The organism is Streptomyces sp. NPDC107654 (genome assembly GCF_055639035.1).
In genome coordinates, this window is the sequence record NZ_JBVKBI010000005.1 from 339,759 (window position 1) to 394,976 (window position 55,218).

The 55,218-nt window shown below is 72.9% G+C and carries 51 protein-coding genes (1 of these 51 cut by a window edge); 20 read left to right on the forward strand and 31 right to left on the reverse strand.

What is annotated here, in order from left to right; all coding sequences use genetic code 11:
- Positions 1–379 carry the 5' portion of a DoxX family membrane protein gene (locus tag ACZ7N4_RS12165; protein WP_471356879.1) on the reverse strand. It extends 71 nt beyond the left edge of the window, so only the first 379 of its 450 coding nucleotides appear in the window; the start codon lies at positions 377–379; the stop codon falls past the left edge of the window.
- Between the two features lie 212 nt (positions 380–591).
- Between ACZ7N4_RS12165 and ACZ7N4_RS12170 the strand changes: the two genes are divergently transcribed.
- The 7 genes from ACZ7N4_RS12170 to ACZ7N4_RS12200 all read left to right on the forward strand — a co-directional run bounded on the left by ACZ7N4_RS12170 (position 592) and on the right by ACZ7N4_RS12200 (position 8,461).
- Positions 592–1,770, forward strand: coding sequence for a flavin-containing monooxygenase (locus ACZ7N4_RS12170; protein ID WP_471356882.1), 1,179 nt, complete (start codon positions 592–594; stop codon positions 1,768–1,770).
- Positions 1,771–1,877: 107 nt separating this feature from the next.
- A complete protein-coding gene (locus ACZ7N4_RS12175; protein ID WP_471356885.1) occupies positions 1,878–4,097 on the forward strand; it encodes an acetate--CoA ligase family protein in 2,220 nt (739 codons plus the stop codon).
- Positions 4,088–4,879 carry an enoyl-CoA hydratase/isomerase family protein gene (locus ACZ7N4_RS12180; protein ID WP_471356888.1) on the forward strand — a complete coding sequence of 264 codons (792 nt, stop codon included), beginning with the start codon at positions 4,088–4,090 and terminating at the stop codon, positions 4,877–4,879. The genes ACZ7N4_RS12175 and ACZ7N4_RS12180 overlap by 10 nt, the downstream gene beginning before the upstream one ends.
- An 84-nt stretch (positions 4,880–4,963) precedes the next feature.
- The gene (locus tag ACZ7N4_RS12185) at positions 4,964–5,440 is read left to right on the forward strand and encodes an amino acid ABC transporter permease (protein ID WP_471356891.1); all 477 of its coding nucleotides are present in this window, start codon (positions 4,964–4,966) and stop codon (positions 5,438–5,440) included.
- A 2-nt stretch (positions 5,441–5,442) separates the two neighbouring features.
- Positions 5,443–7,233 carry an alpha/beta hydrolase gene (locus ACZ7N4_RS12190; protein ID WP_471356893.1) on the forward strand — a complete coding sequence of 597 codons (1,791 nt, stop codon included), beginning with the start codon at positions 5,443–5,445 and terminating at the stop codon, positions 7,231–7,233.
- Positions 7,230–7,823, forward strand: a complete 594-nt coding sequence (locus ACZ7N4_RS12195) for a hypothetical protein (RefSeq protein ID WP_471356896.1) — start codon at positions 7,230–7,232, stop codon at positions 7,821–7,823. Before ACZ7N4_RS12190 ends, ACZ7N4_RS12195 begins: the two co-directional genes overlap by 4 nt.
- Before the next feature lie 38 nt (positions 7,824–7,861).
- The gene (locus ACZ7N4_RS12200; RefSeq protein ID WP_471356899.1) at positions 7,862–8,461 is read left to right on the forward strand and encodes a flavin reductase family protein; all 600 of its coding nucleotides are present in this window, start codon (positions 7,862–7,864) and stop codon (positions 8,459–8,461) included.
- Positions 8,462–8,482: 21 nt separating this feature from the next.
- On the opposite strand, the gene ACZ7N4_RS12205 is transcribed toward ACZ7N4_RS12200, so the two are convergent.
- Entirely contained in the window at positions 8,483–9,793 is a 1,311-nt protein-coding gene (locus tag ACZ7N4_RS12205; protein ID WP_471356901.1) for an MFS transporter, read from the reverse strand.
- Positions 9,794–9,864: 71 nt separating this feature from the next.
- Between ACZ7N4_RS12205 and ACZ7N4_RS12210 the strand changes: the two genes are divergently transcribed.
- Positions 9,865–10,890: a GlxA family transcriptional regulator gene (locus ACZ7N4_RS12210; protein WP_471356904.1), complete on the forward strand. Its 1,026-nt coding sequence runs from the start codon at positions 9,865–9,867 to the stop codon at positions 10,888–10,890.
- Here ACZ7N4_RS12210 and ACZ7N4_RS12215 read toward each other — a convergent pair.
- The 4 genes from ACZ7N4_RS12215 to ACZ7N4_RS12230 all read right to left on the reverse strand — a co-directional run bounded on the left by ACZ7N4_RS12215 (position 10,792) and on the right by ACZ7N4_RS12230 (position 15,378).
- Positions 10,792–12,066, reverse strand: coding sequence for an MFS transporter (locus ACZ7N4_RS12215; protein ID WP_471356907.1), 1,275 nt, complete (start codon positions 12,064–12,066; stop codon positions 10,792–10,794). The two genes, ACZ7N4_RS12210 and ACZ7N4_RS12215, sit on opposite strands and share 99 nt — an antisense overlap.
- A gap of 100 nt (positions 12,067–12,166) precedes the next feature.
- A complete protein-coding gene (locus tag ACZ7N4_RS12220) occupies positions 12,167–13,222 on the reverse strand; it encodes an alcohol dehydrogenase catalytic domain-containing protein (protein ID WP_471356910.1) in 1,056 nt (351 codons plus the stop codon).
- Positions 13,222–14,379: an acyl-CoA dehydrogenase family protein gene (locus ACZ7N4_RS12225; protein WP_471356913.1), complete on the reverse strand. Its 1,158-nt coding sequence runs from the start codon at positions 14,377–14,379 to the stop codon at positions 13,222–13,224. Before ACZ7N4_RS12225 ends, ACZ7N4_RS12220 begins: the two co-directional genes overlap by 1 nt.
- Positions 14,380–14,466: 87 nt before the next feature.
- A complete protein-coding gene (locus ACZ7N4_RS12230) occupies positions 14,467–15,378 on the reverse strand; it encodes an SDR family NAD(P)-dependent oxidoreductase (protein ID WP_471356916.1) in 912 nt (303 codons plus the stop codon).
- 99 nt (positions 15,379–15,477) lie between these two features.
- Between ACZ7N4_RS12230 and ACZ7N4_RS12235 the strand changes: the two genes are divergently transcribed.
- On the forward strand, positions 15,478–16,404 hold the full coding sequence (locus ACZ7N4_RS12235) for a cyclase family protein (protein ID WP_471356917.1): 927 nt from the start codon (positions 15,478–15,480) through the stop codon (positions 16,402–16,404).
- Between the two features lie 354 nt (positions 16,405–16,758).
- Here the strand turns inward: ACZ7N4_RS12235 and ACZ7N4_RS12240 are convergent, their stop codons facing one another.
- The 5 genes from ACZ7N4_RS12240 to ACZ7N4_RS12260 form a co-directional block, all read right to left on the reverse strand.
- Positions 16,759–17,232, reverse strand: coding sequence for an ATP-binding protein (locus ACZ7N4_RS12240; protein WP_471357154.1), 474 nt, complete (start codon positions 17,230–17,232; stop codon positions 16,759–16,761).
- 18 nt (positions 17,233–17,250) lie between these two features.
- Positions 17,251–17,388: a hypothetical protein gene (locus ACZ7N4_RS12245; RefSeq protein ID WP_189294915.1), complete on the reverse strand. Its 138-nt coding sequence runs from the start codon at positions 17,386–17,388 to the stop codon at positions 17,251–17,253.
- A gap of 397 nt (positions 17,389–17,785) precedes the next feature.
- Positions 17,786–18,796: an acyl-CoA dehydrogenase family protein gene (locus tag ACZ7N4_RS12250; RefSeq protein ID WP_471356920.1), complete on the reverse strand. Its 1,011-nt coding sequence runs from the start codon at positions 18,794–18,796 to the stop codon at positions 17,786–17,788.
- Between the two features lie 2 nt (positions 18,797–18,798).
- The gene (locus ACZ7N4_RS12255) at positions 18,799–19,932 is read right to left on the reverse strand and encodes an acyl-CoA dehydrogenase family protein (RefSeq protein ID WP_471356922.1); all 1,134 of its coding nucleotides are present in this window, start codon (positions 19,930–19,932) and stop codon (positions 18,799–18,801) included.
- A complete protein-coding gene (locus tag ACZ7N4_RS12260; protein WP_471356925.1) occupies positions 19,932–21,128 on the reverse strand; it encodes an amidohydrolase family protein in 1,197 nt (398 codons plus the stop codon). Before ACZ7N4_RS12260 ends, ACZ7N4_RS12255 begins: the two co-directional genes overlap by 1 nt.
- A gap of 78 nt (positions 21,129–21,206) precedes the next feature.
- Here ACZ7N4_RS12260 and ACZ7N4_RS12265 point away from each other — a divergent pair, with 78 nt between their 5' ends.
- Positions 21,207–22,754, forward strand: coding sequence for a class I adenylate-forming enzyme family protein (locus tag ACZ7N4_RS12265; RefSeq protein ID WP_471356928.1), 1,548 nt, complete (start codon positions 21,207–21,209; stop codon positions 22,752–22,754).
- A gap of 89 nt (positions 22,755–22,843) precedes the next feature.
- On the opposite strand, the gene ACZ7N4_RS12270 is transcribed toward ACZ7N4_RS12265, so the two are convergent.
- Positions 22,844–23,497 carry a TetR/AcrR family transcriptional regulator gene (locus tag ACZ7N4_RS12270; protein WP_471356931.1) on the reverse strand — a complete coding sequence of 218 codons (654 nt, stop codon included), beginning with the start codon at positions 23,495–23,497 and terminating at the stop codon, positions 22,844–22,846.
- A gap of 152 nt (positions 23,498–23,649) precedes the next feature.
- Here ACZ7N4_RS12270 and ACZ7N4_RS12275 point away from each other — a divergent pair, with 152 nt between their 5' ends.
- The 4 genes from ACZ7N4_RS12275 to ACZ7N4_RS12290 all read left to right on the forward strand — a co-directional run bounded on the left by ACZ7N4_RS12275 (position 23,650) and on the right by ACZ7N4_RS12290 (position 25,849).
- Positions 23,650–24,042: a VOC family protein gene (locus tag ACZ7N4_RS12275; protein ID WP_471356934.1), complete on the forward strand. Its 393-nt coding sequence runs from the start codon at positions 23,650–23,652 to the stop codon at positions 24,040–24,042.
- A 71-nt stretch (positions 24,043–24,113) separates the two neighbouring features.
- On the forward strand, positions 24,114–24,770 hold the full coding sequence (locus ACZ7N4_RS12280) for a CatB-related O-acetyltransferase (protein WP_471356937.1): 657 nt from the start codon (positions 24,114–24,116) through the stop codon (positions 24,768–24,770).
- 142 nt (positions 24,771–24,912) lie between these two features.
- Entirely contained in the window at positions 24,913–25,260 is a 348-nt protein-coding gene (locus ACZ7N4_RS12285; protein WP_471356939.1) for a YciI family protein, read from the forward strand.
- A gap of 121 nt (positions 25,261–25,381) precedes the next feature.
- Positions 25,382–25,849, forward strand: coding sequence for a nuclear transport factor 2 family protein (locus tag ACZ7N4_RS12290; protein WP_471356940.1), 468 nt, complete (start codon positions 25,382–25,384; stop codon positions 25,847–25,849).
- Between the two features lie 17 nt (positions 25,850–25,866).
- Here the strand turns inward: ACZ7N4_RS12290 and ACZ7N4_RS12295 are convergent, their stop codons facing one another.
- Together ACZ7N4_RS12295 and ACZ7N4_RS12300 are read right to left on the reverse strand one after the other, a co-directional pair.
- Positions 25,867–27,225, reverse strand: a complete 1,359-nt coding sequence (locus tag ACZ7N4_RS12295) for a zf-HC2 domain-containing protein (RefSeq protein ID WP_471356943.1) — start codon at positions 27,223–27,225, stop codon at positions 25,867–25,869.
- A 143-nt stretch (positions 27,226–27,368) separates the two neighbouring features.
- Positions 27,369–27,926 carry a sigma-70 family RNA polymerase sigma factor gene (locus ACZ7N4_RS12300; protein WP_471356946.1) on the reverse strand — a complete coding sequence of 186 codons (558 nt, stop codon included), beginning with the start codon at positions 27,924–27,926 and terminating at the stop codon, positions 27,369–27,371.
- A gap of 335 nt (positions 27,927–28,261) precedes the next feature.
- On the opposite strand from ACZ7N4_RS12300, the gene ACZ7N4_RS12305 reads away from it, so the two are divergent.
- Positions 28,262–28,642 carry an STAS domain-containing protein gene (locus tag ACZ7N4_RS12305; RefSeq protein ID WP_471356948.1) on the forward strand — a complete coding sequence of 127 codons (381 nt, stop codon included), beginning with the start codon at positions 28,262–28,264 and terminating at the stop codon, positions 28,640–28,642.
- 149 nt (positions 28,643–28,791) lie between these two features.
- On the forward strand, positions 28,792–29,304 hold the full coding sequence (locus ACZ7N4_RS12310) for an EF-hand domain-containing protein (RefSeq protein ID WP_471356950.1): 513 nt from the start codon (positions 28,792–28,794) through the stop codon (positions 29,302–29,304).
- A gap of 13 nt (positions 29,305–29,317) precedes the next feature.
- On the opposite strand, the gene purU is transcribed toward ACZ7N4_RS12310, so the two are convergent.
- Positions 29,318–30,205, reverse strand: a complete 888-nt coding sequence (purU, locus tag ACZ7N4_RS12315; protein WP_471356952.1) for a formyltetrahydrofolate deformylase — start codon at positions 30,203–30,205, stop codon at positions 29,318–29,320.
- Between the two features lie 131 nt (positions 30,206–30,336).
- Positions 30,337–30,834 (reverse strand): SCO4402 family protein, encoded by a 498-nt coding sequence (locus ACZ7N4_RS12320; RefSeq protein WP_471356954.1) that lies wholly within the window; start codon positions 30,832–30,834, stop codon positions 30,337–30,339.
- 117 nt (positions 30,835–30,951) lie between these two features.
- On the opposite strand from ACZ7N4_RS12320, the gene ACZ7N4_RS12325 reads away from it, so the two are divergent.
- Entirely contained in the window at positions 30,952–32,277 is a 1,326-nt protein-coding gene (locus ACZ7N4_RS12325) for an ABC transporter substrate-binding protein (RefSeq protein ID WP_471356957.1), read from the forward strand.
- A 73-nt stretch (positions 32,278–32,350) separates the two neighbouring features.
- Here the strand turns inward: ACZ7N4_RS12325 and ACZ7N4_RS12330 are convergent, their stop codons facing one another.
- Together ACZ7N4_RS12330 and ACZ7N4_RS12335 are read right to left on the reverse strand one after the other, a co-directional pair.
- Positions 32,351–34,060 carry a hypothetical protein gene (locus tag ACZ7N4_RS12330; RefSeq protein WP_471356959.1) on the reverse strand — a complete coding sequence of 570 codons (1,710 nt, stop codon included), beginning with the start codon at positions 34,058–34,060 and terminating at the stop codon, positions 32,351–32,353.
- 200 nt (positions 34,061–34,260) lie between these two features.
- Positions 34,261–35,646: a transcriptional regulator gene (locus tag ACZ7N4_RS12335; protein ID WP_471356961.1), complete on the reverse strand. Its 1,386-nt coding sequence runs from the start codon at positions 35,644–35,646 to the stop codon at positions 34,261–34,263.
- A 286-nt stretch (positions 35,647–35,932) separates the two neighbouring features.
- On the opposite strand from ACZ7N4_RS12335, the gene ACZ7N4_RS12340 reads away from it, so the two are divergent.
- A complete protein-coding gene (locus tag ACZ7N4_RS12340; RefSeq protein ID WP_471356964.1) occupies positions 35,933–36,598 on the forward strand; it encodes a bifunctional DNA primase/polymerase in 666 nt (221 codons plus the stop codon).
- Positions 36,599–36,696: 98 nt separating this feature from the next.
- Here the strand turns inward: ACZ7N4_RS12340 and ACZ7N4_RS12345 are convergent, their stop codons facing one another.
- Positions 36,697–37,581, reverse strand: a complete 885-nt coding sequence (locus tag ACZ7N4_RS12345) for an alpha/beta fold hydrolase (RefSeq protein WP_471356967.1) — start codon at positions 37,579–37,581, stop codon at positions 36,697–36,699.
- 290 nt (positions 37,582–37,871) lie between these two features.
- Positions 37,872–38,564: a metal-dependent transcriptional regulator gene (locus ACZ7N4_RS12350; RefSeq protein ID WP_059250541.1), complete on the reverse strand. Its 693-nt coding sequence runs from the start codon at positions 38,562–38,564 to the stop codon at positions 37,872–37,874.
- Between the two features lie 216 nt (positions 38,565–38,780).
- Between ACZ7N4_RS12350 and ACZ7N4_RS12355 the strand changes: the two genes are divergently transcribed.
- Positions 38,781–39,536: an SIS domain-containing protein gene (locus ACZ7N4_RS12355; protein WP_471356971.1), complete on the forward strand. Its 756-nt coding sequence runs from the start codon at positions 38,781–38,783 to the stop codon at positions 39,534–39,536.
- Positions 39,537–39,591: 55 nt separating this feature from the next.
- Here ACZ7N4_RS12355 and ACZ7N4_RS12360 read toward each other — a convergent pair whose 3' ends face one another.
- Both ACZ7N4_RS12360 and pdxH read right to left on the reverse strand, forming a co-directional pair.
- Entirely contained in the window at positions 39,592–41,010 is a 1,419-nt protein-coding gene (locus tag ACZ7N4_RS12360; protein ID WP_471356974.1) for a PAS domain S-box protein, read from the reverse strand.
- A 677-nt stretch (positions 41,011–41,687) separates the two neighbouring features.
- On the reverse strand, positions 41,688–42,374 hold the full coding sequence (pdxH, locus tag ACZ7N4_RS12365) for a pyridoxamine 5'-phosphate oxidase (protein WP_471356977.1): 687 nt from the start codon (positions 42,372–42,374) through the stop codon (positions 41,688–41,690).
- Positions 42,375–42,550: 176 nt separating this feature from the next.
- Here pdxH and ACZ7N4_RS12370 point away from each other — a divergent pair, with 176 nt between their 5' ends.
- Positions 42,551–43,651: a citrate synthase 2 gene (locus ACZ7N4_RS12370; RefSeq protein WP_471356980.1), complete on the forward strand. Its 1,101-nt coding sequence runs from the start codon at positions 42,551–42,553 to the stop codon at positions 43,649–43,651.
- A 38-nt stretch (positions 43,652–43,689) separates the two neighbouring features.
- Here the strand turns inward: ACZ7N4_RS12370 and ACZ7N4_RS12375 are convergent, their stop codons facing one another.
- The 9 genes from ACZ7N4_RS12375 to ACZ7N4_RS12415 all read right to left on the reverse strand — a co-directional run bounded on the left by ACZ7N4_RS12375 (position 43,690) and on the right by ACZ7N4_RS12415 (position 54,995).
- Entirely contained in the window at positions 43,690–44,724 is a 1,035-nt protein-coding gene (locus ACZ7N4_RS12375; RefSeq protein ID WP_471356982.1) for an isopenicillin N synthase family dioxygenase, read from the reverse strand.
- Between the two features lie 235 nt (positions 44,725–44,959).
- Positions 44,960–45,565, reverse strand: a complete 606-nt coding sequence (locus tag ACZ7N4_RS12380) for a TetR/AcrR family transcriptional regulator (RefSeq protein ID WP_471356985.1) — start codon at positions 45,563–45,565, stop codon at positions 44,960–44,962.
- Positions 45,553–46,308, reverse strand: a complete 756-nt coding sequence (locus ACZ7N4_RS12385; protein WP_471356988.1) for an enoyl-CoA hydratase family protein — start codon at positions 46,306–46,308, stop codon at positions 45,553–45,555. The genes ACZ7N4_RS12380 and ACZ7N4_RS12385 overlap by 13 nt, the downstream gene beginning before the upstream one ends.
- Positions 46,305–47,873, reverse strand: a complete 1,569-nt coding sequence (locus tag ACZ7N4_RS12390; protein WP_471356991.1) for a 4-coumarate--CoA ligase family protein — start codon at positions 47,871–47,873, stop codon at positions 46,305–46,307. Before ACZ7N4_RS12390 ends, ACZ7N4_RS12385 begins: the two co-directional genes overlap by 4 nt.
- Before the next feature lie 23 nt (positions 47,874–47,896).
- Positions 47,897–49,057 carry an acyl-CoA dehydrogenase family protein gene (locus ACZ7N4_RS12395; protein WP_471356993.1) on the reverse strand — a complete coding sequence of 387 codons (1,161 nt, stop codon included), beginning with the start codon at positions 49,055–49,057 and terminating at the stop codon, positions 47,897–47,899.
- 7 nt (positions 49,058–49,064) lie between these two features.
- Entirely contained in the window at positions 49,065–50,912 is a 1,848-nt protein-coding gene (locus ACZ7N4_RS12400) for an acetyl/propionyl/methylcrotonyl-CoA carboxylase subunit alpha (RefSeq protein WP_471356996.1), read from the reverse strand.
- Positions 50,913–50,920: 8 nt separating this feature from the next.
- Complete coding sequence (locus ACZ7N4_RS12405; protein ID WP_471356998.1) at positions 50,921–52,519, reverse strand: acyl-CoA carboxylase subunit beta; 1,599 nt, start codon at positions 52,517–52,519, stop codon at positions 50,921–50,923.
- A complete protein-coding gene (locus ACZ7N4_RS12410; RefSeq protein ID WP_471357000.1) occupies positions 52,516–54,192 on the reverse strand; it encodes an acyclic terpene utilization AtuA family protein in 1,677 nt (558 codons plus the stop codon). The genes ACZ7N4_RS12405 and ACZ7N4_RS12410 overlap by 4 nt, the downstream gene beginning before the upstream one ends.
- Positions 54,189–54,995 carry a TIGR03084 family metal-binding protein gene (locus ACZ7N4_RS12415; RefSeq protein WP_471357003.1) on the reverse strand — a complete coding sequence of 269 codons (807 nt, stop codon included), beginning with the start codon at positions 54,993–54,995 and terminating at the stop codon, positions 54,189–54,191. Before ACZ7N4_RS12415 ends, ACZ7N4_RS12410 begins: the two co-directional genes overlap by 4 nt.
- Positions 54,996–55,218: the final 223 nt, after the last annotated feature.

Consider the following 55,218-nt stretch of genomic DNA (forward strand, 5'->3'; position numbering starts at 1 on the left):
TCAGGGCCATCATCGAGTTCTGGCCCTGTTCCGCCCAGTCGTGGATCACGAGGACGAAGTAGAGCGCGTTGAGGAGCAGCCCGCCGATCAGGGCGACCGGGGTCAGGAAGCCGGCGATCAGGCCGAGGCCCAGGGAGAGTTCGGCGTAGGCGACCACGTACGCCATCAGCTTCGGGTGGGGTTTCACCACCGTGTCGAAGCCCGCCCGGACCGGGGTCCACCGGTGTTCCGCCGCGACGTCCGCCGCCCAGGCGATCCCGCTGCCCCGCTCGAACCACGCCTTCTTGTCCTTGTGCCGCCAGCTCTCCAGCCACCACAGGCCGAGCCCGATCCGCAGCACCGCCAGCCATTCCGCGCCGTCGAGCCCTATCGCATCCATGGATCTGACGGTACGTCAGACACGGCGGGAAGCCCACCCCGCGGGTCCGCCGAAGCCCACCCCGCGGGTCCGCCGAAGCCCACCCCGTGAGTCCTCCCCGGACATCCGCCGGCGCCCCGCCAGGTACAGGAATCGGCAGGCGTGATCAATCCGCAACCAATTCCGGTCTTGACCGAGACCCATCAACCGGGTGTGTGATTACGCTCCCGCTCATGGCCGTCTCCCGTCCCTCGCCCGCCCGCCCCGCACCGACCCCCGCCGACCGCCCGGTCTACGTGATAGGCGGCGGCCCGGGCGGTCTCGCCGCCGCGTACGCGCTGCGGGCGCGGGGCGTACGGGCCGTGGTCCTGGAGAAGTCCGACCGGGTCGGCGCCTCCTGGCGGCGGCACTACGACCGGCTGCACCTGCACACCACACGGCGGCTGTCCGCGCTGCCGGGACTGGCCATACCCCGCAGGTTCGGCCGCTGGGTGTCCCGGGACGACGTGGTGCGCTACCTGGAGAAGTACGCCGAGCACCACGAGCTGGAGATCGTCACCGGGGTGGAGGTGCACCGCGTCGAGCGGAGCGCGGACGGCACCGGGTGGCTGCTGCACGCCTCCGGCGGCCGGGAGCTGACCGGCAGCGCGGTCGTCGTCGCCACCGGTTTCAACCACACCCCCCGGCTGCCCGACTGGCCGGGCCGGGAGGGGTACGGCGGTGAGCTGCTGCACGCCGGCGACTACCGCAACGCCGAGCCGTACCGGGGCCGGGACGTGCTCGTCGTCGGGATCGGCAACACGGGCGCGGAGATCGCCGTGGACCTGGTGGAGGGCGGGGCCGCGCGGGTCCGGCTGGCGGTGCGCACACCGCCGCACATCCTGCGCCGCTCCACCCTCGGCTGGGCCGCCCAGTACACGGGCGTGCTGGTCCGGCGGCTGCCGGTGCGGCTCGTGGACCGGCTCGCCGGGCCGGTGGGGCGACTGAGCACCCCGGACCTGTCCGCGTACGGGCTGCGGCGTCCGGAGACCGGCCTGTACAGCAGGGTGCGGCAGGGCGCGATCCCGGTGCAGGACGTCGGGCTGATCGACGCCGTGCGCAGGGGCGCGGTGGAGGTCGTGGCCGCCGTGGAGGCGTTCGAGGAGGGCAAGGTGGTCCTCGTCGACGGCAGCCGGATCTCGGCCGACGCGGTGATCGCGGCGACGGGGTACGAGCGCGCGCTGGAGGGGCTCGTCGGGCACCTCGGGGTGCTGGACGAGCGCGGCCGGCCGGTGGCACACGGCGGCCGTACCCCCGCCCAGGCGTCCGGCCTGTACTTCACCGGGTTCACCAACCCGATCAGCGGGATGCTCCGGGAGCTGGCGATCGACGCGGGCAGGATCGCCAGGGCGGTCGCGCGCCGGCTGACGTAGACGCCCGGTAACTTTGCCGTTCCGACCCATTCCTGACAGACCGTCAACTCAGTAACCTGACGGAGCGTCAGTTGCTGGTGGCTGTCTCACAGGAGGCGGGCGGAACGATGCTCGGATCGACCCACGGCACCCTCACCACCGACTCCCGCCGGGCCCGGGTCATCGCCTGCGGCGAGGACCGGCCCGGCCCCGCCGTCCACGACCGGGTGGCGGACCTCGATGTCAGCGGGCGCCCGCTGTACGCGGACGTACCGGACCTGACCCGGTTCTTCCGGCCGGAGTCGGTCGCCGTGATCGGCGCCTCGGACACCGAGGGACGGCCGAACACCGGGATCACCCGGCAGCTGCTGGACTGGGCCGGACGCGTGGGCGCCCGGGTGCATCCCGTGCACCCGTCCCGGTCCTCCGTCTTCGGCCTGCCCTGCGCGGCCTCCGTCGCCGAGCTGCCCGGACCGGTCGACCTGGCCGTTCTGCTGGTCGCCGACCCGCTCCCGCTGATCGCCGAACTCGCCGACGCCAAGGTCAAGTTCGCGGTGGCGTTCGCCTCCGGGTTCGCGGAGACCGGTGCGGCGGGCGCGCGGGCGCAGGAGCGGCTGGCCGAGGCCGTACGGCGCACCGGGCTCAGGCTGCTCGGCCCGAACACCAACCTCAACGCCTTCGAGCGGTTCCGGGAGGACCTCACCGGGCCGGCCATCGCGCTGATCACCCAGTCCGGGCACCAGGGCCGGCCGGTCTTCGCCCTCCAGGAACTCGGGATCCGGCTCTCGCACTGGGCGCCCACCGGCAACGAGGCCGACCTGGAGACCGCCGACTTCCTGTCCTGGTTCGCCGAGCAGCCCGAGGTCGGCGCGATCGCCGCCTACGTCGAGGGGCTCAAGGAAGGCCGTGCCTTCCTGCTGGCCGCCGACCGCGCCGCCCGCCGCGGGGTGCCGGTGGTCGCCGTGAAGGTGGGCCGGACCGAGGCCGGCGCGAGGACGGCCGCCTCGCACACCGGCAAGCTCACCGGCGCCGACGACGTGGTGGACGCGGCCATGCGGCAGTACGGCGTGATCCGCGTCGACGCCCTGGACCAGCTCCAGGACACGGCGGCGCTGCTGGCGCGCGCGAAGCCGCCGCGGGCCGAGGGGGTGGTCGTCTACTCCATCTCGGGCGGAACGGGCGCGCACGTAGCCGACCTGGCCGCCGGGGCGGGGCTGCGGCTGCCGGGGCTGTCGCCGGAGAAGCAGGCCGAGCTGCACCAGTGGATCCCGCGGTACCTGAGCGTGGCCAACCCGGTGGACAACGGCGGCCACCCGGTCGGCGACGAACGCGGCCGGAAGATCATCGACGCGTTGCTCGCCGACCCCGCGGTCGGGGTGCTGGTCTGCCCGGTGACCGGCCCCTTCCCGCCGCTCAGCGACAGGCTCGTCCGCGATCTGGTGGCCGCCGCCGAGGAGACGGACAAGCTGGTGTGCGTGGTGTGGGGCTCGCCGGCCGGCACCGAGCCGGCGTACCGGGAGGTGCTGCTCGGGTCCTCACGGGTGGCCACCTTCCGGACCGTCGGCAACTGCCTGGGCGCCGTCCGCGCCTGGCTGGACCACCACCGCTTCGTGGCCGACTACCGCTCCCCCTTCGACGCGGCCCCGCGCACCCCCTCCCCGTCCTTCCGCAAGGCGGAGGCGCTGGTGCAGCCGGGCCGGCAGCTCAGCGAGTACGCGGCCAAGCAGCTGCTGCGGGCGTACGGCGTCCGGGTGCCGCGCGAGCAGCTGGTGACCAGCGCGGCCGCGGCCGTACGGGCGGCCGGGCAGGTGGGCTATCCGGTGGTGATGAAGGCGTCCGGCGCGCAGATCGCCCACAAGACGGAACTGGGGCTGGTGAAGATCGGTCTGACCTCGGCGAGCCAGGTCCGCGACGCCTACCGGGAGCTGAACGACATCGCCCGCTACGAGGGGGTCGGGCTGGACGGCGTCCTGGTGTGCCAGATGGTGGAGCAGGGCGTGGAGATGATGGTCGGCGTCACCCACGACGAGCTGTTCGGTCCGACGGTGACGGTCGGGCTCGGCGGGATCCTGGTGGAGGTGCTGCACGACGCGGCGGTCCGCGTCCCGCCCTTCGGGGAGGAGCAGGCACGCGCCATGCTCGGCGAACTCCGCGGCCGGGCCCTGCTGTCCGGCGTCCGGGGCCGCCCGCCGGCCGACGTGGACGCGCTGGTGGAGGTCGTCCTGCGGGTCCAGCGGATGGCCCTGGAACTGGGGGACCGGATCGCCGAGCTGGACGTCAACCCGTTGATGGTGCTGCCCCGGGGACAGGGCGCGGTGGCGCTGGACGCGTTGGTGGTGTGCCGGTGAGGGAGGTCCGGCACGACATCCGCGACCGGGTCCTCCACGTGACCCTGAACCGCCCGGAGTCCTTGAACGCGCTGACCCCGGCCATGCGCGACCGCCTCGTCGACCTGCTGGCACAGGCTTCCGCCGACCCGGACGTCCGGGCGGTGCTCCTCACGGGCACCGGCCGGGGCTTCTGCGCGGGAGCGGACCTGCGGGGCGGGACCGGCACCGGCCACCGCGCCCCGGGTGACGTGGCCCGCCTGCTCCGCGTGGGCGCACAACGCCTGATGGCAGCCGTACTGGACTGCGAGAAACCGGTCCTGGCCGCCGTGAACGGCACGGCGGCCGGTCTCGGCGCCCACCTGGCGCTCGCCTGCGACCTGGTCCTGGCCGCCGAATCGGCCCGCTTCATCGAGGTGTTCGTCCGCCGGGGCCTGGTCCCGGACGCCGCCGGCACCTACCTCCTCCCCCGCCTGACCGGCCTCCAGCGCGTGAAGGAACTCCTGTTCTTCGGCGACCCGCTCCCGGCACCGGAGGCGGAACGCCTGGGCCTGGTCAACCGGGTCGTCCCCGACGCCGACCTCGACAGGACGGCCCGCGCCTGGACCCTCCGCCTGGCCTCCGCCCCGACCAGGGCCCTCGCCCTGACCAAGCACCTGCTGAACACCTCCCTCGACACCGACCGCACCACCGCCTTCGCCGCGGAGGCCTGGGCCCAGGAGATCAACATGACGACCGAGGACGCCCGAGAGGGCCTACGGGCGTTCACCGAACACCGGGAGCCGGGGTTCCGGGGCCGGTGAACTTCTGAGTACGGGTACTCAGACGGGTGAGCTCTTCCGCGCATGAGCCGGGCCCGACGCGAGCCATATCCTCAGCCAGGGCGTATGGCCGACAACGGGGAGAGTGACCGCGTGGCCTGGGATGAGTGGGAGCAACTCAAGACGGCTGCCGCTGAACGGCATGGAACACGCATGCAGCTCAACCGTGTTCCCGCCGACCCTGGCGACTCGACCAGCGCGTCGTGTGGGGGACGCGGCACCGGCAGACTGCGGCACACGAACGGTCCCTGGACGCGAGCCGCCGACACAGCCGACGATCTGCACACCAGTACCGTCAAGTCCAAGGCCGACCTGAGCATCGCCCACGAGGAAGTGACAGGTGCCCTTGAGGGGTTGACCACTTTGGCGGCGCTGAAGTCCGTCCTCGCCTCGTGGGAGAAGCGACTGGGGACGGTACGGAACGAGTGCAACACCCTGGGACCCAAACTCCGCGAAGTGGCGCAGGACATGGGTGAGACAGACGAGGCGGTGCGCTCCAAGACCGATGCCGTGAAGGTGCCCGGTGCAGGAAAGGACGTCTGACCGTGGACTCCGCGCTGACCTGGCAGCAACTGCGAGACCTGAAGCTGGAAAAGCTCACCCACGCAGCCGACGGATGGGGTACGGCATCCCGGCATGCGGACTCCGCACGCGAGCAGATCGACGGCCGCATGAGCGGTCCTCTGAGCAAGACTCAGGAGAGTGAATCCGCGCAGGCTGCTGTCAAACGCCTGAAACGATTGGCTGACAACTACCACTACGTGCATGCCGAGTGCGGACTCATCAGAGGAGTCCTCGACGGTCTGGCGGCAGAGTTGACCACGCAACGCAAGGCTCTTGTCGAAGCTCTCGACGACGCCGCAGCGCTCGGTTACACGGTCGACGACAAGGGTGGTGTCACCTACCCGGCCGACGGTGCGAACGAGGAGACGGGTGAAAAGTTCCCGGGTGGCACCGTCTACGGTGAGGACGGCCGCTTCACTCCAGGCAACGCGGTTCCGTCGTCCGGGAAGCACCGGCTGTACCGGCCCGGCCTCGGTGACATCGACGGCAAAGTCAAGGTTCCCAACCCAAATTACGCGAAAGCCCAGGAGATAGCCAACCGTATCTCGTTCGCCGTGCTTCGGGCTCAGGGCACCGACGTTACGTACTGCGGGGCACTGGAAAAGCTGAAAGCTGCTCCAGGTCTGACCGTGGATACCAGTACATGGGCGGATGTCGCGTCCGACGTTGACGCGGTCGGCGCATCCGCGTTCTCCTACCTTCGGGGCAAGATTCCGCTGGAAAAGTCTCCTTCCGAGCGGAAGGAGTGGTGGGACCACCTGTCGGCGGACGAGCGCGACGAGTACCTCACGGCGTTCCCCGGGCTCATCGGAAGTCTGGACGGCATCCCGGCGACGGTCCGCGACGACGCCAACCGAGAGAACCTCACGTTCCTCATAGCGAAGCTCGAAGAACACGACGACGACCTGTCCAAGGACCAGCTAGAAGGCATGAAGGGAATCCAGGCCAAGCTCGACGCAGGCAGCAATCCGCCCATGTTCCTTCTCGGCATCGGGGACGAGGGAAACGGACGTGCGATCGTGAGCTACGGGAACCCAGATACTGCGAAGAACGTCGCCGCATACGTTCCGGGCCTCGGCACGGCGCTTGACGGTGATTTCGCGGACGACACGGTCCGCAGGGCGTTCCAAACGGCAAAGGGAGCACGCAAGTATGACCATTCGACGGCCTCCATCGTGTGGCTGGGTTACGACGCACCCGGGCTCACCGAGGTAGCCTCGACCGAAAATGCAGTGAAAGGCGCGCCAGAGTACCGGAGCTTCATGGACGGGATACAAGCGACCAATTCACACAAGAACCCCCACATCACTGCAATTGGACACTCTTACGGCTCCCTGCTGGTCGGTACGGCAGCGCGAGAAAGCGGCGGCATACCAGGGGCCGACGACATCGTCCTGTTGGGCAGCCCGGGCACTGGAGCGCAGAGGGCCGAAGAATTGAATGTCAACAAAGGCCATGTTTTTGCCGCTTCTGCTGGAAACGACCCTGTTTCCTGGCTTCCCGGTAAGCGAGGCCTTCTGGGCCCGGTCCAGGCGGTGGACAGTTACATGGACGACCAACGCTGGTTCGGCAGGGATCCGGTCAGTGAGGAGTTCGGCGCGGTCCGTATAGAATCTGGGGACGGTCCACTGCCGCTCTACCTTTCAGGCGACGGACCGACGCCGGCCCACTCCGGCTACTTTGACCCCGAGAGGAACCCCTCCGCGGCGAACAACATTGCCAAGATCGTCGCCGGCCGGTCGGACATAGTCACGACGGAAGATCCCCGATGAACAGACTCACCATTCGGATGACCGGCATTGCCCTGAGCGTCCTGGTCGTGGCCGGTTGCGGTGCGACGGGTGGAGGCGGCGCGAGTGTGAAGGGGAACTCGAAAGTGGATATGCAGGAGGCGGCGGAGAAGGCCGACGCTCTGATTCACGGGACCTTCTCCGCGGTCAGGCCCCCGGTGGACTGGACGCACGACACCTCGGACCACGGCAGTTGCGAGGGATCGGACGAGTTCGGGGATGTCACCCGGCGTGCGGTCGTCATGACGAGGGTGTCCGCGGAGAGGCGCGGGGCCCTGCTCGGCGTCATCGAGCGGTACTGGAAGAAGGCGGGGCTGAGGATCACGGAGGTCAACTCCGACAAGGAGTTCCCCGAGATGTACGCCGAAACCAGCGACGGCCTGCTGCGGACCAGTCTCGTCGTCGGCGGGGAGGGGCAATTCTTCCTCGATGTCCAGACCGCATGCGTCAAGACGTCCGACGTGAGCGGGCCAACGACACGCGGACGCGGACCCAGCTACTACGGGAAGGAAGTTCCGCGCCCCCGCGTGAACGACCCCTTCTGGTCTTCCCCCGAACCGGTCAGCCGCTGAACCTTGTTACCTGACGGCCTGTCAGTTTTAATGGAAACATGATGGGACACGCAGGAGCGGCCGCCGTCGCTGTGCGGTATCTCGGCCCCGGGGCCGTGGGGCCGTTGCCCCGGGCGGAGTTGCGGTGTGTGCGGGAGGGGGAGCGGGCGCCGGTCGGGGTGGGGGAGTTCCGGCGGGTGCTCGGGAGTTTCGCGAGTGGTGTCACGGTGATCACCGCGCCGGCCGCCGCGGGGGAGCCCGGGCCCGCCGGGTTCGCCTGTCAGTCGTTCTCCTCGCTCTCCCTCGAACCGCCGCTGGTGTGCTTCATGGTGGGCCGTACGTCCACGACGTGGCCGCGTATCGCCCGGGCCGGTGTCTTCTGCGTCAACGTGCTCGGTGCCGGCCAGGAGGAGTTGTGCCGGGGCTTCGCGGTGAGCGGCGGGGACAAGTTCGCGGGGGTGGCGTACGACCCCGCGCCCGTGTCCGGGGCGCCGCGGCTCGCCGGTGCCGCCGCCTGGATCGACTGCACCGTCCACGCCGTGCACACCGGGGGTGACCACCTCATCGTCGTGGGACGGGTGGACGCCCTCGGTGCGGACGGCCCGGACGAGCCGCTGCTCTTCCACCGGGGGCGGTTCGCGCGGCTCGGCGGCGGGTGAGCCGGCGGGTCGGCGCGGCGGTCAGCCGCCTGCGGCGGGCGCGAGGGCGGCCGGTCCGGTGCGCCGGATGACCAGGGACATCAGGGCCGCCGCCGCGCACAGCGTGCCGGCGGCGTACCAGACGACGTCGTAGGAGCCGAAGACGTCCCGGGCGGCTCCGCCGAGGTAGGCGACGAGGGCCGCGCCGACCTGGTGGGAGGCGAGCACCCAGCCGAAGACGATGGCGCTGTCCTCGCCGAACTGCTCGCGGCACAGGGCCAGCGTGGGCGGGACGGTGGCCACCCAGTCGAGGCCGTAGAAGACGATGAAGAAGAGCATCGGCGGGTGCACGGCGGGGCCCAGCAGCATCGGCAGGAAGAGCAGGGACAGGCCGCGCAGGGCGTAGTAGACGGCGAGCAGGCGGCGCGGTTCGAAGCGGTCGGTGAACCAGCCGGAGGCGATCGTGCCGACGACGTCGAACACGCCGATCACCGCGAGCAGCGAGGCCGCCGTCGTCACGGGCATGCCGTGGTCGTGCTCGGCCGGCACGAAGTGGGTCTGGACCAGGCCGTTGGTGGAGGCACCGCAGATCGCGAAGGTGCCGGCGAGCAGCCAGAAGGTGCCGGTGCGCACGGAGGTGGACAGCACGGAGAGCGTGCGGCGGGCGGCGCCGGTGAGCGGGGGCGGCTTGGGCACGAACTCCGTCGCCCCGTACGGAGCGACGCCCGCGTCGGCCGGGTGGTCGCGCAGCAGCAGCCAGACGAAGGGGACCACGGCGAACGCGGACAGGGCGACCGTGACCGCGGCGGGCCGCCAGTGGTGGTGCTCGACGATCCACGACAGCAGCGGCAGGAAGACCAGCTGGCCGGAGGCGGAGGCCGCGGTGAGGATGCCGCTGACCAGCCCGCGCCGCTCGGTGAACCAGCGGTTGGTGACCGTCGCGGCGAAGGCCAGCGCCATCGAACCGGTGCCGAGTCCCACCAGCAGGCCCCAGCACAGCAGCAGTTGCCAGGCCGCCGTCATCCACACGGTCAGGCCCGAGCCGAGCGCGATCACGGTGAGGGCGGCGGCGACCACACGGCGGATGCCGAAGCGGTCCATCAGCGCGGCGGCGAACGGCGCGGTGAGGCCGTACAGCGCGAGGTTGACGGAGACGGCCGCGCCGATCGTGCCGCGCGACCAGCCGAACTCCTGGGTCAGCGGGTCGATGAGCAGGCCGGGCAGGGAGCGGAACGCCGCCGCGCCCGTGATCGTGACGAAGGTGACGGCGGCGACGAACCAGGAGCGGTGTACGCGGTGGGGCCGGGCGGGCGGGGCCTGGACGGGGGCGGCTGCTGGGCTTGTCTGAGTCACGTCACCCAGCCTCCGGTGCGCATGACCACGCATCGAGTGGCCCGGCGGACAGCCTTCGCTACGATCGGGCCATGACGACCACCGGGGAATTCCGGCCGCACCGGGTCGCCGTCCTCGCCCTGGACGGCCTGCTGCCCTTCGAACTGGGCATACCGCACCGGATCTTCGGCCGCCCGCGGGACGCGCGGGGCCGGCACCTCTACGAGGTCCTGACCTGCTCGGTTCGGCCGCCCGGGCTGGTCGAGACGGACGCCGACTTCGTTGTGCGCGTCCCCCACGGACCCGAGCTGCTGGCCACGGCCGACACGGTGATCGTCCCGGCGTCGTACGAGCGCGGCCCGCTCTACGACGAGGGACGGCTCACCGACGAGCTGGCCGACGCCCTGGCCCGGATCCGTCCCGGCACCCGGCTCGCCTCCATCTGCACCGGCGTCTACGTCCTCGCCGCCGCCGGCTACCTCGACGGCCGCCCCGCGACCACGCACTGGGCCGACGCCGAACACTTCCAGCGGCTGTTCCCGACCGTCAGGGTGGACCCGGACGTGCTGTTCATCGACGACGGGGACGTGCTGACCTCGGCCGGGGTGGCCGCCGGGATCGACCTGTGCCTGCACATGGTCCGCCGCGACTTCGGCACGGCCGTCGCCAACGACGTGGCCCGCCGCACGGTCGTACCGCCCCACCGCGATGGCGGCCAGGCCCAGTACATCCACCGGCCGGTCCCCGACCCTCAGCTGGCCACGACGACCGCGGCCCGCGCCTGGGCGCTGGGCCGGCTGCACGAGCCGATCCAGCTGCGGGACCTGGCCGAGCAGGAGGCGATGTCGGTACGGACCTTCACCCGCCGCTTCCGTGAGGAGGTCGGCGTCAGCCCCGGCCAGTGGCTCACCCAGCAGCGCGTGGAGCGCGCCCGGCACCTGCTGGAGTCCACCGACCTGTCGATGGACCAGGTGGCCCGGGAGTCCGGCTTCGGCACGGCCCAGTCGATGCGCCAGCACCTACAGGCGGCGCTCGGCGTCACCCCCACCGCCTACCGGCGCACCTTCCGCACCGGCGGCGCCGCCGAGCGCAACGGCGGGGTCGGCAGCCTGCGCTGACCGGCCGGCGCGTATCTCCCCCCACCAGCCGACCGACGTCAGCAGCAGGGTCAGGGCCACTCCGGCGAGGATCGCCGTCGAGGGCGCGGCGAGCGGCAGCAGGGCGCCGGCGAGGGAGCCGGTGGCCGCGTAACCGGCGCCGACCGCGGCGTACATCACCGAGTAGCCGGCGGCCAGCGCGGCCGGCGGGAGCACCTCGCGCAGGGACAGGTTGCGAGTGAGCATCGCGCCGGACTGGAGCAGCCCCGCGAGGGCCAGCGCCACCGCGATGCCCGGCGCGCCGGGTATCAGGGCGACCGCGGCCACCGCGGCCGACATCCCCGCCATCAGGACCACGCTGCGGGTCCTGAGCCGCCCCGGCCAGGACCGCAGGCCGTACAGGAAGGCGCCGGCGGCGGAGGACACCGACATCACGGTGAGCAGCGGGCCCGCCCAGCCCACGCCGATACCGCGCTGTTCGAGCAGGGCGGGCAGGACGAGTTCGGCGAGGGCCAGCAGGGACAGGCTCGCCGCGCCCGTGACGTACACCGGCCAGGCACGGGCCAGCACCCGCAGCCGGGAGACGCCCTTGCCGTCCCGCCCGCCGCGTTCGTCCTGCTCGTCCGCGGCCCAGCCGGCCGGCAGGGCCCACAGGCCCCCGACGGACGCCGCCATCAGGGCGGCTTCGAGCAGCAGCGGGAAGCGGGGGCCCGCGCCGAGGGCCAGACCGGTGACGGTGGCCGGGGAGACGGCCCAGACACCGAAGGTCAGCATCGACTCCGCGGACAGCGCCTGGGCCGCCGCGTGTCCCGGGACCAGGGAGGTGAGCAGCGCGCGCAGACCGCCGGGCGCCGCGGCGGGACCGGCGCCGGCGAGGAAGGCGAAGACCGCGAGGATCGCGGCGGGCGTGTCCGGGAACACGCCCAGGCCCGCGAAACCGGCCGCGCCCGCCACGAGACCGGCGGCCAGGTGCGGCCGGGCTCTGCGCGGGTTCAGCCGCATGCCGAGCACGGGAGCGCCGAGGATCTCGCCGATCACGTAGGCGGCGGCCAGGGCCGCGCCCAGGGAGTAGCCGCCGGGGCGCTCGCGGACCAGGAAGACGAGGGCCAGCGGGGCCATGGCCACCGGCATACGGGCGCCGACGGCCACCAGGGCCCAGGTCAGGACCGGCCGGGAAGCGACATCGCGGTAACTCATGCCTCGACGGTAGGGGCCGGCACCGACAACCGGCTCCCCGGTGTCCCGAGCCTGTGGACAACCTCACGTCCGCCCGCGCCTGACGGTTCCTCACGCACGTTCAGAAGGTGAGCACCGCCCGCGCCACCCGCCCCGCCTCCGCCTCGGCCCGGGCCTTGTCGAAGTCCTCCACCGGGAACACCGCGGTCACCAATTCGTCCAGCATCAGGCGTCCTCGGCGGTACAGCTCGGCGTACAGGGCGATGTCCCGCTGGGGGCGCGAGGAGCCGTAGCGGCAGCCGAGGATCGACTTGTCCAGGTACAGGGAGGAGACCAGGAAGGAGGCCTCGGCCGTGGCCGGGGGCACGCCCAGCAGGACCGCCTGGCCGCGCCGGCCGAGCAGGTCGACGGCCTGGCGGATCAACTCCACCCGGCCCACGCACTCGAAGACGTGGTCCGCGCCCGTCGGCAGCAGCTCCCGCACCCCTTCCGCCGACGTCAGGAAGTCGGTCGCGCCGAACCGCCGGGCCACCGCCTCCTTGGCCGGGTTGGCGTCCACGGCCACGACGGTGAGGGCGCCCGCGAGCCGCGCGCCCTGCAGGACGTTCAGCCCGATCCCGCCCGTGCCGATCACGACCACACTGTCCCCGCGGTCCACCCGCGCCCGGTTCAGCACCGCGCCGACGCCGGTGAGGACCCCGCACCCGATCAGCGCGGCCGAGGTCGGCGGGATGTCCCGCGGAATCCGCACCGCCTGCACGGCCTTGACGACCGTACGTTCCGCGAACGCCGAGCTGGCGGCGAACTGGTACACGGGGTCCGCGTCCGCGCCCCGCGTGAACGGCTTCCCCGGGCGCCCGATCGCCTGCCGGCACATCGTCGGCCGCCCCCGGTCGCACTCCGCGCAGGTACCGCAGTGGGCGAGCGTCGACAGGGCCACGTGGTCACCGGGCGCGACATGGGTGACGCCCACACCCACGGCCTCCACGACCCCGGCGCCCTCATGGCCGAGCACCACCGGTGCCGGGAACGGGATGGTGCCGTCCACCACCGACAGATCGCTGTGGCACAGCCCGGCCGCCGTGATGGCGACCAGCACCTCGCCCGGCCCCGGCTCCCGGACCGCCAGGTCGTCCACGACCCGGACCCGCCTGCCGTCGAACACCACACCGCGCATCACCCGGCCTCCTTCGGCTCGCCCGGCAGACCGAGCACGCGCTCGGCGATGATCGTGCGCTGGATCTGGTCCGAGCCGCCGTAGACGGTGTCGGCCCGGGAGAACAGGAACAGGTGCTGAGCGGCGTCGAGGGGGTACGGCGACGCGGGCGTCCAGTCCTCGGGACCGGCGGCCGCAGCGGCGCCACGGACCTCGACGGCCAGCTCGCCCAGCCGCTGGTGCCAGTTCGCCCACAGCAGCTTGGCCACGCTGGGCGCGCCCGGGACGGCGGGGCCGGTGGCACGGCCGAGGGTGCGCAGCGCGTTCCAGCGCATGACGCGCAGTTCGGCCCACTGCCTGACGAGCCGGGCCCGCAGCACCGGGTCGTGTACGGCCCCGGTCTCCACGGCGGCCCGGACGACCTCCGCCAGTTCCCGGGCGAAGCCGATCTGCTGGGCCAGGGTGGAGACCCCCCGCTCGAACCCGAGCAGGCTCATCGCCACCCGCCAGCCCTGCCCCTCTCCTCCGACGACGTGTTCGACGCGCGCGCGTGCCCCGTCGAAGAAGACCTCGTTGAAGTCGCTCGTGCCGGTCAGCTGCCGGATGGGCCGGACCTCGATCCGGCCGGGCTGGTCCATCGGCACCAGCAGGAAGCTCAGCCCGTGGTGCCGGCGCGCGTCCGGGTCGGTCCGGGCCAGGACGAAGCACCAGTCGGCCTCGTGGGCGAGCGAGGTCCAGATCTTCTGCCCGGTGATCCGGTGGTACGCCCCCTCGCGCACCGCCGTGGTCCGCACCCCGGCGAGGTCGGAGCCGGCACCGGGTTCGCTGTACCCCTGGCACCACAGCTCCTCCCCGGCCGCGACGGGCGGCAGGAACCGCCGCTTCTGCACGTCGTCGCCGTGCGCGAGGAGGGTCGGGGCCAACAGGTTCTCCCCGATGTGCCCCGAGCGGGGCGGCGCCCCCGACCGGGCGTACTCCTCGGCCCAGACGACCTGCCGGGTGAGCCCCACGGTGCGGTTCCCGTACCCGGACTCCGACCAGCCGAGCCCGATCCAGCCGGCGGCGCCGAGGGTGCGTTCCCAGGTCCGGCGGCCCGTGGCGGAGCCGGCGTGCTCACCCAGCCAGTGCCGGACCTCGGCCCGGAACGCGTCGTCCTCTTCGCTGAACCCGAACTCCATGTCAACCACCTTGGATGAAGGGGCCCGTGTCGATGCCGGGCGGGAAAGGGGGTGCGCTCGTCCGCGCCGGCGGGGTCTCCCGGGCTGTCAGGCGTTGGGCCGGGAAGCAGCCCGCGCCGCCTCCTCCATCGCCGCCACCTCGGAGAGCATCGGCATCGGATCCACACCCACCGACCCCGGCAGGAGCTCGGCGAGGGTCTGCGGGGTCCACCCGCCGGTGGCGTACGCGGCCCGCAGTTCCCTCGGCTGCGCCCAGACCGCGATCTTCGGTCCGGCGACCGTGTACACCTGCCCGGTGACGCCCTGCGCGGCGGCGTGGTCGGAGAGCAGGTACACCACGAGTGCGGCCACGTCCTCCGGCTCGCCGATCTCCGCCAGCCGGACGGGCACGTTGGCCGACATCCGGGTACGGGCCACGGGCGCCACGGCGTTCGCGGTCACCCCGTACTTGTGCAGGCCCAGCGCGGCGCTGCGGACGAGGGAGATGATCCCGCCCTTGGCGGCGCTGTAGTTGGCCTGGGAGACGGAGCCCTGATGGTTGCCGCTGGTGAAGCCGATCAGTGTGCCCGAGCGCTGTCTGCGCATCACCGCGGAGGCGGCCCGGAACACGGTGAACGTGCCCTTGAGGTGGGTGGCGATGACCGGGTCCCACTCCTCCTCGGTCATGTTGAACAGCATCCGCTCGCGCAGGATGCCCGCCACGCACACGGCCCCGTCGATCCGGCCGTAGGTCTCCACCGCCGTGTCCACGACCCGCTGTCCGCCCGCCATGGTGGAGATGTCGTCGGCGACCGCGACGGCCTCGCCGCCCGCCGCCTGGATCTCCTTGACGACGGACTCGGCGACCTCGCCGGCGGGTGAGGCGCCGTCCACGGCCACGCCGTAGTCGTTGACGACCACCTTCGCGCCGTCGGCCGCCGCCGCGAGGGCCACCGCGCGGCCGATGCCGCGCCCGGCACCCGTCACGGCGACGACCCTGCCCGCCAAGAAGTTCCCCATCCCCGGCCCCTTCCCGCAGTTTCTGACGGCCCGTTAGATTTGTGGCAACGCCAGACTGGCCCGCCGAAGGCGCGGACACAAGCCCCGGGGAGGCACCGGATGGCACTGCCGCAGGAGTTCCACGACATCGCCGAGCGGGTGAACAACTGGGGCCGCTGGGGCGCCGGCGACGAGATCGGCACCCTGAACCTGATCACGGACGAGGTCGTCCGGGCGGCCGCCCGCGAGGTGCGCACCGGGCGCCGTGTGCCGCTCGCCCTCCCGCTCCGGCAGGACGGCGTGCAGACGGGGATGATCCCGGGCCGGATCGACCCGTTGCACGCGATGGTGCAGATCAACCAGGAACTGTTCGGGCCGGGCACGGTCGCGTGCAGCGACGACGCGGTGACCATGGGCCTGCAGGCCGGCACCCACTGGGACGCGCTGACCCATGTCTCGCACTCGGGGAAGCTCTACAACGGCCGTCCCGCGCACACCGTCACCGCGCACGGCGGCGCCGAGTTCGGCGGCATCGACAAGGTCCGGCACCTCGTCTCGCGCGGGGTGCTGCTGGACGTGGCCCGCGCGCGGGACGTGGAGCGGCTGGCGGGCGGGCACGCCGTGACGCCGGAGGACCTGGAGGCCGCCGAGGAGTTCGCGGGTACGCGCGTGCGTGCCGGTGACATCGTGCTCGTACGCACCGGTCAGGTGCGGGTCCTCCTGACCGGGGACCGGCACGGGTACGGCCATCCGTCGCCGGGGCTCTCGGTGCGCTGCCCGGAGTGGTTCCACACGCGCGGTGTGGCGGCGGTCGCGAACGACACGCTCACTTTCGAGATCTTCCCGCCCGAGATCGAGGATCTGTGGCTGCCGGTCCACGCGCTGCACCTGGTGGAGATGGGCATGCTGCAGGGCCAGAACTGGAATCTCGAAGAGTTGTCCACAGCCTGTGGAGAAAGCGGGCGGTACGCGTTCCTGCTGTCGGCGGTGCCCGAGCCGTTCGTGGGCGGGACGGGGGCACCGGTGGCACCGGTGGCGATCCTCTGAAGTAGACGGGGGGCGGTCCTCCGGGAGACGGGGGTGATCCTCCGGGAGACGGGGGGTGTACCTCCGGGACACCGGTGGCGACCCTCCGGGACACCGGTGGCGACCCTCCGGGACACCGGTGGGCGGCGCGCCTCCCCCCACCGTCACACGCACGCGCCGCCACCCCGGGGCGACCCGCCTTCGACGAGGACGGCCGGGGACCCCGGGCCCTCGCCGTCCCCTCGCGGCGAATCGTCGCCCCCAGCCTGATCAGCCGTTCAGGAGACGTCAACGCCGGTGCGCGCCCGTGTTGCGGCACCTCGATCACGGCACCCGCGCACGGTCGCACGCCCGGCGCATCACCGCTCCGGACGGCTACACCGCTTCAAAGGCGAGATCCTCGTACGCGGACAGTCCGCCCCCGTACGCCGTCGCCGCGCTCTCCCGGCGCTGTGAACAGCGGTCCAGCTCGCACCAGATGCTCTTGCCGGCACCCTCCGGGCTCCAGCCCCAGCGGTCGGCGAGGCAGTCCACGAGGGCGAGGCCCCGGCCACCGGTGGCGTCACTGCCGGCGCAGCGGGGGACGGGGGCGCGGGAGCTGCCGTCCTCCACCTCCACCCGCACCGTCGCCGACGCGCGGTCCTCGGCGGCCGGCGCCGGCAGACACAGCCGCAGCACGGCCGGCCGCCCGGTGTGCACCACGGCGTTGGTCACCAGCTCGGAGACCAGCAGGATCAGCGTCTCGGCCAGCGGCTCGTCGGCCGTTATCCCCGATCCGGCGAGCCGCGAGCGGGCCCACCGCCTGGCCCGGCCCACCTCTGCGGGGTCGGGCCGGATCTCCAGCTGCACTTGAAGCACCTGCACCGCTCACACCATCCGAACCGGCGGACACATGACCCCGTACCGGCCGCGCGCCACGGTGTCAGCCGCGGCGGCGATCACGGCGAGGGCCACGATCGTAGCCATTTTCTGCATGGCCAGGACAACGGCCAGAGCAAGGGTCACGGACTGTGACTCCCTTGCGAGACAGCATGGTTGACGTACAGTCACCCCGACAAGCGCTTCGGGCATATTCCCGCGCGAAGGAGTACGCGTACGGCATACTGTGCGACGCGCGTGCCAGGGAGTCGAACAGGCGGGCCTGACCACCCGGTCCGCCCAGCGAGCGGCGGTGCGCACCGCGCGGCCCGGCACCACTCCAGGGGCACCGCCGGCACGGCTCGTACGCGCAGCCACTCGCATCCCACACAAGGTACCCGAGCACCCACCCGACTCCGGGCCGTGACGAGTCCCGGGCAGGACACAACCCGGTATCAACGCTCCGTGATTCCGGTTCGCCACGATCCGCGACATCGTGGGCCAAAGCTTTCCGGGTACGGCGGTCCGGGACGCCCCCGCCGGCTCAGCCCGCGAGCGCGGCGGCGAGCAGTTCCGCACCCTGGGTGCTCCCTCCGGCACGCCGGGCCCGCACCCAGGCCCGTTTCAGGTGTAGATGCACGTCCGCCTCCCAGGTGAACCCCATCCCGCCGTGCACCTGGAGGCAGTCGCGGGCCCCCTGCACGGCGGCCTCGTCGGCGAGCAGCCGGGCGGCGGCGATGTCGGCGGGGTCGGCCGTGACGGCGGCGGCGTAGACGGCGGCGCGCGCGGTCTCGGCCCGCACCAGCAGGTCGGCGCAGAGGTGCTGGACGGCCTGGAACGCCCCGATCGGCCGCCCGAACTGCAGTCGCGCCCGGGCGTGTTCCACGGTCAGCTCGCACACCCGTCCAGCCGTGCCCAGCTGTTCGGCGGCGGTGAGCAGCACGGCTACGGGATCCGGGGGCGGGGGGACGGGACCGGGGGGCACGGAGCCGGGATACGAGGGCGCGAGCCCGCGACCGGGAGACACCGCGACGGGAACCGGGGGCGGCGCGTCGGGGCCCGGGGGCACGGAGCCGGGAGCGGGGGGCGCCGGAACGGTTTCCGCGGGCCCGGCGGTCAGCCGGTGCAGCGGCGTCAGCGGGTCCACCGACCGCAGCGCCACCGCGCCGGACACGTCCCCGCGGACGGCGTCCGCCGCGTCAAGCCACTCCACCAGCCCCCCGTCGGCTGCCGCCACGACCGTCTCCCCGCTCGCCGCGCCGGGCACGGTGCCGGCCGCGAGGTGGGTGGCGAGCAGCGGGCCGGGCAGCAGGGCCCGCCCCGCCTCCTCGAAGGCCAGCACCGCCTCGGGCAGCCCCAGCCCGGCCCCGCCGTCCGCCTCGGGCAGCCGCAGGGCGAAGAACCCCGCCTCCCCGAGGGTCCGCCACAGCGCCCGGTCGAGCCGGCCCGGTGCGTCGACGGCCGCGCGCAGCGCCTCCCGCCCGAAGCACCGCTCCAGCAGTTCCCGCACCCCGGCCCGCAAGGCGGCCTGGTCGTCGGTGAGTCGGAAGCGCACGGTCACCTCCCCCTGGGCAGGCCGAGGATCCGCTCGGCCACGATGGTCCGCTGGATCTGCGAGGTCCCGGCCGCGATCGTGTACGACAGCGAGGACAGCCGGTCCAGCACCCAGGGCCGGTCCAGGTCGAGGCAGTCCGGCCCGAGCACCTCGGCGGCGGCGTCGTACAGCTCCTGCCGGGCGTGCGAGTAGCGGAGCTTGAACACCGAACCGCCGACGCCCGGCACCCCGCCGTTCGCCTCCGCCTCGCTCACGTTCCACTGGGTCAGCCGCCACAGCGCCCGGAACTCCGCGTCGAGCCGGCCCAGCCGCCGGCGCAGCTCCGGCTCGCCCCAGCGTCCGTTCGCCCGGGCCGTACGGGCCAGTTCACACAGCAGCCGGCGGCAGGCGACGACCTCGCCGACGAAGGCGGTGCCGCGCTCGAAGGCGAGGGTGACCAGGGTGACGCGCCAGCCGTCGTTCTCCTCCCCCACCCGGTTGGCGACCGGCACCCGTACCTCGTCCAGGAACACCTCGGCGAACTCCGCCGACCCCGCGAGGGTGCGCAGCGGCCGTACGGTGACGCCCTCGGCGTCCATGGGCATCGCCAGCCAGGTGATGCCCCGGTGCCGGGGCGCCGCGGGGTCCGTGCGGACCAGCAGCTCGCACCAGTCGGCTACTTCGGCGTGCGAGGTCCAGATCTTGGACCCGGTCACCACGTAGTGGTCGCCGTCCCTCCGCGCGCGCGTGCGCAGCGACGCGAGGTCGGACCCGGCGTCCGGTTCGCTGAACCCCTGGCACCACACGTGTTCGCCGCGCAGGATCGGCGGCAGCCAGCGCGCCCGCTGCCCGGGGGTCCCCTCGGCGGCGATGGTCGGTCCTGCGTGCAGCAGTCCGACGAAGTTCGCGCCCACGTAGGGCGCGCAGGCCTTCTCGGTCTCCTCCAGGAAGATCAGCCGGGTGGTCGGGGAGGCGTCCCAGTGCACGTCGGCGTACCCGGCGTCGTACAGCATCCGCTGCCAGCCGAGGTCGTAGGCACGGCGGCCGGGCCAGTCGTCCGGGGACGGCTTGCCCGGCAGGGTGGGCAGCACCTTGGCGAGCCACTCCCGCAGCCGCCCCCGGAACTCCTCCTCCTCCGGCGAGTACGACAGGTCCACTACCGGTCCAGGTCCAGGCCGAGCATGCGGATGGCGTTGCCCCGCATCAGCTTGTACACGGTCTCGTCGTCGAGCCCCTTCACATGGTCGAGGGCGACCTCCTTGGTGTGCGGGAAGGTCGAGTCGACGTGCGGGTAGTCGGTCTCGAAGGTGGCGTTGTCCCGTCCGACCACGTCCAGCGAGGCGACGCCGTGCTTGTCACGGAAGAAGCAGCAGTAGATCTGCCGGTAGTAGTACGTCGACGGGGGCTCGGGGACCAGGTCCCGCACCCCGCCCCAGGCGCGGTGCTCCTCCCACACGTCGTCGGCGCGTTCCAGGGCGTACGGGATCCAGCCCATCTGCCCCTCGGAGTAGGCGAGTGTGAGCCGGGGGAACTTCACCAGGACGCCGCTGAAGAGGTAGTCCATCATCGAGGCCATCGCGTTGTTGAAGCTCAGCGAGGCCTGTACGGCGGGCGGTGCGTCCGGGGAGGCGGCGGGCATCTGGGAGCTGCTGCCGATGTGCATGTTGACGACCGTGCCGGTCTCCTGGCAGACGGCGAAGAACGGGTCCCAGTAGCCGGAGTGGATGGAGGGCAGCCCCAGGTGGGTGGGGATCTCCGAGAAGGTGACGGCCCGCACCCCGCGCTCCGCGTTCCGCCGGATCTCCGCGACGGCCGGTTCCACGTCCCACAGCGGGATCAGGCACAGCGGGATCAGCCGGCCGCCGCTGTCCCCGCACCACTCCTCCACCATCCAGTCGTTGTAGGCGCGCACGCAGGCGAGGGCGACCTCCTTGTCGTGGGCCTCGGCGAAGGTCTGCCCGCAGAAGCGGGGGAAGGTCGGGAAGCAGAGGGAGCCCTCCACGTGGTTGAGGTCCATGTCGGCCAGGCGCGCCTTCGGGTCCCAGCACCCGCGCCGCATCTGCTCCCGGGTGATTCCCTCCAAAGTCATCTCGTCCCGGTCGAAGCCGACGGCGGCGATGTTCCGCTTGTACGGGAACTTCAGGTCCTCGTAGATCCACCAGTCCGTGGGCGGCCCCTGCGGATCCATGGTGATCTGGTACTTCCCGCCGACGTAGGCCAGCTCCCCGATCCCGGCGGTCAGCGGCTGGGGCCCGCGCTCCCGGTACCTGGCCGGGAGCCAGGTCTCGAAGAGGTGGGCGGGCTCGATCACGTGGTCGTCGACGCTGATGATGCGGGGCAGTTCGGTCGCCATGGGTCCCTCCGCCGTACGGTGCGTCGCCTGTTCGGCTGCTCGACTGGACTCTGCTGATCTGATGGTCCGTCAGATAGCATGGCAGCTGACGAGTCGTCAGCCAAGCAGGGGGCAGCCGTGAACGAGACCCCGCACACCCTGAGTTCCGCCCGCACACTGTGGGAGCTGGTCACCCGCCGGGCCGCCCTCACCCCCGACCGCCCGGTCCTGCTCCAGGGGGACCGCGTCCTCACCTTCGACGCCCTGCGCACCCGCTCCGAACGCGTCGCGGCCGGTCTGTACGCCATGGGCGTGCGCCCCGGCACGGTGGTCGCCTGGCAGTTGCCCACCCGCATCGAGACCGCCCTGCTGTCCTTCGCCCTGGCCCGCCTGGGCGCCGTGCAGTCCCCGCTGATCCCGTTCCACCGGGACCGCGAGGTCGGCTTCGCGCTGCGCGAGTCGAAGGCGGAGTTCTTCGCCGTACCGGGCGTCTGGCGCGGCCACGACCACACGGAGATGGCGCGGCGGCTCGGCGCGAGGGGCGTCTTCGAGGCGTACGACACCCTCCCCGACGGCGACCCGGCCACGCTTCCCCCTCCTCCCGCCGAGGGCACCTCGGTCCGCTGGATCTACTGGACCTCCGGGACGACCTCCGACCCCAAGGGCGTCCTGCACACCGACCGTTCCCTCGTCGCGGGCGGCTCCTGCCTGGCGCACGCCCTGCGGTTGTCGTCGGACGACGTCGGCTCGATGGCCTTCCCCTACGCCCACATAGCGGGCCCCGACTACACGGTGATGCTCCTGCTGTACGGCTTCCCGGCGGTGATGTGCGAGCACTTCGCGCTGCCGGAGGCGCTGGCGGAGTACCGGCGGCACGGGGTGACGGTGGCCGGCGGCTCCACGGCCTTCTACTCGATGTTCCTCGCCGAGCAGCGCCGGCGGCCGGGGGTGAAGGTGATCCCCACCCTGCGTCTCCTCGCGGGCGGCGGTGCCCCCAAGCCGCCCGAGCTGTACCACTGCGTGGTCCGCGAGATGGGCGTCCAGCTCACCCACGGCTACGGCATGACCGAGGCACCGATGATCACCATGGGCGACCCGGAGGACACCCCGGAGAACCTGGCGACGACCGAGGGCCGCCCCTCGGCCGCCATGGAGATCCGCATCGTGGACGGCGAGGTACGCCTGCGCGGCGAGGCCGTCTGCCGTGGCTACCTGGACCCCGCCCAGACGGCGGCGGCCTTCGACGAGGACGGCTTCCTGCGCACCGGGGACCTGGGCCGGCTGACCGACTCCGGCCACCTGGTCCTCACCGGCCGTCTCAAGGACGTGATCATCCGCAAGGGCGAGAACATCTCCGCCAAGGAGATCGAGGACCTCCTCACCGCGCATCCGGCGGTGGCCGACGCGGCCGTGATCGGACTTCCGGACCGTGACCGCGGGGAGGTGGTCTGCGCGGTGCTCGAACAGCCGCCGGACGCGGGTCCGTTGACCTTGCCGGAGGTCGTCTCCTTCCTCCGCGCGAAGGGGCTGTCCGTGCACAAACTGCCGGAGCGGCTGGAGGTGGTGGAGGCGTTGCCGCGGAACGACACGCTGCGGAAGGTGTTGAAGTACGAGCTGCGGGAGCGGTTCTCAGGACCGTTGCCCTAGCGGCGCCGCCACGGTGCCGCGCTCGCAGCGCTCGCGGCCGGGCCCGGCGGCCCGTCCGCCTCGGCAGGCTCGTGCTCCGGGACGGCGGGTCAGGCGACGGCGTAGCCGGCGAGGGACGGTTCGAGCAGGCCGAAGGCGTCGGCGGCTTCCGCGGTGACGGTTTCGGCGATGTCGTCATCGGCATGGCCGGCCAGGGTGAGCTCCTGGATGCGCTGGAACAGGATGCGGTGGACGGCGCCGAGCAGCCCGGCGGCCGTCTGGACGGTGATGTCGTCCCGTGGTGCGCCGACGGCCGCGGCGAGGGCGTCGGCGAGGGCGCGTTCACGCTGGTCGTGCAGGCCGCGCAGGCAGGCCGTGAGGGTGGGGCTGTCGGTGATCATGCGGGCGAAGGCCGGCCCGGAGAACCCGGAGACCGGATCCCTGGTCGCGACGGAGTCGGCGAAGGCGCGCCGCAACGCCGCCAGTGCGGACTCGCCCGGGTGCCGGCCGACCACCGTGTCCGCCAGGGACGCGATGAACACGTCCTGGTGGTCGAGGGCCAGGTCCTCCTTGCGCGCGAAGTAGTTGGTCACCGTCTTCTTGGCCACGCGTGCGGCGGCGGCGATCTCGGCGATCGTGGTCCGCTCGAAGCCCTGGTCGATGAAGAGGCGGGTGGCGTGGTCGGAGATGAGTCGCCGGGTCTCCTGCTTCTTCGTTTCGCGGAGGCCGGCCGGCTGCGCGGGCGAGGGGGCGTCAGTAGGCATGGGGCAATCTTACCCTCGTAGCATTTTTATGTTGACACCCCTGCGGCAACTGGGCTAACTTTACGCCGGTCGTAAGTTTGCGTCGGGGGTGAGTCGGTTCGGCTCGCCTGACCCACCGGGGCAGACCGTTCCCGTCTCCGAGGAGAACCGCCTTGCAGATCACCGCGTCCACCGTCAGCTTCACCGTCGACGACGTCGCCGCGTCCCAGCGGTTCTTCACCCGCCACCTCGGCTACACCGAACAGGCCGCCGCCGAGGGCTTCGCCTCCCTGACGCGCGGCGACGCCGCGGCGGACGTCGTTCTGCTCGCGCGCGGCATCGACGTGCTGCCGGCGGAGCAGCGCGACCAGCACGCCTCCGGAGTGATCCTCGCCTTCACCGGCACCGGCATCGCCGACGAGGAGAGGCGGCTGCGCGCCGAGGGGGTCGACATCACCATGCCGTTGCGTGAAGAGCCGTGGGGCGAGCGGCTGTTCCAGATCCAGGACCCGAACGGAGTGGTCATCCAGTTCGTCGAGTGGGTCACCCCTTCCGACCCTTCCTGACCTGTCGCCCTGGCGGGCCGCGAGCCACCACTTCCCGAAGGCCACGGGCCGAACGACCCAAGGAAGATCCCTTGTCACCTGACCCCACCACCGTCCACCCGCTCCCCGCGCACGACCGGGTGGTGTTCCTCAAGCCCCTGGTCACCTCGCCGAACGTCGTCGTGGGCGAGTACACGTACTACGACGACCCGGACGGCGCCACCGAGTTCGAGCACCGCAACGTTCTGTACGCGTACGGCCCCGAGCGACTGGTCATCGGCAAGTACTGCGCGATCGCCATGGGAACCAGGTTCCTGATGGCGGGCGCGGAGCATCCGACGATGGGCGTGTCCACGTTCCCGTTCACCATGTTCGGCGGCCGCTGGGCCGAGGAGACCCTGGACATCGTCACCTCCATGCCCAGCCGCGGGGACACGGTGATCGGCAACGACGTCTGGCTGGGTCACGGGGTGACCGTCATGCCCGGCGTCCGCATCGGTGACGGTGCCGTCATCGCGGCGGGCGCCGTGGTCACCGCCGATGTCCCGCCCTACACGATCGTCGGCGGCAACCCGGCCCGACCGATCCGGCAGCGGTTCGACGACGCGGACATCGAGCGACTGCGGCGCGCCGCGTGGTGGGACTGGCCCGTCGCCCTCGTCACCGAACACGCCCGGACCATCATGGCCGGCACCCCCGACGACATCGCCCGCATCGCCGCCGAGCACGGTGTGGGAAAGCCCCTTTGACACCCCCGACGGCTTCCTGGCAGCGCACGGCAGATCGCCGCGCCCGCCCGCATCGCCTGCGCGGGACTGCGGCACCCGAGCGGCCGTCCCCACCCGCCCGTTCACCGGTGGCCGCCCGTGGGGCGGTCCGAGAGGAGCCTGCATGAAGTTCGCACTCGTGATCTTCGAGACGGACGCGTCACGCCGTCGGATCCGGACCGACCGGGCCGCCTACCGCGAGGAGTACGAAGCCTGGATCGGCGGCCTTGCCGCGGCCGGGAAGCTGGTCGGCGGCGAGGCCCTGGAGACCGAGCACATCGCCCCCGTGACGGTGCGCGCGGGGGCCGACGGCGCACCGGCGGTGACCGACGGGCCCGCACAGCCGGGTGAGGAGACCCTCGGAGGCTGGTTCGTCATCGACGTCGCCGACCGCGACGAGGCCGTCGAACTCGCCAAGAGCCTCCCCACCCCGGAGACCGTCGAGATCCGCCCGATCCTCGAATCCGCCTGAGCCGGGCGGGTCAGGGGCCCGCCGACGCCGACCCGACCGTCGTCCGCCGCGGGACGGCCGCCCGGCGGACGACGTCCGAATGCCGCCAGCAAGGGTTCACCGCGGTGCTCATGCTGGCGGCATGACGATGACATCCCCCACCGAGTCGACGGACGTTCTCGCCGGCATGTACACGGCCGAGGCGCGGTACCTGGCGGCAGGAGGGCCCGGCGAAGCCTCGTTCGACCTGCTCGCCCCCTTCTTCGCGCCGGATGTCCAGCTGCACCAGGCAGAGGCTCTGCCCTATGGCGGCACGTGGCGCGGGCACGACGGCATGGCCCGATTCTTCCGCAGGATGGGAGAGGTCTGGGAGTCCTTCGACATGGTGGAGCAGGAGTTCCTCGCCACCGGTGAAACCGCCGTCGTGCTCACCCGCGTTCGTGCTCGCGCTCGCGCCACGGGCCGGGAACTGGACTTCCCGATCCTGCAGACGATCACGGTCAAGGGCGGGCGGATCACCGAGGTCCGTCCGTTCTACTGGGACACGCGCGCCGTCGCCGACGCCTGCGCCGAGCCGGACCCGCCGTGCGATGAAACCGGGTCGAGGTGAGACAGGCCCCGCGCCCCTCACATCCGGCTCAGCGAGGCCACCGCGAACAGGACGTCCCTGATCGCCTGGCGGTCGCCGTTCTGGCCCACCGCCGCGTCCTCCGGTGACACATGGCCCGCGGCCAGGTGGCAGAACTCCACGCCGTCCAGGGCCACATGGGCCACCTCGAACTCCGCGGAACCCACCGCGGCCGGTGAGTCGAGCGGGATCAGCCACTCACCGCCGGCCGCGCCCTCGATCTCCAGGCGCAGGCTGCGGCCGGGCGCTCCGGCCGGGACCAGGTGCGGGGTCCGGTGCCCCGGCGCGGACAGGCCCGCGCGGCGGCGCTCGGCGAGTACCGTCGGCAGCAGGCGGGCGGCGAGGGTGATCATCCGGTGGAGGTGGCGCGGCGCCGGCGGTGTGTACGGGTAGTCAACCGCCTCCGCGATGTCCGCCGCGTGCACCCAGCACTCGAAGGCGCGGTCCAGCATCGCGTCGTGCAGCGGCAGCGCGAAGTCGCCGTACGACACCTCCAGACCGCCCGTGTGACCGCCGGTGAAGGACACCGTCCGCACCAGGCTGTGGCTCTGCTCCCGCCACGGCCCCCGCACCGACCGCGTCGGCGGGAAGTGCGAGGCCCCCCAGAACGCCTCCGTACGGCCGGCCGGGCCCGTGGCACCCGGCTGCGCCGCCCCGGCGACCCCGGCCAGCGGGTCCTCCAGGCCGAGCGCGGCGGCGATCAGCCCGTCCACCGACAGCAGGTGCGCGATCACCCCGGCGACGGTCGTACGACGGCTCGTCTGCGTGTCCCGCTCGAACCAGCGCAGCCGCACCGGCGCGTGCCACTCCGCGTCGCCGAAGTCCTGGAGCAGCGCGTCCAGCCGCGCGGTCTCGGCGTCGTACGGCGCCGCCCAGTCGGGCACCGGGATGCGCGGCGGCCGGCGGTTCAGGCAGCTCTCCAGGACGCGGGTGCGCAGCCCGGGGTCCAGGTCCAGGCTCTCGGGCTGGTGCAGCAGGCCGACCGCCTCGCGCAGCCGGCGGGCCTCGTCTGCGCACGCGCCGCAGTCGCCCAGGTGCTCCTCCACGGCCGCGGTCTCCGCCGCCGAGCAGGCGGCCAGCGCCCAGGCGCCGAGCAGCGACTTCAGGACGTCGTGCGACAGGTCGAGCGGCACGGGTGCGAGGTCCCCCAGGTCGGCGAGGTCGGGCAGCGGAACCCCGCCGTCCTCCACGGAGGCGCGGGGCGTGGGTATACGCGGGGCGGGCGCGGGCCCGTTCCCGCCGGCTCCGCCGTGCCCCGCGTCACCGGGACCACCGGGACGGCCGGCACCGTCGCGTCCGGCACCGCCGTCGTCGGCTTCGTCGTGACGACCGTCCCGACCGCGCCCCCCGTCTGCCACCCCCGGCCCGCTCAAGTCGGCTTCACCGTGCGGCCGTTCGCCGAAGGACCGCTCATCGCGCGCGTCATCCCCGCGGCCCCCTTCCCCTCCCCGGCCGTCGTGCTCGTCGTACCCGTCCCGCGCCTCGAACCCACCCGCGCCCGTCACACCGCACCCCGGTACCCCGGCGGTGTGCCGGTGTCGTGGGCGGTGGAGAGGAGTTGGAGGCCGAGGCGGAGCCGGCGGCGGGCCTCCTCCTCGGTGACGCCGAGGTCGGCCGCGGTCTGGCGGTAGTCGAGGCGCCGGACGTAGGCCCGGTCCAGGGCGGCGCGCAGCGGGGCCGGCATGGAGTGGACGATGTAGTCGGCGCGGGCGGCGACGGAGGCGCGGCGGACGGTGCTCTCCAGTTCCTCGCGCCGCGGCTGCTCCCGTTCCTCCCGGTCCCGCAGCCGCTGCACGGCGACCCGGTGGGTGACGGCGGCGACCCAGGAGCGCAGCGGGCCCTGCCGGGGGTCGTAGGTCTCGGGGTGCTCCCAGACGTGGGCGAAGACCTCGCGGGTGACGGCGTCGGCGGCCCGTTCGTCGGCGAGGACGCGGTGGGCGAGGCTGTGCACGAGGGAGGCGAAACGGTCGTACAGCTCACCGAGGGCGGCCGCCTCTCCGCGCGCGAGCCGCTGCTGCATCTTGCGGTCCCAGCGGGGCGGTACGTCCTTCCTGGCCATGCGATCCCCTCCCCTCACCCTGTCCGGCCCGTCCAGCCTGTCGGTCCTGTCGTCTCGAATGTAGTCGGCACGTCTGACAACGCACGCCCCTTTGGGGCAATGTGCGCCCCCGGCGTCGCCGCAGGTGATAGTGCCCTCTTCACACAACCTTCACACAGGCCGCGTACACCCCTGATCGAACAGGATCGATAGTGACCGAAACAAGCCCCTTGCCGATCGCCTGCCGTTTGCCGGGTCACGTTTCAGGGAACGGCCGCTGGGCAGCCGCGCGGAAAGAAACGTAGGAACTGCTTCCGTTTCCGGGCGGTTCCGCGGGATCCGGCGAGCGGAGGGGCATGGCCGTGACATTCAAGGTGACCGGCGTCCAACGGCACGAGTGGGCCGTGCTCCAGGTCTCCGGGGAACTGGACCTGATGACCTCGCCGGTACTGCGCCAGCGGGTGCACGACATCGTCGCCGAGGGGCACCACGACCTCGTCGTGGACCTCTCCGACGTGTTCTTCTGCGACTCCAGCGGGGTCGGCGTCCTCATCGCCGCCCGCCGGCTGATCCGCTCCTGCCAGGGACGGCTGCGGCTGATCCTGCCGGACCGGGGCGCCGAGGACGGCTCGCACGTCAACCGGGTCCTCGGCGCGCTCGGTGTCCGCCGGCTCTTCGACGTCCGCCCCGACGTCGAGTCCGCCACCACCGACGACGCGGACCCCCTCTCGGCCTGAGCACGATTCCCGTCCCGACGCCATGGAGTTGTCGCGGAATTCCCCCGGTCTTGGCACAACCGCCGCTTTGCCGCCGCCTTCCCGCCCCCCGCGACGTACGCTCCCACCCGGACCAACCCCCACGTCAACGGAAGGCGGCCCGAACAGCCATGGCCAGCACCGAGTACGAGCGCAGGATCGCCGCCCGGTTCGCCACCTTCGACCAGGACGGCAACGGCTCCATCGACCGTGAGGACTTCAACGCGGCGGCCAAGGCGCTGCTCGCCGAGTTCGGTGTGCCCGCGCGCTCCGACAGGGGCCAGGCGCTGTACGCCGGAGCGGAGGCGTTCTGGCAGGGCATGGCCGGCATCGCGGACCGGGACGGCGACCAGCGCATCACCCGCGAGGAGTTCGTCGACGGCGCGGTCAAGCGGCTGCGCGACAACCCCGACCGCTTCGCCGAGATCGCCCGCCCCTTCCTGCACGCGGCCCTCGCGGTGGCGGGCGGCGGCGGAGACGGCAGGGCCGGTGTCGCCGACGCGGCGCGGGTGCTCCGCGTCCTGCACGTTCCGGCGGACCAGGCCGAGGCAATCGCCGCCGCCCTCGACACCGACGGCGACGGGACGATCGGCGAGCCGGACATCGTCCCCGCGTTCGCCCGCTACTTCACGGTGCCCGAGTAGGCGCACCGCCTCCTCAGGCGAACACCACCGTCCGCCGCCCATTGAGCAGAATGCGTCGTTCCGCGTGCCACTTCACGGCCCGCGCCAGCGCCTGGCACTCCACGTCGCGTCCGATGGCCACCAGCTGGTCCGGCGTCACGCCGTGGCCGACGCGCTCGACCTCCTGCTCGATGATCGGTCCCTCGTCGAGGTCCGCGGTGACGTAGTGCGCCGTCGCGCCGATCAGCTTCACGCCCCGGGCGTGCGCCTGGTGGTACGGCTTGGCGCCCTTGAAGCTCGGCAGGAAGGAGTGGTGGATGTTGATGATCCGGCCGCTGAGCTGCTTGCACAGGTCGTCCGAGAGCACCTGCATGTAGCGGGCGAGGACGACCAGCTCGACCTTCTCCTCGCGCACCAGCTCCAGCAGCTTCGCCTCGGCCTCCGGCTTGTTCTCCTTCGTCACCGGGATGTGGTGGAAGGGGATGTTGTAGGAGCCCACCAGCTCCTCGAAGTCGGTGTGATTGGAGACCACAGCCACGATCTCCACCGGCAGCGCACCGATCCGCGCCCGGAACAGCAGGTCGTTCAGGCAGTGCCCGAACTTGCTGACCATCAGCACGATGCGCATCTTCTGGTCGGCCCGGTGGATCTGCCAGTCCATGTGGAAGGTGTCACCGATCGCCGCGAAGCTGGCCCGCAGCTTGTCCACCGTCACCGGCGCCTCGGCCGAGAAGTGGACACGCATGAAGAACAGTCCCGTGTCGTGGTCGCCGAACTGCTGGCTGTCCTCGATGTTGCAGCCGGTCATGAACAGGTAGCTGGACACGGCGTGCACGATGCCCTGTTTGTCCGGGCAGGAGAGCGTGAGGACGTACTGGTCGGCCGGTGCGGCGGCGACGGAGGGGGCGGACTGATCGGTCATGCACTACAGGGTCCCATACCGGCCACCCCGCAGGGATCGCCGTCCGCCACGCGGACCCCGCCAGACCGCGCCAGGACCCCGCCAGGCCGCGTCAGGACCCCGCCCGGCCCCGGCGGGCCCCCAGGCCCGCGTCAGGACCTCGTCAGGATCCGCAGCACTTCCAGGCTCTTCGGCGCCGCGTCCGGGTCCTCCCCGTCGCTCGCCGACATCCGCACGTGCGCGTCCCGCGCCGCCCGCACCGCGTCCGGCCAGCCCGGGTGGTCCAGGTAGGCGGAGACCGGCGCGTCCGGGCCGACCTGGTGCATGATCCGCAGCACCCGCAGCACGGCGGTGTCGACGAGCGCCGCCTCCTGCGAGTCCCGGAACACGGTGCCGACGTACTTCTCGGCCGACCAGTTGTCCAGCCAGGTGTCCTCCACCAGCCGGTACACGGCGTCCGTGACGTCGCCGTAACCGTCCACACCGGCCAGCCAGACCTCGCGCTGGAACACCGGGTCGGAGAGCATGTGAAGCGCCGAGCGCACGTTGCTGCGCCACCGCCACCACGGCATGTCGTTCAGGGGCATGCCGCCCATGGTGGAGGAGCGACGGCCGCGACGGGAAGAGTTCTCCGAACCTTGCACGGTCATCGATCGTACGTTCCTCGCCCCACAGGACTCACCGGCCCCTCCAATTCACCTCCACGTCACCTTTCATTGACCGAGGGTCACCTCCGGGTTGGCTCTGTGAGGGAATCGTGGGGGGACATGACCGGCAGGCGACGCACCCGCAGCACCCTCCTCCCCGCCCTTCCCCGCCCCGTACGGGCCACCGCCCTCGCCGCGGGCGCCCTGGCCCTCTGCGCGTCGCTCACCGCCGCATGCGGGGTCGTCCCCGGTGCCACGGGGGGCTCCGGGGACGACCCGGTCAAGGTGATGACCTGGGCGCCGCAGGACACCGACGCCACCAACAAGCCGGGCATGCCGGCGATGGCCCGCGCCTACGCGAAGTGGGTCAACGCCCGCGGCGGCGTCAACGGCCACCGGCTGGAGGTGCTGACCTGCAACGACCACAACGACGGCGTGGGCGCCGCCCGGTGCGCCCGGCGCGCGGCCGACGAGAAAGTGGTCGCGGTCGTCGGCTCCTACAGCCAGTTCGGCGACTCCTACCTGGCCCCGCTGGAAGGCGCCGGCATCCCCTACATCGGCGGCTACGGCGTCACCAACGACGAGTTCACCGGCGCCATGTCGTACCCGGTCAACGGCGGCCAGCCCGCCCTCCTCGCCGGTCTCGGCAAGGCCCTCGCCACCGCCTGCGGCCACGTTGCCCTGATCCGCCCCGACAGCATCGCCGGCGACCAGCTGCCCGCGATGCTCGACTCGGGCCTGAAGGCGGGCGGCCACCCGGACGCCGGCGACCAGCTCGCCGCCGACGACGCCACCGAGTACGCCGGCCAGTCCGAGCAGGCGCTGCGCTACGCCACCAAGGGGGCGGAGAGGAAGGGGTGCGTGGTGCCCGCGCTCGGGGACCGCACGGACACCTTCATGGACTCCTTCCGGCGGGCCCGGCAGAACTTCCCGGACGTGCGGACCGCGACCGTGCTCGGCAGCGTCGACCAGACGGTGATCAACGCCACGGGCGGGGCGTCGGGGCCGTACGAGGGGGCGTACATCACCGGCTGGTACCCGGTCGCCTCCGACCCGCGCTGGGGCCCCATGAAGAAGGTGATCAACGAGGCGGCCTTCGGCGACAACCGCATCGACCCGGCGGACGCCGGTGTGCAGACCACGTGGATCGCCTACACCGTGCTCCGGGCCGCCCTGGAGAGGATCGGCGACGGCGAGGTGAGCGCCGACACCGTGCGCCGCACCCTCAACGACGGCCTGCGGGTCTCCACCGGCGGCCTCACCCCGACCCTGCACTGGCCCTACGAGGGCAGGCTCGCCGCGGTCGGTTTCCCGCGGCTGGTCAACGCCGACGTCACCCTCCAGGTGGTGCGGGACGGCAACCTGGTCGCGGCCCGCGAGGGCATCGGCGGTGCCGACGGGATCGCCGACATGACCTCGACGCTGGAGGCGGCGGACGTGTCGTGACGGGCCCCGCGCCCACGGCACGGCTGCGGCTGCGGCTGCGGCTGCGGCTGCGGCGAGGGGCCCGGCGGGGCGGTCACAGCTGGGTGGGCTGGCGCTGGGTCAGGCCGTACTTCTGCGCGATCGTGTTCCACAGCGCCGCCGCCCTCGTCTTCTGCGCGCTGGCGGTGACGCTCTCCCGGTTGCCGGCCTGGGTCTCCCCGGTGGTGCGGGCGTGCCCCTTGTGGCAGACCTTGCGGTTCTTGGCCTGGCCTGCCCAGGCCGCGTAGTGGTTGTCGGCCGCGGCGGACGCCTGCCAGGCCTTGGTGAGGGCGTCCTTCAGCTGGCCCTGGGCGTGCAGCTTGTCCGTGGACAGCTTGCCGAGCCGGGTGACCAGCTGGTTGCGCTGCGCGGCCGCGTCCCGCAGATCGGCGGCTGCCTGGTCGAGGTTGTCGCACCGCTTGACGTCGGCCACCGCCTGGATGACCGAGGACCGGCTGCTGCCGCTGTCCGCGAGCAGCTTGTCCAGCTCGACCGCCTGCTGCCGGGCGGGGTCGACGGTGGGCGAGGCGGAGTCCTGCGTGGTCGGGGAGGCGGCGGCGACCGTCTTGTCGTCCCCGCCCTTGTCGCTGCCGCCCCCGGCGCTGAGCAGCGCGCCGGCGCCGACGCCGACCACGACGAGGCCCACGCCGATGGCGGCGATCAGCGGCACCCGCGACCGGCGCCGCCCGCCGCCGTCGTCGTCGTAACTCCCGTCGTCGTACGACGACTGCGCCGGACGGTACGACGCCGGGCCCGGGCCGGGGTAGGGGTCCGGCTGCTGGACGCGCGGGAGCTGCTGGGTGGACCCGGCCGGACCGTCACCGCCGGCGGGGGCGCCGCGGAAGAGGTTGTCGAACTCGGCGGGCGGCTGCCGGTCCCCGCCCTGCCCCTGGGCCTGGGCCTGCGCGGTGTAGGGCGGGATGTACTGGGTGGCCTCGGCGTCGGAGGGCGCGGGCGACGCCTCGCGGGGCACCTGCCCCAGGTACCGGGTCTCCTCGCCGGCCGACTCCGGCGGCAGCGCACCGGGGGTCACGGGCGGGAGGTACTGGGTGGCGGCCGGGAGGTCCTGGGGGGCGGGCGGGGGGTCCTGGGGGGCGGGCGGGGGGTACTGGGTGGCGGCCGGAAGGTCCTGGGTGGCGGGCGGGAGGTACTGGGTGGCCGCCTCGTGGACGGAGGCCGCCGCCGGGTCCGCGGCGACCGGCGGTATGTACTGGGTGGCGCCGTCGGCCGGTGCGGCCTGCACCGGCGGCAGGTACTGGGTCGCGCTGTCCGCCGTCGGGGGCAGCGGGGCGGCCGCGGGCGGGTACGGCTGCTGACCGTGGGAGGCCTGGTGCTGCTGGTGCTGCTGGTAGGCGTCCGGGGTGCCGTACGCGGGCTGCTGGGCCGCCTCGTAGCCGCCGGGCGTGGGGTGGCCGCCGTAGGGCGTTCCGGGGCCGCCGTAGGCCGGTGCCTGGCCGCCGTACGACGGGGCCGGGGCGCCCTCCGGGGGCAGCGGGCCCGGGTTCGCGGGGGACGGCGGCTGCTGGGAGCCGGTCCACTGCGGGGCCGCGGAAGGGGCCCAGCCCTGGTCCTGCCCAGGGGTCTGCCGGGGCGTCTGCCCGCCGGGACCCCAGGAACCGTCCCACGCCTGTCCGCCGGCCGGGCCTGCGGGGGCGGGCGTCGCGGTCATCCCCGGCAGCAGGGGCTCGCCTCCGTCGGAGGGCAGCACGATGCCTTCGCGCGCGGGCCGCGCCGAGGGCTCCTCGCCCTGTCCACTCTGCGTCACCGGGACTCCTACTAATGGGGGACCTTGTGAATCGTCGGCTCACGCTACCGGGTCCCCCGAGCCGCGTGCCACGCAGCTCAGGACGCGACCTCCTTCCCTGTGACGGCGGTAACACATCGGTTCCGCGATGCGCTGTTCACGGCACCCGGCGCACCCCGGGTGCCGTTTCCCTCCCGTTCACGCCCGCGCGGGGCCGGTGTTCACGCGGCCTGCTGGAGGTCGAGGCGCGCGCCGAACTCCCGTACCACGGCCTCCTCACGGAAGGGCTCCAGGCGCTGCTGGAGGTCTTCCAGGTACTCCGCGCCCCGGTTGGAGCGGAGCGTCTCCAGCAACTCCACCGCTCTCATCCCGGTGTTGCAGGCCTGCTCGATCTCGCGCTGCTGCACCTGGGCCGTGGCGAGCAGCACGTAGCCGATGGCGCGCCGGCGGGCCCGGGACTCGGGGTGGCCGGCCAGCGACTGCTCGGCGTACCGCGCCGCCTGCTCGGGCTGCCCCAGGTCGCGGTGGCAGTGCGCCAACTCGTCGGCGAGGTAGGCCTCGTCGAAGTGCCTGATCCAGACCGGGTCGTCCCCGGTGCCGCCGTCCGCGCGTTCCATCGCGTCGACCGCCCGCCCGCCGGCCGCCTGCGCGGCACGCACGTCACCGAGCAGGGCGTGCCCGCGCGCCTCGGCGGCGTGGAACATCGCCTCCGCGCGCGGGGTCACATGCCCGCGCGCCCCTTCCTGCGCCGCCCGTGCCAACTGGGCGATCTCACGCGGGTTCCCGAGCTGCGCGGCGAGGTGGCTCATGGAGGCGGCGAGGACATAGCCGCCGTACCCGCGGTCCCCGGCGGCCTGTGCGAGCCGCAGCGACTGGATGTAGTACCGCTGCGCGAGGCCCGGCTGGCCGGTGTCGACGGCCATGTACCCGGCCAGCTCGGTCAACCGGGCGACGGCGGCGAAGAGTTCCCGGCCGACCGCCTCCCGGTACGAGCCCGCGAGCAGTCCGGAGACGACGCTGTTGAGGTAGTGCACGACGACCGGGCGGACGTGTCCGCTGCCGTACTGGTGGTCGAGGTCCACCAGCGCCTGGGTCATGGACCGTACGGCGGCCACGTCGGCCTGGCCCACGCGCGGGCCGGCCTGCCGGGCCACCTGCGCGTCCGGCGCCGAGATCAGCCAGTCGCGGCTGGGCTCGACCAGCGCGGAGGCGGCGACGGAGGAGCCGGACAGGAAGTCCCGGCGCCCCACGTCGCTGCGCCACAGCTCGCAGACCTGCTCGATGGCCCCCAGTACCGTCGGCGAGAACTGGAGACCGACTCCCGAGGCGAGGTTCTTGCCGTTGGCCATGCCGATCTCGTCGATCGTGACCGTGCGGCCGAGCTTGCGCCCGAGCGCCTCGGCGATGATCGCCGGGGCCCGGCCCCGCGGCTGCTGGCCGCGCAGCCAGCGGGCCACGGACGTCTTGTCGTAGCGCAGGTCGAGCCCGTGCTCTGCGCCGCACATGTTGACCCGCCGGGCCAGCCCGGCGTTGGAGCACCCCGCTTCCTGGATGAGTGCCTGCAGCCGTTCGTTCGGCTGCCTCGCCACGAGAGGCCTTGCGGCCATGTGTTACCCCCTGCGTTGCGGTCCCCTGGAACGTGTTGCGATCTTCCGGAGCACGAAATGTTCCGGCCGGGAAGATCACTGCCCAGCTGACATACCGTCAATGCGTGACATGTGCGGTTTGCCGGGGTAAAGACGGTTGCCCCCTTCCCTGGCTACCCACCTCACGCCCCGTCTCCTCCCACGCGCCCCCGGACGTGCACCCATGCGCCCCGACTGCGGAAGCGGTGCTCCTCCCCCGCGCGCGGTACGGCCGTAACTCGTGGTGACCGCGGGAGTTGAGTGGAACGTGGAAGAGACGATCGCGGGCGCCCAGGACAGTCAGTTGGCCGGTCACATTCCGCAGCAGCGCGGGGAAACGCTGCTGGAGACCGCCGTACGGTACGCCGAGGAACGGCACTGGGACGTGTTCCCGGGCACCTGGCTGGAAGCCGTCGACGGGATGCAGCGCTGCTCGTGCGGTGACGCCTCCTGCCCTGCGCCGGGTGCGCACCCCACGCGCCCCGACTGGGCGACCCAGGCGACCGGCAGTGCGACCGTCGCGCGCCGGATGTGGCACAAGCAGCCGACGGCGTCGATCCTGCTGCCGACGGGGCGGACCTTCGACACGCTGTCCGTCCCGGAGAGCGCCGGCTTCCTGGCGCTGGCCCGGATGGAGCGGATGGAGCTGACGCTCGGGCCGGTCACGCTGACACCGGACCGGCGGATGCACTTCTTCGTGCTGCCCGGCGCCTCCGCGAAGGTGCCGGAGCTGGTGCGCAAGCACGGCTGGTCGCCGTCGTCGCTGGACCTGGTGACGCAGGGCGAGGGCGCCTACGTCGCCGCTCCGCCCACGCGGTTCGGGTCGCGGGGGGCCGTGCAGTGGGCCTGCCGGCCGACGCCGGCGAACCGGTGGCTGCCGGACGCGGAGGAGTTGGTCTCACCGCTGGCCTATGCGTGCGGGAGGGACCGGTAGCCGGTTCGCCCCCTCGCCCGCCCGTTCCGGTGCGCCGGCGAACTGCGGCCCCCTTGTGGCCGGCCGCGCGGTTCCCCGCGCCCCGTCAGGGGCGCGGGTCAATCCCCGAGCAGGCCGTCGAGGAACGGTGAGACAGCGCTCCGCCAAGCCACCGGCAGGTCGTAGTGGGCGAGGTGCCCGGCGTCGGCGATCTCCGCGTACTCGCCCCGCGGCAGCACCCGCACCATCTCCTGCGCCTCCGCCCGCCCCAGCTCGCCGTCCACCCCGCGCACCACCAGCGTCGGGCAGCGCACCTGGGCCAGTTCCTCCCAGTGGGCGTCGTAGACCCAGGTCTCTCGGGAGCCGAGCATGTGCCGGGGGTCGAAGACGGGACGCCAGCCGTCCTCGCACTCGTGCATCACCTCGGCGTAGAACGCGCCGCGCGCGGGGCTGGGCCGCTCGATCCGGGGGTCGTCCTCGCCGAACCACTTGCGGACGTCGGCGAGGCTGGCGAAGGGGACGGGCCAGGACGTGAACCAGTCGGCCCACTCGCGCTGCGAGGCCGCGCCGAGCGCGGAGGCCCGCATGTCGCAGATGATCAGACCGCGCACCAGGTCGGGGCGCTTGGCGGCGAGCTGCCAGGCGGTCAGGGCGCCCATGGCGTGGCCGACGAGGACGACGGGGGCGAGGCCGAGCTGTTCCACGGCGGCCTCGGCGTCCTCGACGTAGGCCTCGCGGGTGTAAGCGGCCGGCGGGGGCCTGTCGCTCTGGCCGTGGCCGCGCTGGTCGAGCGCCACGGCACGGTGGCGCCCGGCGAGCCAGCGGGCGGTGGACGCCCAGTGGGAGGCGCGGCCCATCAGGCCGTGGAGTAACAGCACTCCCGGAGGATGCGGATCCGCCGCCGCTCCACCACCCGGCTCGGCCTCCGCTTTCGGAGGGTCGGCGAACTCCCAGGCGGCCAGGCGCAGCCCGCCCGCTCCCGTCACATCGATACGCCGTGCCATCGGCCTGGCACCCCCCAGTGCTCCGCCTGCCTCGTCGTCCAGCTCGCCTCGTCCAGCCGTTCCAAGCTATCGAATACTCATTCGAAAAATCTCTCTCCCTGGACAACACCCCTCATTTGAGTGACATCCCCCAAGGAATGATCGCCGCGCCCGAGGGGATCTTTCTGGCAGGAGGCGGACCGCTCGGGGAAAAACGGTCCGAAGGGGATGACCCTGAGAGCTCGGGGCTCCGGGTCAGCACAGGGGAGGACAGGCCCCGGCGCCACACGGCGCCGGGGCCCTCTCCATGCTCAGCGCTTGGCGACGAACACGTGCGAGGCGATGTCCGCCTCCAGCTCGGCCGCCTCGCCGCCACTGCCCACCAGCACGCCGCCGGGCGACTCCGTCACGCTCACCACCGACCCGGGCTGCACACCCGCCCGCCGCAGCGTGTACATCAGTTGCGCGTCCGTCTGGATCGGCTCGCCGATACGGCGGACGACGACCGTCTTGCCGTCCGTACCCGGGTCCAGGTCGGCCAGCGACACCATGCTCTCGTCCAGGAACGGGTCCGCCCCGTCCTTCTCGCCCAGCTCCTCCAGGCCCGGGATGGGGTTGCCGTACGGCGACTCGGTCGGATGCCGCAGCAGCTCCAGCACGCGGCGCTCGACGGCCTCGCTCATCACGTGCTCCCAGCGACACGCCTCCGCGTGCACCTGCTCCCACTCCAGCCCGATCACATCCACGAGCAGGCACTCCGCCAGGCGGTGCTTGCGCATCACACGCGTCGCCAGCCGGCGGCCCTCGTCGGTCAGCTCCAGGTGCCGGTCGCTGGCCACGGAGACCAGGCCGTCGCGCTCCATCCGCGCCACCGTCTGGCTCACCGTCGGCCCGCTCTGGTCCAGCCGCTCCGCGATGCGGGCGCGCATGGGGACGACGCCTTCCTCTTCGAGTTCGAGGATGGTGCGGAGATACATCTCCGTGGTGTCGATCAGTCCGGACATACGTGCCCCTCGATTACCTCTGCCGGCAGCCGGCCGCTTGCGCAGGCCCTGGCACCAATTCTGCCGGATCCCACTGACAAGCGGGCGGCAGCGGGAAAACGGACGCGCCCGGGACGCGCCCGGCTGTCCGCGGACGCGCCCCGGCCTTCGTATTGACACCGAGATGGTCCAGACCGCACGGTGATCCGCGACACAGACGCTGCGAAGGGGCACCGCATGAGCGACGGCACGCCTGCCGACCTGTTCTTCGACGCCGCCATCGGCCTGCTGCACCGGGTCCGTGACGAGGAGGCCGGGGCGATCGTCGCGGCCGGCACCCTGCTCGCCGACACCGTCACGGCCGGCGGCCGACTGTTCGCCTTCGGCGCGGGGCACTCCTCGCTGGCCGCCCAGGACGTCGTCTACCGCGCGGGCGGCCTCGCGCTGATGAACCTGCTCGCCGTGCCCGGTGTCGTCGGCGTCGACGTCACCCCCGCCACCCTCGGCTCCGCCCTCGAACGCGTCGACGGACTCGCGAGCGCCGTCCTCGACACCTCGCCGCTCCGCGCCGGCGACGCCCTGGTGATCATCTCGCTCTCCGGGCGCAACGCCCTGCCCGTCGAGATGGCCCTGAGCGCCCGCGCCATCGGCGTGAAGGTCATCGGCGTCACCTCGGTGGCGTACGCCTCGCAGACGACGTCCCGGCACGGCTCCGGCACCTTCCTCAAGGACCACTGCGACATCGTCCTCGACTCGAAGATCGCCGTCGGCGACGCGGAACTCGCCCTCGACACCATCCCGGCGCCCTTCGCCCCCGCCTCCACCGTCGTCACCACCGCCCTGATGCAGGCCGTCATGGCGACCACCGCCGCCACCCTGGCCGACCGCGGCATCGAACCCCCGCTGCTGCGCTCCGGCAACGTCGACGGCGGCCACGAGTGGAACGGCCGGGTGATGGCGGAGTACGGCGACCGGATCTTCTACCGCCACTGAAAGCCACCACGGCCGGCCACAACGGACAGCCGTCCCGCTCGCAGACCGGCCCCGGCTACTCCCCCGGCCCGCCCCGGCCACTCCCCCGGCCGCCCCGCACCGCCTCCGCCAGGTCCAGCGCCGTCGCGATCCGTACGGCGACGTCCTCCGCGTAGGCGGCGTCGGACCGCTCGAAGCGGCTGCGGCCGGCACCGCGCAGGAAGGTCACCACGCCCAGCGTCCGCCCCCGGCTGCGCAGCACCGCGCACAGCGCGTGCACCGCGTCGCCGGGCCACTGCCGCTCCAGCGCCCACTCCCGCGCCCGCTCCGCCCCGACCGGCCCGGCGTCCGCGCGCACCGTCCCGGCCCGCTCCGCGCACCGCAGCGCCGGATGCCCCTCCGGGTAGCGCACGGGCAGCCCGGCCGCGCCCGTGAGCAGGCTGGGGCCCGGCGCCCCGGCGGGCGTCGCGGCGAGCCGCACCAGCCGTAGGGAGGGTTCCTCGCCCTCCGCGCGCGGGGTGCCCGCCACCCGGTCGACGAGGGCGTGGTCGGCGAAACCGGCGAGGGCGAAGTCGAGGTGGACGGTGGCCGCCTCCACCGGGTCCTCGCACTCGGCCGCGGCCCGCGCCGCACGGTGCAGCTGGTTCGTCCGGAACCGCAGCAGGGACGCCTCCTGCTCACCCTGCTTGGCCTCGGTGACGTCCTCGAACAGCCACCCCACCCCGAGCGGCACCGGCTCCTCCGCGAGCGGGGAGGCCAGCCGCACGAACCCACTGCGCCAGCAGCGCCGCTTCTCACCCTCCGGGGTCCGCACCGTCATCCACATCTCGGCGGGCGCGGGCGGCGCGCCCTCGGCGAGGACATGGGTGAGCGCGGCCTCCAGCTCCTCCACGCCCTGCGCGATCAGCTCGCCCAGGGGACGCCCCAGCACGGACGTCCGGCCCACCCCGAGCGTCCGCGCCGCGTGCGCGTTCACGACGGCGGGCCGCAGATCCGCGTCGACCAGGACGACGCCCCAGGAGGCGGTCTCGAACAGGGCCTCGCTCAGCGCGATCGACCGCTCCAGGTCGATCTGCGCGTGCACCTCGCTGAACGCGCAGTACACGCCCGCGGGCTCGCCTTCGGGTCCGCGCACGGCGGCCGACTGCGTCCGTACGAGCACCCGTCCGCCGTCCTTGGTGACGAGTGCGAACTCGTGCACCTGCCGCCCCGGCGCGCGCATCGCCGACATCAGCCGGGCCTGCACCTCCTCGGCGTCGGCGGTGCGCACCGCCCACCCGGCGAACCCGTGCCGCCCGACCGCCTCCGCCGCCGTCCAGCCGAGGATCCGCTCGGCCTCCCGGTTCCAGTGGGTCACGACCCCCTCGGCGTCGAAGGCGCACAGGGCCGCGTCCATGCCGTCGAGCAGCGCGGCGAGCAGATCGGACCCGCCGGGCTCACCGGGCTCGTCCGGCCCCAGCTCATCAGTGGCCCCACTCCGCCGCGAAGCACTCACCTGGACCCCCTGGAAGCCTCGTCCGCGCACACACGACGCTCGGTTCGCTCACTGGCCTTCATTCAACTGGAACGTGACCCAGCACACGGCATGTTCCCGCAAGTTCCAGGGATCAATGTCCCGCCCGGTCCCGTGGCAGCCGCACGTCGACCCGCTCCTCCCGCTCGCCGTCCAGCGCGCGCCCGCCGCTCTCCGCGTACCCGCGCCAGACGGCGAACCACAGCCCGCAGGCGGAACGGCACGTGGACGGGGCGCGTCCCGGTACGCACGAGGGGCCGGCACGGGCACGGCCTCGCCGTCCCGGGCGGTCGCGTCCACGTCTCGCACCTGCGTCTGCGGCTGCTCCAGCGGGGCGCCGGGTACGGCCACGGCATCCGGCCCGAAGCCGTACCGTCACCGTCCCCGAAAAACAGTTGAGCCCGCGCCGGGGAGTTCCTAGGGTGGCGCTTACACGGTGAAAGGAGGTGATCCGGCAGATGTATGAATCCCGGACGCGTGAGGTGGCTGCGGGCTAGCGGCCCGTCACCACGCCATGTGCGGTGCCGGACCAGCGCGCGACAGATGCTGTGCAGCCGGCCAATCCCAAGCAGTCACCCGACCCGCGGGCTGCCGGTACGTCCGGCCGGCTCCTCCTCGGAGGAACCCAGCCCGCGGGTCGTCTGCGTGTGTGGGGCCCGTCAGGGGCTGAGGCGTTCGACCTTCCAGCTGCCGTCCGGCCGGGCGACGTAGCGCAGGCGGTCGTGGAGGCGGTTCACGCGGCCCTGCCAGAACTCGATCGTCTCCGGGGTGACGCGGAAGCCGCCCCAGTGCGGCGGGACCGGGACCTTCTCGTCCTCGGGGTAACGGGCCGCGAGGTCGGCGTAGGCCGTGTCGAGTTCGGTGCGCGAGGTGATCACCCGGGACTGGGCGCTGGCCCAGGCGCCCAGTTGGGAGCCGTGCGGGCGGGTGCGGAAGTAGGCGGCGGTCTCGTCGCGGCCGGTGCGCCGGGCGGTGCCGGTGACGATGACCTGGCGGGCCAGCGGGTGCCAGGGGAAGAGCAGCGAGATGTGCGGGTTCTCGGCCAGGTCGCGGCCCTTGCGGGAGTCGTAGTTGGTGAAGAAGACGAAGCCGTCGGTGTCGTACTGCTTCATCAGGACCGTGCGTGAGCTGGGGCGGCCCTGTGCGTCCGCCGTGGAGACGACCATCGCGTTGGGTTCGTAGAGCGTGCCGTGCAGGGCGGCGCGGGCCGCGTCCTCGAACCAGCGGGTGAACTGGTCCATCGGATGGGCGGCGAGGTTCTCCTCGGCGAGGCCGTCGGCCCGGTACTGCTTGCGCATGGCGGCGGGATCGAGGACGGGGTCCAGGAGCGGGTCGCGGTCGGTCACGCGGTCATCTTGCCGTATCGAACGGGTATGGCACTGAGTGTCGTGTGGTCTCCCCAACCACGGCACCGGGGGTTATCGTGCTGCTCCCTTTGCGGTTGGGTTGACCACGGGTGACCACCGGCAGATCGGGGCATCACCGGGGTGACCGCCGCCCACACATCACGAGGAGCCGCCTGATGTCCGATTTCGTACCCGGGCTCGAAGGAGTCGTCGCGTTCGAGACGGAGATCGCCGAACCGGACAAGGAGGGCGGCGCCCTGCGTTACCGGGGCGTCGACATCGAGGACCTGGTCGGGCACGTCTCCTTCGGGAACGTGTGGGGTCTGCTGGTCGACGGCGCCTTCAATCCCGGTCTGCCGCCCGCCGAGCCGTTCCCGATCCCCGTGCACTCCGGTGACATCCGGGTGGACGTGCAGTCGGCGCTCGCCATGCTCGCCCCCGTCTGGGGGCTGCGTCCCCTGCTCGACATCGACGAGCGGCAGGCCCGGGACGACCTGGCGCGGGCCGCCGTCATGGCCCTGTCGTACGTCGCCCAGTCCGCGCGCGGTCAGGGGCTGCCGATGGTGCCGCAGCGGGAGATCGACAAGGCCGCTTCCGTGGTCGAGCGGTTCATGATCCGGTGGCGGGGCGAGCCGGACCCCAAGCACGTCGCGGCCGTCGACGCGTACTGGACCTCGGCCGCCGAGCACGGCATGAACGCCTCCACCTTCACGGCGCGGGTCATCGCCTCCACCGGTGCGGATGTCGCCGCGGCGCTGTCCGGCGCGGTGGGTGCGATGTCCGGTCCGCTGCACGGCGGTGCGCCGTCGCGGGTGCTGGGGATGATCGAGGAGATCGAGCGCACGGGGGACGCGGAGGCCTACGTCAGGCAGGCGCTGGACCGCGGTGAGCGGCTGATGGGCTTCGGGCACCGGGTGTACCGGGCCGAGGACCCGCGGGCGCGGGTCCTGCGGCGTACGGCACGGGAGCTGGGCGCGCCGCGGTTCGAGGTCGCCGAGGCGCTTGAGAAGGCCGCGCTGGAGGAGCTGCACAACCGCCGGCCGGACCGGGTGCTGGCCACCAACGTGGAGTTCTGGGCGGCGATCGTCCTGGACTTCGCGGAGGTGCCGGCCCACATGTTCACGTCCATGTTCACGTGTGCCCGCACGGCCGGCTGGTCGGCGCACATTCTCGAACAGAAGCGGACCGGGCGGCTGGTGCGGCCTTCCGCCCGGTATGTGGGGCCGGGGGCGCGGCGGCCCGAGGACATCCAGGGGTACGGGGAGACCGCCCGCTAGAGAGGGCGGTGCGGCCCCGCGCCCCCGCGGCCGGCGGCTCACGCCGGTGTCGGAAGGCTTCCGTGGTGTCGCCGCGCCGCCAGGGGGTGCGCCCTCAGCTTGCCCTTCAGTTCGTTGTAGCCGTACTCGGCGTACAGCGGGTTCGTCGGGTCGGTGGTGATGCCGGGGGCCTTCGGCGCGTGCGGGAACGGGAGCGGGGCGATCTTCGCGTCCAGGCGGGGGTTGTAGAAGAACGGGACCGAGAAGCGTTCCGTCGCACCGGGCGGGCTGACCACCCGGTGGTTGGTGGCGAGCAGGTAGCCGTTGGTGGCGACCTCCAGGAGTTCGCCGAGGTTGACGACGAACGCGCCCTCGATGGGCGGTACGTCGTGGAAGCGGCCGTCCTCGCGCTGGACCTGGAGGCCGCCGACCGTGTCCTGGAGGAGCAGGGTGAGGAAGCCGTAGTCCTTGTGGGCACCGACGCCCTGGTCGGTGCCGTCGCCCGCGCTGCCGGGGTAGCGGACGAGCTTGAGGTGCGGGTGGGCGTGGGGGCCGAAGACCGGGTCGTAGAAGTCGGCCGGGGCGCCGATCGCGGTCAGGAGTTCGTGCAGGAGGCGGTGGGCGACGTCGCTGAGCCTGTCGATCCAGGCGAGGGCGGCCGTACGGAGTTCGGGGAGGGCGGCCGGCCACTGGTTGGGGCCCTGGAGCCACCAGTACGGGGGTTCCCCGGGGGCGGGGACCCTGGCGGGGCGTTCGGCGCCTATGTCGAGCTGGTCGCGCCAGTCGCGGGCGCCGGCGGTGCGTTCGTCGCCGGTGCGGGTGTAGCCGCGGAAGTGCGGGGAGCCGGTGTTGTCCAGGGCGAGCCGGTCGGCCTCGGGGAGGGCGAAGAAGGCGCGCATCGCGGTGAGCAGGGCGTCGGTCTCGGCCCGGGTCACGCCGTGTCCGACGAGTTGGAAGAAGCCGACGTCGTGGGCGGCGTCGTGCAGCTGGGCGTGGAGGAGGGAGCGGGCCTGGGGGCCGCGGTCGGCGGCCGACAGGTCGATGATCGGGAGCTGGTGGTACGACGGGGTCGCCGTCGCGGTGTGCGTCGTCATGGGTGCGTCCACAGGGGTGTGTGGGCCACGGGCAGGCCGCCGGGGGTAGGGGGCGGCGCCCAGGATGCCGTAAGACGGGGAAGAAGAAAGGGGCTGGATCAGGCCGAAAGCCGACAGCCCGTGCTCGTGACGCGCACGTAGTCCACGTGGCGTCGGCGAACGAGCATCGGAAGCATGCGCCAAGGGTAACGCGCTCCCGCGGCGACTCCCCGGCCGGACGCCTCGCCGTGGAGCGCTAGCCGAGCGCTTCGTCCAGCAGCGCGGCCCACTGGGCGACGACCCGTTCGCGGCGGGCGGTGTCGTCGGTGAGGAGGTTGGCGAGGCCGAGGCCGCGGGCCATGTCGAGGAGGCCCTGTACGGTTTCGCGGACGCCGGGGCGGGACTCGTCGGCGTGGAGGAGGTCGATGGCGATGCGGTGGGTCTCGCGGCCGACGCGGGCCTCCAGCTCGGTCACGCGGGGGCGCAGCTGTTCCTCGTCTGAGGCGGCGACCCACAGGTGGAGGGCGGCGCGGAAGAGGGGGCCGGTGTAGAGGTCGACCAGGGCGGAGACCACGGCCCGGCGGTCGGTGGGGCCGTCGGGGAAGAGGGCGCGCAGCGCCAGGGAGCGCTCCTCGGAGACGTACTCGACGGCGGCGGTGAACAGGTCCTCGCGGGTCGGGAAGTGGTGCTGGGCGGCGCCCCGGGAGACGCCGGCGCGTTCGGCGACGGCGGCGACCGTGGAGCCCGCCCAGCCGTGCTCGGCGAGGCACGCCACGGCGGCTTCCAGGAGCCGCTGCCGGGTGGCCCGGCTGCGGTCCTGCTTGGGAACGCGCTCGCGTTCGGTCGTACTCACACCACCCATGCCGCATCACGTCTTTCCAGGAAGGCCGTCATCCCCTCCCGGGCCCGGGGGGAGGCGAACAGCCGGGCCGAGAGCGCGGTCAGCCCGGCCGCGTCCCGGTCGAATGTCTCCAGCACCCTAGCCGTGAGCAGCCGTTTCGTCTCGGCCAGGGCCTCGGGGGCCGAGCGGCGCAGGCCGTCCAGGATGGGTGCGAGGGCGTCGTCCACGTCCTCCGCGTCGTCCGACGCGGCCGTGAGCAGGCCGAGGCGTACGGCCTCGGCGGGGGTGAAGCGTTCGCCGGTGAGGTAGTAGCGGGCGAGGGCGCGGGGGTCGGTGCGCGGGATCACCGGGAGGGAGATCACGGCGGGGGCGACGCCGACGCGTACCTCGGTGAAGGCGAAGGTGGCCGCGGGGCCGGCCACGGCGATGTCGCAGGCGGCGAGCAGGCCGAGGCCGCCGGCGCGGACGTGGCCGGTGACGCGGGCGACGACCGGTTTGGGCAGCTCGGTGATCTGGCGGAGCAGGGCCACGAGGGCGTCGGGGTCGGGCGGGTCGCGCAGGTCGGCGCCGGCGCTGAAGGTCGTACCGGTGTGGGTGAGGACCACGGCCCGTACGTCCGGGTCCTTGCCGGAGGCGGCGAGGGCGGTGGCGAGTTCCGTGACCAGGGCCGCCGACAGGGCGTTGCGGGTGTCGGTGGCGTCGAGGCTGAGGGTGTCGACGGCACGCGCGCGGGTGCGGCCGATCAGTGCGGTCGGGTCCGTCATGGGTGCTCCCTGAGCTGTCGGCGCAGGATCTTGCCGGAGGCGGCGCGGGGGACGGTGTCGACGAAGGTGACGCGGCGGACGCGTTTGTAGGGGGCGACGCGTTCGGCGACGTGCAGCAGGACGTCGTTCTCGGTGAGGTCGCCGGCGGTGGGGGCGCGGACGACGAAGGCGTGCGGGATCTCGTTGCCGTCGTCGTTGTACGCGCCGATGACGGCGGCGTCGGCGATGCCGGGGTGGGTGAGCAGGAGGGCCTCCAGTTCGGCGGGCGCCACCTGGAAGCCCTTGTACTTGATCAGTTCCTTGACCCGGTCGACGACGAACAGCCAGCCGTCGGCGTCGACATGGCCGACGTCGCCGGTGTGCAGCCAGCCGTCGGCGTCGATCATGGCGGCGGTGGCGTCGGGGCGGCCGAGGTAGCCCTTCATCACCTGGGGGCCGCGGATGAGGATCTCGCCGGGCTCGCCCGGGCCGAGGTCCGTGCCGGGGTCGTCCAGGGAGACGATCCGCATCTCAGTGCCGGCGATGAGCCGGCCGACCGTGCCGGCGGGGGCGTCGCGCAGCCGGTCGAGGGGGACGACGTGGGTGCCCGGGGACAGTTCCGTCATGCCGTAGGCCTGGCCGATCGGGGGCAGGCCGAGGCGTTCGGCGCAGGCGAGGGCGAGTCGGGCGTCCAGCGGGGCGGCGGCGCTGATCACGTGCTTCAGGGAGGAGAGGTCGTAGCGGCTGACGGCGGGGTGTTTGGCGAGGGCGAGGACGATCGGCGGGGCGACGTACAGGCCGGTGATGCGGTGGGTCTCGATCGCGGCGAGGAAGGACTCCAGCTCGAAGCGGGGCAGGACGACGACGGTGGCGCCGTGCCGCAGGGGCGCGTTCATCAGGGCGGTGAGGCCGTAGATGTGGAAGAACGGCAGGACGGCGAGGATGCGGTCGCCGGGGCCGGCGGGGACGGCGGGTTCCAGCTGGGCGAGGTTGGTGGCGATCTGCCGGTGGGTGAGCATGACGCCCTTGGGGGTGCCGGTGGTGCCGGAGGAGTACGGCAGTACGGCGATGTCCTCGGCCGGGTCGATGGCGATGCCGGGTTCGGGCGCGGTGGTGGCGAGCAGGTCGATCAGCGAGCGGTGCCCGGGCGCGCTGTCGCAGACCAGGATCTCCCGTACGCCGCCCGCGATCTCGGCGGCCCGGCGGGCGGTCCGCAGCAGCGGGGAGACGGTGACGATCCAGCGGGCGCCGCTGTCCTGGAGCTGCTTCGCGAACTCCTCGGCGGTGGCGAGCGGGTGCACGGTGGTGACGGCGGCACCCGCGCGCGTGGCCGCGTAGAAGGCGGTGGGGAAGGCGATCGTGTTGGGGCTGTGCAGGGCGAGGACGTCGCCCTTGCGGACGCCGGCGTCGGCGAGGGCGGCGGCCAGGCGCCGGTGGAACCGGTCCACCTGCTCGTACGTGAGGGTGGTGCCGTCCGTGCCGTCGACGAGGGCGGGCTGGTCGCCGAAGGCGGCGGCCCGGCCGAGGACGGCCTCGTGGATGGGGAGTTCTACGGGCGGGACGTCTGCGTACTCGCTGCGGAACACGGTTCCTCCTCACACGGGGCCGCTCAGTACGACTTGGGCAGGCCCAGGGTCTGGTGGGAGACGTAGTTGAGAATCATCTCCCGGCTCACCGGGGCAATACGAGCCACACGCGCGGCTGTTATCAGCGAGGCGAGTCCGAACTCCCGGGTGAGGCCGTTGCCGCCGAGGGTGTGCACGGCCTGGTCGACGGCCTTCACGCAGGCCTCCCCGGCCGCGTACTTGGCCATGTTGGCGGCTTCGCCGGCTCCGACGTCGTCACCGCAGTCGTAGAGGTGGGCCGCCTTCTGCATCATCAGCCGGGCCAGCTCCAGGTCGATGTGGGCCTGCGCCAGGGGGTGGGCGATGGCCTGGTGGGCGCCGATGGGGGCCCTCCAGACCGTGCGGTCGCGGGCGTACTCGATCGCCCGGGTGAGGGCGTGGCGGCCCATGCCGATCGCGAACGCGGCGGTCATGATCCGCTCGGGGTTGAGTCCGGCGAAGAGCTGGAGGAGCCCCGCGTCGTCGTCGCCCACGAGAGCGTCGGCAGGCAGCCGTACGTCGTCCAGGACCAGCTCGAACTGTTTCTCGGCCGCGTTGAGTTCCATGTCGATGGGGCGCTTGTGGAAGCCCTCGGCGTCCGTCGGGACGATGAACAGGCAGGGCTTGAGGGTGCCGGTGCGGGCGTCCTCGGTGCGGCCGACGACGAGGACGGCGTCGGCGAGGTCGACTCCGGAGATGAAGACCTTGCGGCCGGTCAGCAGCCAGTCGGTGCCGTCCCGCCGGGCCGTGGTGGTGATGCGGTGGCTGTTGGAGCCGGCGTCGGGTTCGGTGATGCCGAAGGCCATGAGGCGGCTGCCGTCGGCGATCCCGGGCAGCCAGCGCCGTTTCTGCTCCTCGGTGCCGAAGCGGGAGATGACCGTGCCGCAGATGGCCGGGGAGACGACCAGCATGAGCAGGGGTGAGCCGGCGGCTCCCAGCTCCTCGAGGACGATGGAGAGTTCGGCTATGCCTCCGCCGCCTCCGCCGTACTCCTCCGGGAGGCTGACGCCGAGGTAGCCGAGTTTGCCGGCCTCGGACCAGAGTTCGGCGGGCGGTTTGCCCTCGGCGACGGTGCGGGCGCGGTAGTCGCGGCCGTAGCGCTTGCCGAGGGCGGCTACCGCGGACCGGAGGGCCTTGTGCTCTTCGGATTCGATGACGGCGGTCATGGGTCTCCTAGGAAGAGGTTTCCTGCACTACTGCCAGCACCGTGCCGGGCTCCACCTGCCGGCCGGGCCTGACGTACAGGGCGGTGAGGGTCCCGGCGGCCGGCGCCGCGATCCGGTGCTGCATCTTCATCGCCTCCACCCATATGAGTCCCTGACCGGCCCGGACCGTTGCCCCTTCCACGAGGCCCTCGGCGAGGCGGACGACGGTGCCCGGCATCGGGGCCACGAGGGAGCCCGGGGCGAGCTGGGCCGTCGGGTCGGGGAAGCGGGGCAGGGCGGTGAGGCGGGCGGCGCCGACGTGGACCTGGTCGCCGTAGCGGGCGACCTCGAACCGGCGGCGGACGCCGTCCGCTTCGAGGACGACGAGCCGCGCGTCGACGTGGACGACCCGGACCCCGTCCGCGGCGAGGCCGTCCCTGGTGTGCCGGTAGCGGACCTCGTGCTCCTCGCCGCCCATCGCGTACCGCTTCACCTGCGGCTGTGAGGGAACGTTGCGCCAGCCGCCGAAGCGGGAGCGGCCGTGGGCGTCGGCGAGGGCGGCTGCCAGCGGGGCGAGGGGGTCGTGGGCGGGGTCGGTCAGGTCGCGCAGGTGGCGGTCGTAGAAGCCGGTGTCCATGCGGGCGGCCGTGAACTCCGGGTGCCGCAGGGAGCGCACCAGCAGGTCCCGGTTGGTGACCGGGCCGTGGACCACGGCGGACTCCAGCGCGCCGGCGAGCCTGCGGACGGCCTCCGCGCGGGTGGGGGCGTGGGCGACGACCTTGGCGAGCATCGGGTCGTAGTGCACGCCGACGGGGTCGCCGTCGGTGTAGCCGGTGTCCAGGCGGACACCGGCCGGTACGGCGAGGCGGTGCAGGGTGCCGGTCTGCGGGGCCCAATCGCGGGCGGGGTCCTCGGCGTACAGGCGGGCCTCGACCGCGTGGCCACGCGCGCGTGGGGGCTCCTTGTCGAGGGCGTGTCCTTCGGCGATCCGGATCTGTTCGGCGACCAGGTCGAGTCCGAAGACGGCCTCGGTGACGGGGTGTTCGACCTGGAGGCGGGTGTTCATCTCCAGGAAGTGGGCGCGGCCGTCGGCGACCAGGAACTCGACGGTGCCGGCGCCGGTGTAGGAGACGGCGCGGGCGGCGCGCACGGCCAGCGTGCGCAGCTCGTCCGCGAGCTGCCGGGTGAGTCCGGGCGCCGGAGCCTCCTCGATCACCTTCTGGTGGCGGCGCTGGAGGGAGCAGTCGCGGGTGCCGAGGGGCCAGACGGTGCCGTGGGTGTCGGCGAGGATCTGCACCTCCACATGGCGGCCGTGTTCGAGGTACGGCTCCACGAACACCTCTCCGTCGCCGAAGGCGCTCGCGGCCTCCGCGCGGGCGCCCTCCAGCGCGGCCGGCAGCTCCTCCAGGCGGCGCACGATCCGCATGCCGCGCCCGCCGCCGCCCGCCGCCGCCTTCACCAGGACGGGCAGGTCGGTCTCGGTCACCTCGTGCAGGGGCTCGACGCCCAGCAGCCGTTTGGCGCGGGTCTTGGACGCCATGGCCTCGATGGCCTGCGGGGGCGGGCCGATCCAGACCAGGCCGGCGTCGAGGACGGCGCGGGCGAAGCCGGGGTTCTCGGACAGGAAGCCGTACCCGGGGTGCACGGCGTCCGCGCCGGCGGCCAGGGCCGCCTTCACGACGAGGTCGCCGCGCAGGTAGGTGTCGGCGGGCGCCGCGCCCGGCAGCCGTACCGCCGTGTCGGCCACGCGCGCGTGGAGCGCGTTCTCGTCGGCGTCCGAGTGCACGGCGACCGTGCGGATGCCGAGGTCGGCGCAGGTGCGGAAGACGCGGCAGGCGATCTCGCCCCGGTTGGCGACGAGCACACTGGAAATCACGGGATCCCTCACATCCGGAAGACGCCGAAGCCGCCGCGCGCGCCCTCGTAGGGCGCGGTGTGCAGGGCGGACAGGCAGAGGCCGAGGACGGTGCGGGTGTCGCGCGGGTCAATGACGCCGTCGTCGTACAGCCGCCCGGACAGGAACATGGGCAGCGACTCGGACTCGATCTGCTGCTCCACCATGGCGCGCAGGGCCGCGTCCGCGTCCTCGTCGTACGGCTGCCCCTTCGCCGCCGCCGACTGCCGGGCGACGATGGAGAGCACGCCGGCGAGCTGCTGCGGGCCCATGACGGCGGACTTGGCGCTGGGCCAGGCGAACAGGAAGCGCGGGTCGTAGGCCCGGCCGCACATGCCGTAGTGCCCGGCGCCGTACGACGCGCCCATGAGGACCGACAGGTGCGGGACCCGGCTGTTGCCGACCGCGTTGATCATCATCGCGCCGTGCTTGATGATCCCGCCCTGCTCGTACTCCCTGCCGACCATGTAGCCGGTGGTGTTGTGCAGGAACAGCAGCGGGATGTCGCGCTGGTTGGCGAGCTGGATGAACTGGGCGGCCTTCTGCGACTCGGCGCTGAACAGGACGCCCTGGGCGTTGGCCAGGATGCCGACGGGATAACCGTGCAGGTCCGCCCAGCCGGTGACCAGGCTGGTGCCGTACAGCGGCTTGAACTCGTCGAAGTCGGAGCCGTCCACGAGCCGGGCGATGACCTCGCGCGGGTCGAACGGGATCTTCAGGTCGTCCGGGACGATGCCCAGCAGTTCCTCGGGGTCGTACGCGGGCGGCTGGGCCGGGCCCGGGTCCGGGTACGCCTTGCGGTGGTTGAGGCGGGCCACGACCCGGCGGGCCTGGCGCAGGGCGTCCGGCTCGTCCAGGGCGAAGTAGTCGGCGAGGCCGGACACGCGCGCGTGCATCTCGGCGCCGCCCAGCGACTCGTCGTCGCTCTCCTCCCCGGTGGCCATCTTGACCAGCGGCGGCCCGCCGAGGAACACCTTCGCCCGCTCCTTGACCATGATCACGTGGTCGGACATGCCGGGGATGTAGGCGCCGCCGGCGGTGGAGTTGCCGAAGACGACGGCGATGGTCGGGATGCCGGCGGCGGAGAGCCGGGTCAGGTCGCGGAAGATCGCCCCGCCCGGGATGAAGATCTCCTTCTGGGAGGGCAGGTCGGCACCGCCCGACTCGACCAGGCTGATGCAGGGCAGCCGGTTGGCGAGGGCGATGTCGTTGGCGCGCAGGGCCTTCTTCAGGCTCCAGGGGTTGCTGGCGCCACCGCGTACGGTCGGGTCGTTCGCGGTGATCAGGCACTCGACGCCCTCGACCACGCCGATGCCGGTGACGAGGGAGGCACCGACGGGGTGGTCGCTGCCCCAGGCGGCCAGCGGCGACAGCTCCAGGAACGGGGTGTCGGGGTCCAGCAGCAGTTCGATGCGCTCGCGGGCGAGCAGCTTGCCGCGTTCGCGGTGCCGCCGGACGTACTTCTCGCCGCCGCCCGCGAGCGCCTTCGCGTGTTCGGCCTCCAGGTCGGCGAGCTTGGCGAGCATGGCCTCGCGGTGGGCCTGGTGATCGGGGGCGGTGGGGTCGACAGCGGTCTGCAGAACCGTCACAGCAGAGTCTCCGGGATGTCCAGGTGGCGGGAGCGCAGCCATTCGCCGAGGGCCTTGGCCTGCGGGTCGAAGCGGGCCTGCGCGGCGACGCCGGCGCCGAGGATGCCCTCGACGGCGAAGTTGAGGGCGCGCAGGTGGGGCAGGAGGTGCCGGGTCACCGGCAGGTCCCGGGTCTCGGGCAGCAGCTGCCGGAACCTGTCGGTGGTGAGGGTGTGCGCGAGCCACCGCCAGGCCTCGTCCGTCCGCGCCCACACCCCGACGTTGGCGTTCCCGCCCTTGTCCCCGCTGCGCGCCCCGGCGACCAGGCCGAGCGGGGCCCGCCGGGTGGGGCCGGGTGGGAGGGGATCCGGGAGGGGTGGCGGCGGTACGGCGTCCAGGGGCCGCGTCTCCTGGGGCGGCGACACGGGGATACGGCGTCCGTCGTGGAGGACGGCCACATGGTCCACGGCCCCATGGGGCACGTACACATCCTCGAACACCCCATACGGGGCTCCCTTTCCGGGTGGGGACAACACATGGAAGCCCGGGTAGCTGCCGAGGGCCAGTTCCACGGCGGCCCCGCTCAGCGCGCGCCCCACGACCCGCTGGTCCGGGTCGCGCACGACGAGCCGCAGCAGGGCGCTGGCCGTCTCCTCGGTGCCGGCGTCGGCCCGGTCGGTCCGCACCAGCTCCCAGCGCACGTCCTGCGGCGGCGACTTGGCGAGCGCGCCGGCGAGCTGCTCGCGCACCAGGGCCGCCTTGGCCTCGATGTCGAGTCCGGTGAGGACGAAGACGACCTCGTTGCGGAAGCCGCCGAGCCGGTTGAGCCCGGTCTTGAGCGTGGGCGGCGGCGCCTCCCCGCGCACCCCCTCGATCCGCACCCGGTCCGGCCCGTCCTGACTCAGCCGTACGGTGTCCAGCCGGGCGGTGACGTCCGGCCCGGCGTACCGTGCGCCACCGGTCTCGTACAGCAGCTGGGCGGTGACCGTACCCACGTCCACGAAGCCGCCGGTGCCGGGGTGCTTGGTGATCACGCTGCTGCCGTCGGCGTGGATCTCGGCGAGCGGGAAGCCGGGACGGCGCACGTCGCCCTCGCCGAAGAAGGCGTAGTTCCCGCCGGTCGCCTGGGTCCCGCACTCCAGCACGTGCCCGGCGACGACGGCACCGGCGAGCCGGTCGTGGTCCGTGGGGCGCCAGCCGAAGTGGGCGGCGGCCGGCCCGGTGACGAGCGCCGCGTCGGTCACCCGGCCGGTGACCACCACGTCGGCGCCGGCCCGCAGGCACTCGGCGATGCCGAAGCCGCCGAGGTAGGCGTGGGCGGCGAGGGTGCCGGGGTGGGCGGCGGTGAGGTCGTCCCCCTCGACCCGCGCGACCCGCACCGGTATCCCGAGCCGCTCCGCCAGCCCGTGTATCTCCTCCGCCAGTCCGGCGGGGTTCAGACCTCCGGCGTTGGTGACGATCCGCACGCCGCGCTCGTGCGCGAGGCCGAGGCAGTCCTCCAGTTGGCGCAGGAAGGTGCGGGCGTATCCGGCCGACGGGTCCTTCAGCCGGTCGCGGCCGAGGATGAGCATGGTGAGCTCGGCGAGGTAGTCACCGGTGAGGACGTCCACCTCGCCGCCGGTGAGCATCTCGCGCAGGGCGTCCGCGCGGTCGCCGTAGAAGCCGGAGAAGTTGCCGATGCGCAGGGGGGTCACCGGCCGGCCTCCTTCCCGGCCTCCTTCGACGGGCGGCCGGCGCCGGGCGGCCCCGCGAAGGCCTGGGCGATGTCGAGCCAGCGGTCGGCGTCCGGGCCCACGGCCGTCAGGGCGAGGTCGTGGCGGTGGGCGCGCTGGGTGACCAGGAGGCAGAAGTCCAGGGCGGGGCCGGTGACGCGCTGGGCGGCGTGCTCGTCGCCGTACGCCCACACCTCGCCCGAGGGCGCGCCGAGTTCCACGCGGAACTCGTCGGCCGGCGGAGTGAGTCCGTGGGCACCGAAGGCGAAGTCGCGGGTCCGCACCCCGAGCCGGGCCACATGCCGGAGCCGGTCGGTGTGTGTACGCACCACACCGAGAGCGTCGGCGACGTCCAGTGCATGCGCCCAGGTCTCCATGAGTCGGGCGGTGGCCATGGAGGCGGTGGACATGGGCGGCCCGTACCAAGGGAAACGGGCCCCGGCCGGCGCGGCGCGCAGGGCCTGGTCGAGGGCGGTCCGCCCGCTGCGCCAGGCCGCGAGCAGCTCGGCGGGCGGAAGCGCGGCGCCCTCCTCGGCACCCTCGTCCACGAACGAGTCCGGGGCCGCGAGCGCCTTCTCCACCAGCGCCCGGAAGGCGTCGGGGTCGGTGACGGCGACCAGTGCCGAGCGGTCGGTCCAGGCGAGGTGCGCGATCTGGTGAGCGACGGTCCAGCCGGGCGCGGGCGTGGGCAGGGCCCACTGATCAGGACTCAACTCGGCCACTGTCAGGTCGAGTTCAGCACTCTCGGCACGCAGGTCGTCGATGACGGGCGTCGGGTCGGCCATGGGGGGAGCATGGCAGCGGGGGGAGAAACAATCAAGCGTGCTTGCATTAATTGCTGCGGGGTGTGCGTGGCTTTTGGGGCGGGCGTGGCTTGGCGGAGGCGGGGCTCGGGGCGGGCGGGCACGGCTCGGCGGGGGGCATGGCTCGGCGCGAGCGGGCACGGCTTGGCGGGGGGCATGGCTCGGCGCGGGCACGTGCGGCTCGGCGGGGGGCATGGCTCGGCGT

Bases quoted from the DNA above. Each gene is read 5' to 3' on its own strand.
- ACZ7N4_RS12170 (WP_471356882.1), top strand. From the start codon at position 592: ATGGCCGTCTCCCGTCCCTCGCCCGCCCGCCCCGCACCGACCCCCGCC.
- ACZ7N4_RS12175 (WP_471356885.1), top strand. From the start codon at position 1,878: ATGCTCGGATCGACCCACGGCACCCTCACCACCGACTCCCGCCGGGCC.
- ACZ7N4_RS12185 (WP_471356891.1), top strand. From the start codon at position 4,964: ATGGCCGACAACGGGGAGAGTGACCGCGTGGCCTGGGATGAGTGGGAG.
- ACZ7N4_RS12195 (WP_471356896.1), top strand. From the start codon at position 7,230: ATGAACAGACTCACCATTCGGATGACCGGCATTGCCCTGAGCGTCCTG.
- ACZ7N4_RS12200 (WP_471356899.1), top strand. From the start codon at position 7,862: ATGATGGGACACGCAGGAGCGGCCGCCGTCGCTGTGCGGTATCTCGGC.
- ACZ7N4_RS12210 (WP_471356904.1), top strand. From the start codon at position 9,865: ATGACGACCACCGGGGAATTCCGGCCGCACCGGGTCGCCGTCCTCGCC.
- ACZ7N4_RS12215 (WP_471356907.1), bottom strand. From the start codon at position 12,066: ATGAGTTACCGCGATGTCGCTTCCCGGCCGGTCCTGACCTGGGCCCTG.
- ACZ7N4_RS12220 (WP_471356910.1), bottom strand. From the start codon at position 13,222: ATGCGCGGTGTGGTGTTCGACGGCAGGCGGGTCCGGGTCGTGGACGAC.
- ACZ7N4_RS12225 (WP_471356913.1), bottom strand. From the start codon at position 14,379: ATGGAGTTCGGGTTCAGCGAAGAGGACGACGCGTTCCGGGCCGAGGTC.
- ACZ7N4_RS12230 (WP_471356916.1), bottom strand. From the start codon at position 15,378: ATGGGGAACTTCTTGGCGGGCAGGGTCGTCGCCGTGACGGGTGCCGGG.
- ACZ7N4_RS12235 (WP_471356917.1), top strand. From the start codon at position 15,478: ATGGCACTGCCGCAGGAGTTCCACGACATCGCCGAGCGGGTGAACAAC.
- ACZ7N4_RS12260 (WP_471356925.1), bottom strand. From the start codon at position 21,128: ATGGCGACCGAACTGCCCCGCATCATCAGCGTCGACGACCACGTGATC.
- ACZ7N4_RS12265 (WP_471356928.1), top strand. From the start codon at position 21,207: ATGGCAGCTGACGAGTCGTCAGCCAAGCAGGGGGCAGCCGTGAACGAG.
- ACZ7N4_RS12270 (WP_471356931.1), bottom strand. From the start codon at position 23,497: ATGCCTACTGACGCCCCCTCGCCCGCGCAGCCGGCCGGCCTCCGCGAA.
- ACZ7N4_RS12285 (WP_471356939.1), top strand. From the start codon at position 24,913: ATGAAGTTCGCACTCGTGATCTTCGAGACGGACGCGTCACGCCGTCGG.
- ACZ7N4_RS12290 (WP_471356940.1), top strand. From the start codon at position 25,382: ATGACGATGACATCCCCCACCGAGTCGACGGACGTTCTCGCCGGCATG.
- ACZ7N4_RS12300 (WP_471356946.1), bottom strand. From the start codon at position 27,926: ATGGCCAGGAAGGACGTACCGCCCCGCTGGGACCGCAAGATGCAGCAG.
- ACZ7N4_RS12305 (WP_471356948.1), top strand. From the start codon at position 28,262: ATGGCCGTGACATTCAAGGTGACCGGCGTCCAACGGCACGAGTGGGCC.
- ACZ7N4_RS12310 (WP_471356950.1), top strand. From the start codon at position 28,792: ATGGCCAGCACCGAGTACGAGCGCAGGATCGCCGCCCGGTTCGCCACC.
- purU (WP_471356952.1), bottom strand. From the start codon at position 30,205: ATGACCGATCAGTCCGCCCCCTCCGTCGCCGCCGCACCGGCCGACCAG.
- ACZ7N4_RS12320 (WP_471356954.1), bottom strand. From the start codon at position 30,834: ATGACCGTGCAAGGTTCGGAGAACTCTTCCCGTCGCGGCCGTCGCTCC.
- ACZ7N4_RS12325 (WP_471356957.1), top strand. From the start codon at position 30,952: ATGACCGGCAGGCGACGCACCCGCAGCACCCTCCTCCCCGCCCTTCCC.
- ACZ7N4_RS12335 (WP_471356961.1), bottom strand. From the start codon at position 35,646: ATGGCCGCAAGGCCTCTCGTGGCGAGGCAGCCGAACGAACGGCTGCAG.
- ACZ7N4_RS12345 (WP_471356967.1), bottom strand. From the start codon at position 37,581: ATGGCACGGCGTATCGATGTGACGGGAGCGGGCGGGCTGCGCCTGGCC.
- ACZ7N4_RS12350 (WP_059250541.1), bottom strand. From the start codon at position 38,564: ATGTCCGGACTGATCGACACCACGGAGATGTATCTCCGCACCATCCTC.
- ACZ7N4_RS12355 (WP_471356971.1), top strand. From the start codon at position 38,781: ATGAGCGACGGCACGCCTGCCGACCTGTTCTTCGACGCCGCCATCGGC.
- ACZ7N4_RS12370 (WP_471356980.1), top strand. From the start codon at position 42,551: ATGTCCGATTTCGTACCCGGGCTCGAAGGAGTCGTCGCGTTCGAGACG.
- ACZ7N4_RS12375 (WP_471356982.1), bottom strand. From the start codon at position 44,724: ATGACGACGCACACCGCGACGGCGACCCCGTCGTACCACCAGCTCCCG.
- ACZ7N4_RS12380 (WP_471356985.1), bottom strand. From the start codon at position 45,565: ATGGGTGGTGTGAGTACGACCGAACGCGAGCGCGTTCCCAAGCAGGAC.
- ACZ7N4_RS12385 (WP_471356988.1), bottom strand. From the start codon at position 46,308: ATGACGGACCCGACCGCACTGATCGGCCGCACCCGCGCGCGTGCCGTC.
- ACZ7N4_RS12395 (WP_471356993.1), bottom strand. From the start codon at position 49,057: ATGACCGCCGTCATCGAATCCGAAGAGCACAAGGCCCTCCGGTCCGCG.
- ACZ7N4_RS12415 (WP_471357003.1), bottom strand. From the start codon at position 54,995: ATGGCCGACCCGACGCCCGTCATCGACGACCTGCGTGCCGAGAGTGCT.